Genomic DNA, 57090 nt, shown 5'->3' with positions numbered 1-57090 from the left:
TCTGGCAGCAACATTCATCCGGGCCACCCCCCTGTCGTGGAATGCTTGGCCGAGTCCCGCATCATCTTCGCGCGCTTCACGAACGAGTTGGACTGCTGTCGGAAACACGGCATTTCGGATGTCGCGGTTTATAACTGGCGTAGCCGCTACGGCGGCACGGATGTCTCGGGGGCGCCGTGATTGCGCCAGTTGGAGGAGGAGAACCAGCGGCTCGAGCGTTTGGTCGCCGGCTAGGCGATCGACATCTAGGTCTTGAGGGTGTTCGAGGAAAAAATGTGAGCTCGCCCGTGCGGCGTCGAGAAATCGTGGAGGCCCCGAAATTCTACCTACTTGCGCCTACCAATTGGGGAAGCTTACGAACACGGTTCACCGCGAAGACACCGGCCCGGATGTCTCTTGCGTATTGCTTTGCGTCGTCGCACGGGGTGCGACGACGCGCTGCCCGCCGGGCACCGCCGTCAGCTCGATGGTCTCATTGATCTGCGTGAATGCGCTCATGCTGGAGACACGCATCTTGATCACCCTGTTGAGTTGCGGTGAGTACCAGATCGTCGCGTCGTAGGGCGTCGATTGCATCGAGCGACCCTGGTTACGCGTCGCCACTTCGAGCAATGCGCCGTCGTATTCAACGCGCAGCACATCGAATGTTCCTGCCGGCGTGATGAGCGACTCCTGCGAGGCAACGCGCGCGTTGAGCTTTAGCGAGCGGCCCTGCGTGCCCAACGAGGCATAGCTCATGGTCCAGGCCTGCCCCGGCTTGGCGCCCGCGCGAACCCAGCCGCCAGCAGGCATCGAATTGTCGATTTCGCCGAGCTGGGGTTGCGACATCTCGATCAATTTGCCGTCCGCCAGCTCTACACGAGCGCCGTTGTTGTAGAACAGCTTGTCGCCGTCAATACGATCCACGACCATCGCAACGCGACTCTTTACGCCGGTAAATCCATCGGTAATCGTGTACTCCCACCGTGCCCCGAGTGTGCCTGCCGCCGCCTCCCGGGCCTGGGCTACCTGCTTTGCGGCGGCGGCGCGCGAATCGGCGGTCTCGCGCGCCGCAATGGCTGCGCGACTGCGCGACGGCAGCTCGTCGATGAAGCTCGCCGGAATGGCGTAGTTCAGGTTCTGATTCAGATGACGGGCGTCTTCAAGCACGGCCGTGGTCAGGCCGATCAGACGGCCGTCGGTGTCGAACAACCCGCCACCGCTCGATCCCGGAGAGACCGGCGCGGAGGTTTGGATCAATGAAATGCGTTCGTCCGTATCCAGATGCAACGACGAGATGATGCCGTCGGACAACGAGAGTTCCTGACCGCTCGGACTGCCAAGCGTATAGACCTTCTGCCCGACACGCAGCGTGTTCATAGGGGCGCGCGCGACGGGGGATGCGGTCATTTCATCGACCCGCAGTTGGCACAGATCCCGTGCCGGATCTACCAGTTCCAGCGCGGCGCGATGACTCGTGTTACGTCGCTGCACCACCACGCGCGAAGCTTTACGCAGGACGTGACAATTTGTCGCGAGCCGCTGCGGCGCGACAACGACGGCACTGCCTTGTGACAGACGCTTGCCGTCGCGGTCGTATGTGATGACGACCCACACGCTAGGTGAGGCCTTTTCGTAGAGTTTTTCGGCATCCAGGGCAAGTGCCGGGACACAGAAGGTCGCGGCCAGCGCTGTGGCCAGAAGACGTTTGAGCATGTGCGAAAAGCGCCGCGCGAAGCGCCGGCCCCCATTTTTTGATTTGTATCGCTCTTTTGCGCCTTCGTCGTCAGTCCTGCGGCGATGGCGTCCGATTCGCTAGAGTGTACCCAAAGCTTGGGCACCCTGCAAAAGCTCGGATTCCTGTATGCTATTTCGCACAAAAACAAGACGTCCGGACAATGACAAGAAAACACGCAGACAATCGGGGGATGAGTCCACAGGGGACTACACGGCAATGGATGAGCCGCGCAGGTGTTGCCCTGACGCTGGCGGCAGCGGCCCTGCTTGCCGGCTGCGCTACGCCGACCGATATCACCAGCACACGCGCAAGCGACTACAAAGCGCACATCGATCGCATGTTCGTCGTCTATGACGGGGATATGCGTTTCGGCGACGATTTTGCCGCCGGCTTTCGCGACGAACTCAGACAACGACTCGCGTCATGCAACATCAAGAGCGATTTCGGTGAAATACGTGCCCTGATGCTCGACACCTCGCCGGTGGAGCGGAAGCTTCGCGCGTTTCAACCGGATGTGACATTGCGTGTAGATCCCAACGGCGGTGTCGTCACTGGCAATCTGCCGCTACGCGTCGATTTCCGCGTCAACATGTTCGACATGGATCGCGACGCCACGGTCTGGCGTGGCATTTTCCGGGTCCACCACGTCGGCACGCTCTACGTTTCCAAGACGGAGCGAGGCGCCGTCTTTGCGGTCGACATCGTTAATCAGCTGATCATCGACGGGCTCATCCAAAACTGTCCGATCACCCGGCTCGATGCGGGTAATCGACTGCCGAAACGTCCGACGGTCACTGTCACGCCCACGGAGTCAGGTACCGGGAAGGTGCCCGCAGCACCGGCGGCTTCGGGCAAGCCTGCGCCATCGCCTTACGTGCTTCCGGGTGTGCCGTCGGTGGAGACAGCGGGTTCTGACGCTCCTGCGCCGACCGCTCCGGTCACGCCGGGCATCCCTGCGACATCTGCCATCCCGAGCCAGCCGACACGCGCAGCATCGACACCGGCGCCTGCACGGACAGCCGGGGAGAAGCCGGCACCGCAGCCGCGCGAAACGTCGGTGAAACCCACATTGCCAGCACTGCCTCCGACATCCTTGGGCGATCTTCCTCCGATCGATGCGCCCGAATCGTCGCCGCCTGCTGCTACGCGGAATTCTGCAGTAGCGCCGACAGTCACTCGCGTCGAATCGCCACCGGCCCCGAGCGGTAGCACCACGAATTTCCGCACGGATACGCGCGTGAAGCTCGACGATCTGGATGGTCTGCTGCCCGCCAACTGAGCGGCGTTCCGGGGACAACATGAAGCGGTTAATGGTCTTGATGACACTCGTGCTGCTCTGCACGGCGTGCGCGCACCGAGGAGCGCAACCGTCGCTCGCATACTCTCCCCTCAGTTTTCGGATGCCGAAGCCGGAGGACAACCTCATTCGAAAACCCGGCTTTTCGACATGTGAGTTGGAAGCATTCGTTGCACTGGGGTACGGCCGACAGGTGATCGTATTCAAGAGCACAAAGGCATCGCTGCTGGCGGGACCGGGCGTTGGCGCCTTTCAGATCGCGTTGATCGATGATCTGTTCAAACGCATGCAGAGCGAGGAATTTTCAGACTATCCGCGATTCGCAGCGGAGAAGTTTTACGAATGCACTGACCGCGAGAAGGTGCTTGTGGAAAAAAATCTGACCAATGCGTCGATCTGCCTATTTCGCCAGGACGTCCTCTTCTACCTCAACGAGAGAAAGAAGCAGGGCCGTTCGCTAAACGAGGCGACGCTGATGGTGTCGAAGATGTACCGCGAGAATACGGAGGAAGTCCTTCCGCAACGCCTCATCGATATGGCAGCGTCGATGGTCTATAAGGCGAAGACCGATGAGGACATGTACGCGCTTCGACGATTCCATTTCGAATCGTGTCTGTTCCCGGATCAGTGGAAAGCCTGGTGGAATGCGCAACAGACACCGAAGAATCGATTGGAGTAGTCGCCTGAGGTGAAAGCAAAAGGCCCCAGAGGGGTGGCGTCCTGCCCAACTATATTGGAGTCAGTTCAAAGTGAAGAGACTTCTGGAGCCGCTTTTCGTGCTGACCTCTCCCCGAAAAACCGTAGCACCGAAAACTGGAGATTTCTGGCAAATTTGAAGCCCTGACGGGCAGGAGATTTGTATGAAGAAATCGAAGTTCACCGATGAGCAGATAGCTTTCGCGCTTAAGCAAGCCGAAGTGGGTACCACGTTGGCGGAAGTGTGCCGGAAGGTGGGTATTTCCGGTGCCACGTTCTACAACTGGAAGAAGAAATACGGCGGCCTCGGGGTTTCCTAGTTGCGGCGCTTTGGGCTACTGCCTGTTCGACGGACGCTTCCGATCTGGATACCAGTTGCGGGCGACTACTCTGGCGCTGCTATAGGCTAGTCGCAAGAACTGTGGTGTTAACATATGCAGCCATTGGCGATCACGACGATAACTCATTGATTTTCCTGATTGCGTGGTCGCAGTGACTGCAGCACCCTACGGTACCCGTAGGGCGAGTGTTCGAGCCGCTCACAACCCATCATCTAGATTCGACGCCGGGCACTCCATTTGGAGTGCCCGGTTTCATTTGGGATGCCACATTCTCGAGCGCCGCAGCGCTGTCGGCCATCTCCACCGAGCCTGAATTGCGCTCGCGCAGTGCGACGCGTGGACGCCGCCGATGTTCGTGGATTCGACGGGCGATGCAAGGTCAGAACTGCGCCGTGAGCGAGAATCCCACCGTTGTACGTGCGGTTTGAAAACTTGTCGGTTTGTAGACCGGAGTCCCGGCAAAGACTTCTCCAGCAACGAAACCAAACGGTAGCTTGGCATTACCCCGCACCCCAATGACAGCCCCAGCGAGTTGCGTTCCGGCGAGATAGGCGGCATTCGGACCGCTCACGCGCCCATAATCGACGCCAGCGAACAGTGAGATGCCGGAGGCCCCCCCAACATCCACTGAAGTTCGTTGCGCCAATAGAAGCCCTTCTCGGCCGCTACCCGGCATGCTCGGCGGCGTGGTCGAGCGTAGCGCAAGAGCCTGTAGGAAATGAAATAGAGGATCGAGTTATGGGCGGACAAAAGTGAGGAAAAAAATGAACCGAGCATTCTTGGAGTGCTTTACATAATGTTCGCTTTCATCGTTGCGATGGCGACGCTTGTCGCCATCATGGACTTCTTGATTGCCCCGGTTCTCGGCGAATTGCTTGCAGAGCCGCGTGCGCGCCAGTGGTGTGGATTGTTTTCGCGCTGCGCGAGTCGGAGTCAGGTCTCGTTTGTGGAGTACGTGTATTCGGGAGCGTTGTTGAATGGCATGAATGTCACAGCGGCTGTCCACCGGCTTAAGACTGCCGCTATTCTTGAGCTTGTGGTTGGGATCGGTTTCATTGCGTTGCGATTCTTCGGACGCCGCTCCTGAGATTGGTGCTATCACACCGTGGTCGAGTCGATCGACTTCCCCATCTCGGGGGACAAGATACCAATCAAGGAATATTGCTGTTCTGGGTAAGCACGAAAGGTGTAACGGTTATCAATGACATTCGTCATGAGGGAGACCACAAATGAACTGTCAGCGTCTGTATGCGGCCGCCCAAAGAATTGGCGTCGTTGGCGGGATATCAGTGGCGGGGGCTGGATTTTATGCAGTTGTTGTGATTGGAATATGCAGAAGGGTAATTGGCTTGAATGACAATGTTTCTGTATTTGCTATTGGCATCCCATTTTTTATTGTTGTGCTGGCGGTATTTTTAAAATACCTGCCTGCGCGTTTGCGCAGGGCTGGGATATTGAGCGACACCCCGGAAAAGTTCGGACCGTGGTTTAAGCGAGACTCCTAGGGATGGTGTTCAGAACTCGCTCCGTCGCATTGTGAATCATCGACGCAGAGCAGAAGCGGAGCAAACGCTGCGGAATCTGGCACGAATGCCGCGCCGCATGCGACATGAGGACTCTGATTACGCGCCTGCCCGCGCGGGCCTTTCATTAATTCGTGTTTGAGGCATAACATGTCGCTGAGGAGTGCCTATGCCTCGCAAACCGAAAACCCTGCCGGCAGAGCTGCCGACGGTCCCCGCCGAGCTGCTTGAGCAGTTCGGCCACGGCCCGATGACGGCCGACGCCTCAATGCCGCATCGCTGGCCTTCAAGAAAGCGTTGATCGAGCGTGCGCTGGGCGGCGAGATGAACCACCATCTCACGGCCAAACCGGCGCGCGTGACGAACCAGCGCAACGGCAAAGGAGCCATGACGGTCCTGACAGAGGACGGACCGATCCGCATCGAGATGCCGCGCGACCGCGACGGCAGCTTCGAGCCGGTGTAGATTCCCAAACGCGAACGACGCTTCACGGGCTTTGACGACAAGATCATCGCCATGTATGCCCGAGGCACGACCGTACGTGAAATGCAGGGCTTCGTACTGAAACAGTACGGCACGGAAGTCTCGTCCGAGTTCATCAGCTCGGTCACCGATGAGGTGATGAGTGACGTCACTGCCTGGCAGCCCCGGCCGCTCGAACCGATGTATCCGGTCGCGTTCTTCGACGCGCTACGTCTCACCGCGGAGGATCGCACACTCCTTGTCCAACTTGACTCAGTGACTTCTCCGGGTGTCCAGGAAGACTTGCGAGAGTACGTGGTAAATAATTACTTTGTTAGAAATGGGTACAAGCCCCTGGAAGGAAAATGTGGGGCTAATAACTGTTTTGACGGGGTTTATGTTAAGGGCGACACCATCCATCTCGTCGAAGTCAAGCCGCTTAAATCAGACGGATCAGTAAAGCTGAATGGGCCTTCTGATGGCTTTCCGACCCAGATGTCCCAAGATTGGGTCGAAAATGCGGTGTCACGATTGTACAAGGGAACAGCAAAGCAACGCGCTACCGCAGACGTCATCATGTCAGCCTTGGGTAACGGGAAAGTGATGAAAATTGTGACCGGAGCAGACCGCAAGGGAATTACTGCAGTGAAAATCAAGTGAGGTGATTGATGGATGGCTACGTTCTGCAAGAAAAAAGCCAACTCTATGAAGGCGCAGTGCGTTGGCGGCGCGATGCGGAGGAAAAGATACGTCGTGGAGGAAAGATCGATCTAGAGGCTTGCTACGCGACAATGTCGAACTCGCATTTCGTGATGGGTCTGTACGACTACATTACGAAGCATGATGTGTCAGGGATGAAACAGAATTTTTATGTTGCTTGCAAACTACATTTTGCTGCCTTGATTTTGAGTAGTGAGGGTAGGTTGCAAACTCCGATGCCGTTGCTATGGGCTATCTTGTCTGATGCGCCATCGGTTATTGATGAAATGTCGAATTTCGATCGGGGTGATTATGCTGATAATAAAAAAAATCCTCGATACCCGCAGTTTGTGGTGAATATGTATCAAATGGCCATAAAATCTGATTTTGATGGTATGCGCCGTGGTTTGGAAGCAATGAAAAAGTACGGAAAGAGAGATGATCGAGACAACGTTAAAAGTGGGGGAAATTTTTTCTCGTTACTGATGCTTCGAGATAAATCTTCCCTTGAGAATGAGATATTGGCGAAGGTGACTGGGGCGGCGGCTAATCCAATGGCCGAAGGTGTTGTTTCTACTATCTCGACAATAGAAGCAAAAATATGTTGGATGCACGGTATTGAAGTGGATATTGATAGCGATCTCGTCCCGAAAGATTTCCTTCCGGTAAGACCGCTGGCGAAGTATTCGGACGAGTACGATTTTCTTTCGGTTGGCTATGAGAGGAAAGGACTGATTTCACGCTTGTTCGGTGGAATTTTTGATCGATAGTGTGGTTTTTTTGATCGGGAAAGAAAAGATAATTTCCTGAGAAAGCGCGGCTCGGCGCAAGGCAATGCTGCAGATTTCACGAGCGTCGGCGCATTAGCGGCGGGAGGCTGCGGAAGCTTGTCGCAACGAGGGACAAGAACAGCGATCCAGCTGTTAGCGATACCGCGACGACGATTCTCGGCAACGCCAACGAGATTGCGTTGAGTCGAGGGTCTTCGAGCAACATCAAGGCGGGCGGTACTGCGGCGTTCATGGCGACTGGAGATGCGGCGTCGGGGAAAGGCAACATCAACATCATCGGCTCGAACATCGATGCAAAGGACGTTCTGCTACAGGCGAATAACCAGGTCAACGTGCTCAGCAGCAAGGACACGGAGTCGACAGGCAGCGAGAACGAATCGAAGAGCGGCAGCTTCGGCGTGTCGTACGGCACGAGCGGCTGGGGCATATCGGCATCACTCTTGAAGTCCAACGGCGACGCGAATTCGGATTCGACGTTCTAGTACAGTTCCCACATTAATGCGAGCAACACCGCCGTGCTCGCGAGCGGTGGCGACACGAACATTGTTCAATTAGAAAGGGAATCTCTAAGTATCTTGGAGGTAATTAGTGAAAATCAATACGGCCATGGCGGCGGTGCTGGCGGATGTGGTCTTCGCAGCACCACTTTGCCCGGCGTTGTCTACGATTGCCGGAAGCGGGTTTGACGTTCGTGACGATTGCCATTTTCTTGCTGCACTTTTTCCATCAGCTAAGAACGTAACGAGAAATAATTTTTCCTGATTGCACAGGCTACGAGAGCTTCGTGAATTCACTCCACATTGAGGACTACGACGACAAGTCCCCTTTGGGGCAGGCCATTCTGTTTATCGCTCACGTTTTCGTTGAATGGCGTGCATCGGTTCCGAATCTGACGTTGACGTCCATTGTCAGCGCTGATGAATATAGTGTTGTCGTTAAATTCCACGTAAAACGACTGACCGAGCAATGGATTAACGAAAATATCGATAGTTACGAAGACCCGATCATGTCGGTAGAGTCTTCAGAAGACGTGGTTCAAGTGGTCGCGGCATTAAGCCATTAACGCTAAACTACGCCGGGAGTTGCGACCCGCCCACTATCGATGAAAAGATTCCGTTAAGCTCGGTCTTCCCGCTGAGCTGGCCATTCGATGGGCACAGATGGGATTTGACGTGTATTCGATGAATCCATTGCCCGGGGTTGAGCCGAAAGTGTTTACTAGCCAAGTCGTACCTATTCAACAGGGGACATACTCGGCACCAGGTGGAGCACAGCAGGTGTTGGTGCCGAGCCGAAACCAGTGGGCGGATCCGAATGCGAACAAGATCGTCGAAATTAAAGGCATTCGATGACCAAGTGGTCTTGGTGAGAGGAGCAAGTTACTAAATGAGGTGGCGCTTGAGTGGATTTTCTGATCGCATCCTAAAAAATATTCGCGCCGGTGCCTACGGAGACGCCTACCGTGTCGGCAGCGAAGCGTTAAGAAAGTCTAGCGGGGACGAGGATGTCATGGCCGCCATGCTAGAGCTTTCCGCACACCTTCGGTCGGAATGTATGTCGCTGGCAATACAAAAATACGATTACAGTGAGAAGTATGTTTCACTTGAAAGTCTGCTGCGAAGAGTTAGCAATCTTACGGGGCAGGATATGTATGGATCGTTTAAATCGAAATGACGCGAAAGGCCATTGAGTCGAATTTCTGGAACACAGGTGCAAGCGTTAACGCTGGGGCGCAACACCTTCGAAAATCCAGTAATGGAGTAGCTAACAAGAACATGCCATCGCAAGAAGCCAATCCAGCGTAAGGGAAGGCATAGCGCGAAAGAAGAACCATCAGAACAGGTCAAATCAACCGCTGTATCAAGTCCTCAGCGGAATGCGGATGATGGTGCCGCCCGGAACGGGACGCTGCATGTCCCGCACACAGGCATTCGCGGGGATGGTTTGCCGCAAGATGCTGGTTTCCGGAATCGGCATCATGGCGGGCAAGGACATCACAGGTATTGGTCAAAACGTCACCAATCAGGTAAGCGCAGCGGCAAATTCCGGCGGCGACGCACGGGTGTCCGCTTCGCGCGGATATGCCGCTGCGAGCGGCACTGTGGGGGCGCTGGGAGAGGACAACGGTGCTCTCGCAGCCGGAAAAAAGCCTGAAGCAAAATCGAGCTGAGCTGGGGCTCGTCGAACGACTGCTCGACGAGCTAAAACTCACCTCGAACCGGAATTTATTCTCGGCACGTGCCTGCGCTCCTAATAGTCGTGCGGCGCAATACTTGCCACACGATTTCTCGACGTCGCACGGGCGAGCTCACATTTTTTCCTCGAACGCCCTTCAAGACCCGGATGTCGCTCGCCTAGTCGGCGACCAAGCGCTCGAGCCGCTGGTTCTCTTCCTCCGCCGCGCCCCCGAGACATCCATGCCGCCGTAGCGGCTACACCAGTTATCAACCGCGGCCTCCGAAATGCCGTGTTTCCGGCAGCAGTCCATCATAGGCACAGAAGCGCTTACGATCCCGGCAGCGGCCCACCCCAGATTGTTCCCCATTTAGCCATCTATTACCCGCGTGATCGTGGGCTTCCTATACTCGATCAAAAGTTGACTGCATTCGTGGCTGATTGGTGGCCGTGGCTACCTGTCGTCGCGACTAAAGCACTCGAGGGTTTTCATTTCAATCTCAAATCCTCGGTCGTACCCAAGATTCATCCCCGTATCGCTTCTTCACCTAATGTAGGAGGTCGCAACAATGGGAAAGCGAATTCTGATCATCGCCGGCGATTTCGTCGAAGACTATGAGTTGATGGTGCCATTCCAGGCGTTGTCCGCAGTGGGGCACACAGTCCATGTGGTAGCGCCCGACAAACGCGCAGGTGACGCGATCCGTACGGCCATTCACGATTTCGAAGGTGATCAGACTTACACCGAAAAGCGTGGCCACAATTTCACGTTGAATGCCGATTTCGCCACCATAGAGCCGAGCGCCTATGACGCGCTTCTGATTCCCGGCGGCCGAGCGCCCGAGTATCTGCGTCTGAACGAGCGAGTCATCAGCGCTGTGCGTCATTTCGCGGAGGCAAAGAAGCCAATCGCTGCGGTATGTCACGGCGCCCAATTGCTGGCCGCCGCTGGCGTCATTGAAGGCAAGCGCATCTCCGCGTACCCGGCATGCGCTCCGGAGGTCACCCTGGCGGGCGGCTCCTATCAATCTCTCGACTGGCCCGATGCCATCACCGACGGCAATTTCGTGACCGCACCCGCATGGACGTCGCATGCCAACTGGCTGGCTCAGTTTCTGACGCTCCTTGGCACCCGAATCACGCACTAAAAAGACAACGTTGTGGCAAAACTCATTCACACCATGATTCGTGTCGTCGACCTGGATCGGTCGCTGCGCTTCTATGAGGCCGCGTTGGGACTCACGCCCAGCCACCGTCTGGACTTCGACGAATTCTCTCTTGTGTATCTCCGCAACGCCGAAACCGAGGCGGAGATTGAACTTACGTGGAACAAAGGGCGAGAAACGCCGTACTCGCATGGAGATGGGTACGGTCACGTTGCCGTGGTTGTCGGTGACGTTCACGCCGAGCGTGAACGTCTGATAGCCCTGGGACTTCAACCGAAGGACATCCGGGAATTTAACAACGCATCCGGCGACTTGCTGGCGCGCTACTTCTTCATTGAAGACCCGGATGGCTACAAGATTGAGGTGCTCGAGAAGCACGGGCACTACCAGTAGCGGATATATCGGGCCAAAGAGCCCGGAACCCACAAAGGAGACAAAAATGGTAGGCAAGACAATCACGATTGCACGCCAGGAAAGCGGCGCCATCGAAAGCGGCATGCGGGTCGAGCTAACACGCCGTGAGATGCTAAGAGGAACGGGCATCCTGATCGGTACGCTTGCGCTGTCATCCACGCTGGCGATGGTGACACCCAGCCGAGTCTGGGCTGCGGAACTACAGCGCCTGAGCACACATCAAGGGGCAGTCCTTCTCGCCCTAAGCAAGCAGATCTTCCCCCACAGCAACCTCGACGATGCTGTCTACGCGCTCCTCGTCAAGGCGCTGGACGGCAAGGCCCAGAAAGATGCCACCGTGCGCAGGCAACTGGTGGACGGTATTCGAGAACTGGATCGGCGCGCTCCCGGCACGGATTGGACCAAGCAACCGGCGCAAGCCCAGATTCAAGACGTAGACGCAATCTCGAAGTCTCCATTCTTTGAGACCGTTCGTGGTACCGGCATCGTGGCTCTCTACAGCAATACACTCGCCTACAAGCATTTTGGTTATCGCGCCAGCGAAGGTGACGGCGGCTATCTGTTCAACGGATTCAACGACCTGGCTTGGCTGCCGAATCCCCCTGAACAAGACAGTGGTCCGATCCCTGCACAGTGATGAGGAGAACCAAATTGGCTACGAAAGATAAGGGCAAGGTCTTTTCCCTGAACGACGACAGCGTCGTTGTGATTATCGGCTCCGGCGCGGGCGGTGGCACCCTGGCGAACGAACTCGCTCAAAAAGGGATCGACGTGGTTGTGCTCGAGGCGGGTGCGCTGCATACGCAAGCGGACTTCAAGACGGAGGAGTGGGATTCCTTTCAGCTATTGTCCTGGCTCGACAAGCGGACGACGTCGGGTACGTGGCGCGTGGCAAAGGACTTTCCGAACTTGCCCGCGTGGATTTGCAAGACCGTCGGCGGTACGACGACTCACTGGGCGGGGGCCAGCTTGCGCTTCCAGGAGCACGAATTCAAAGCACGCACGACATACGGTGCGATCGACGGCACCAGCCTGCTTGACTGGCCAGTCACTCTCCAGGATCTAGCGCCGTACTATGATCTGGCAGAGAAGAAGATGGGAGTGACTCGCACGAATGGTCTGCCCGGTTTGCCTGGGAACAACAACTTCAAGGTGATGTCGGCCGGCGCCAGGAAGGTCGGATACAAGGAGTGTAATACCGGTCACATGGCCATCAACAGCGTCAATCGCGATGGCCGTAGCCACTGTTATCAGCGCGGCTTTTGCTTCCAGGGCTGCCGCTTCGGCGCCAAATGGTCCACGCTTTACACGGAGATTCCCAAGGCGCAAGCCACAGGCCATATGGAGCTTCGCCCGCAATCGCACGTGGTGAGCATCGAGCACAATGCCGAAGGCAAGGTCACCGCGGTGCTGTACCACGACGTCAAAGGCAAGCTTCAGCGCCAGAAGGCTCGCATCGTCGCAGTTGCGGGCAATTCCATCGAAACGCCGCGCTTGCTCCTGAATTCGGCGTCGGGCAAATTCTCTAACGGCCTGGCCAATTCTTCCGACCAGGTGGGGCGCAATTACATGCGTCACACGACTGGAACCGTGTATGGGGTCTTTGACAAGCCCGTGGAGATGTTCAAAGGCACTACCATGGCCGGAATCATCGAAGATGAGGCACACCACGACCCGAAGCGAGGTTTCGCAGGCGGCTATCATTTGGAGACACTTTCGGTCGGGCTGCCCTTCTTCGCCGCGTTCTACGATCCCGGTACCTGGGGCGCGAAGTTCACGCAAGCCATGGATGAATACGCTCACACCGCATCGATGTGGATCGTCGGCGAGGATATGCCCCGCGCGACAAACCGCGTGACGCTGAACAAAGACGTCAAGGATCAGTACGGTCTGCCGGTGGCGAACGTCCATTTTGACGATCACGACAACGACACCGCCATGCGCAATCACGCATACAAGCAGGGCCAGGCAGTGTACGAGGCGGTTGGTGCGAAGTCGACGTTCCGTTCTCCGCCCTTCCCGTCGACGCACAATCTGGGTACGGCACGTATGAGTGCGCGTGCCCAGGATGGGGTCTGCAACGGATTTGGGCAGACGCATGACATTCCGAACCTGTTCATTTCCGACGGCAGTCAATTCACCACGGGTGCCGGCGAGAATCCCACGCTCACGATCGTTACCCTGGCAATTCGGCAAGCCGATTACATCGCGGATCAGATGGGCAAACGTCACATCTGAAACCTTGTAGCATTGGAGACGGATAGCGACGCTTAAAGCGCGGCTGGATGGCTAGCGATACATCCAGTCGCATCTTTGTTTTTTGCGATGAAGGGGGATGATTCATGTGTAACGTCTACATCACTGCCGACCCAATCGTCTATGAATCCCGCACTCGTTCTCTTCGCATTCACGGTGTCGTCACGACGGTTCGCCTGGAAAATCTCTTCTGGGATGTTCTGCAAGAAATCGCCGTACGCGAACATTCGACGACCAGCCAGTTTGCGGCCAAACTCTATGACGAGCTGACGGTCTTGCGGGGCGAGCCACCGGTCAATTTCGCATCGTTCTTGCGCGTCTGCTGCCTACGCTACCTTTCACTGAATTCAGTAGGCGAAAAGCCCGGTGTGGACCGCATCATGGACCGTGGCTTCAGACCGATGGTGGTCGGGGCCTAATCCAGCGTCCACGATGGGACGCTTTCAATAATGACACCAGGTGCTCCAGCGTGCTGCGGATGATTGGTGTCGCTGATGAACGCAATCGCTTGACCACAGGCCGTAAGTGCTTACGATTCCTGCATTGGACCTCACGCACCGATCCGCTGCGCCTGAACGAAATCCACGAAGGCCCGAAGCGGTGCCGGGAGATGGCGCCGGCCCGGGTAATACAGGAAGGGCCCGGTGAAGGGCTGCCACCACGTCTCCAGCACCGGCACCAGGGCGCCACTATCGAGGTGAGGTCTCAACCAGTCTTCGAACAGGTGGATGACGCCACAGCCCGAGACGGCTGCGTCGATCGCCAGATCCACCCCGCCGCTTATCCGATAAATCAAGGGCCCACCGGGCTCCACGGTCACCACCTCGGCCTTGCGCTGGAATTCCCAAGCCGGCATGGCGCCGCTGGCAAAACGACCACGCAGGCAGGCGTGGTTCAGCAGGTCGCGCGGATGGTTCGGGCATCCGCGCGCGGCGAGATAGGTGGGAGCGGCCGCCGTCGCCATGCGCTGCCGGCGCGGACCGATGGGGATGGCGATCATGTCTTGGGCCAGGCGCTCCTCGTAACGGATGCCGGCGTCACATCCCGCCGAGAGGATGTCGACAAACCCCTCCTCGACCACCACGTCCAGGAGGATGTCCGGGTAGGCGGCCAAGAAGGGCGGCACCAGACTAGGTAATACCAGCCGCGCCGCACTGGCCGGCACATTGAGCCGCAATGTTCCGACCGGACGATCCCGAAAGCCGTTAACGACGTCGAGCGCGGCCTCGATCTCACCGAGCGCCGGACCGAGCCGTTCCAGCAATCGCGCACCGGCCTCGGTCGGCGACACGCTGCGCGTACTGCGGTGGAGCAGGCGTACACCCAGCCGCGTCTCCAGCCGTCGCAGGGCCTCGCTCAGGCTCGACGCACTGACACCGCCGGCCCGGGCCGCTTCGCGAAAGCCACCGGCCCGGGCGACGGCCATGAATGCCGTCAGGTCGCTGAGCTGTTCTGCCATTGAGATTCACTCCATTGTTCGCCAATATGCACAGACTGTACCAATTACACATACTTATCGCACAAGGTCAAGTTGAATATATTGAGGACTTCTTGAAAGGAGATCTCGATGAAAACTATCCATCAGGCAGGCAAATTCCGCGTCGGCAGTCGTGATGTCGGACGGATGGGCTACGGTGCCATGCAACTGGCCGGGCCCGGCGTCTTTGGTCCGCCCAGAGACAGGGAGGCTTCAGTGGCCGTGCTTCGCGCAGCGGTGGAAAGCGGCGTCAATCACATCGACACCAGTGACTTCTACGGCCCGCACATCACTAACCAGATTATTCGCCAGGCGTTGCACCCCTACCCCGACGATCTGCTGATCGTCACTAAGGTTGGTGCCCGGCGCGGCTCGGATGCCTCGTGGATACCTGCAATGTCGCCTGAGGAGCTGCGCCAGGCCGTTCACGACAACCTGCGCCATCTGGGCCTCGACGTACTGGAGGTGGTGAACCTGCGCAGCATGCTGGACGTTCATGGCCCCGCGGAAGGCTCGCTCGAAGCGCCGCTGTCAACCCTGGCCGAACTGCAGCAACAGGGTTTGATTCGCCATATCGGGCTGAGCAACGTGACGGCTCGGCAGGTCGAGGATGCGCGAAGGATCTGCGATATTGCCTGCGTGCAGAACCACTACAACCTGGTGCACCGTGGCGACGACGCGCTGGTTCAGCAACTGGCGATCGATGGCATCGCCTACGTGCCTTTCTTCCCACTCGGAGGCTTCTCTCCGTTGCAGGCGGATGCTCTGTCGGCGGTGGCGGCAGAACTGGGTGCAACGCCCATGCAGGTGGCGCTGGCCTGGCTGTTGCAGCGCTCCCCCAACATGCTGCTCATTCCCGGCACCTCCTCGGTCGAGCACCTGCGGCAGAATCTGGCGGCGGCCGAACTGAGATTGCCCGGCGAGGTGATCGACAAGCTGGAGACGGTGACCGCCAACCCTGCGTCGCTGTGATGCCGGGCGATCTGAGCGCGATAGGGTGCAGTCGCCAATTCGGCTAAAAGCGTATCGAATGTCGCCTCAAGGCTCAGGCCGAGTGAGCCGTGCAAACCGTCAAGATCGTTTCGCGGAGCCAGCGATGGGCGGGATCGTGAACGTCCGTTCAGGGGGGGGCGACATCAAGGGTGTTGCTCACTGGTTAAGCCCTAGGTATTTCCCTTTACCCTCATAGGTGTCCGATCCCATTTACCGCGAACGCCCATCCTCCTACCCTACGTTGGAAAATCTCAACGAGAGGATGGCTGACATGAAGAAGATTGCAATCATCGGCGGAGGCCAAGGTGGCTTTCACCTGGCCTTCGGCTTGCTCGATCGCGGATGCGATGTCACGTTGTACACCGACCGTACCCCCGACCAGTTGTTGGGCGGCAGGATTCCGAGCACGGCGTTCCTGTTCAATCAGACGCTCGACATGGAGCGGCGCCTTGGCCTGAATTTCTGGGAAGACGTCGCCCCTCTGGGCGAAGGCATGCTCGTCGATTTCCGTGAGCCGTCGGGCAAGTCGCTGCTCACCCTGAAAGGCCGCCTGTTTGACAAGTCGGGCCAAGCCATCGATCAGCGCACAAAATTCGCCCGCTGGACGCAGGAGTTCGAGCGGCGAGGCGGGCGTCTCATCTTGCAATCGGTTTCCCTGGAAGAACTCGACAGCATCGCCGCAGAATGCGACCTCACGCTCGTCGCGTCCGGCAAAGGCGCCATCAACGCCCTTTTCGCCCGTGACGCCTCTCGCAGCGTTCACGACACGCCGCCGCGCAATCTCGCCGCCCTACTGCTCAAGGGTCCGCAAATTGTCGGTGACCGTCCTTGGTCGAAGGCCGACTTCCGGCCGTTGCGCTTCAATTTCATCTTCGGCGTCGGCGAGTTTTTCTCGCTGCCCTTCTTCACCCATTCCGCCGGCGAGTGCCGCAGTTTCCTGTTCGAGGCCCGTCCCGGCAGCGCGATGGACCGTTTCCAGGGGGCCACCGACGGCAACGAAATGCTCAAGATCGCCAAAGACGTGATACGCGACTTCGCACCCGAAGACGCCGGCCTCCTCGACGACGCGCAACTGACCGATCCGAACGCCTGGCTCAAGGGCGCCTTCACACCGACGGTGCGCCACCCCGTCGGACGCCTCCCGTCGGGCCGGGTCGTCATGGGCGTCGGCGACGCCGTGTGCCTGAACGACCCCATCGCCGGGCAAGGCGCGAACAACGCGTCGCGCATGGCCGAGCATCTTATCGATGCGATCGTGACGCACGGCACCTCACCGCACAGCGCCCAATGGATGCAGGAGACGTTCGACGCTTTCTGGGACGCCTCCGCAAGCTATACCACCGCATTCACGAATGCCCTGCTCGAGCCGCCCGGCGAAGCGATCATGCATGTGTTGGGTGCAGCCGCGAATCATCGCAACATCGCCGACGACTTTGTTGCCTGCTTCGAGACGCCGCGCAATTTCTGGCCGTGGATCGCCGACCTGCCCGCCGCGCGGCGCTTCGTCGAGGCGCGAGGGGGGAGCGATGCTGCCTGACGCTTCCCGCACGTCGTCGGACTGGCGACACGCCCATGAACTGCCCGCCGCCCGCGTCGATTTTCGGCGCGCGCTCGGTTGCTTCGCCACGGGCGTGACCGTCGTGACGATGGTCGACCACGATGGCCGGCGTATCGGTATCACGGCCAACTCGTTCTCATCGGTGTCGATGGATCCGCCATTGATCCTGTGGAGCCTGGCTCGCAGTTCGCCGAACGCGCGGGCGTTTGCCGACTGCCGGCACTTCGCGATCAACATTCTCGCGGGAGATCAGGACGCCATCTGCACGCGCTTCGCACAACCCGCTGCGGACAAGTTCGCAACGGTGGACATTACCGCCGGCGCGCACGACGTGCCCCTCATTACCGGTGCCGCCGCGCATCTCGAATGCGATGTCGAAGCCATCCATCCGGGCGGCGATCACCTCATTCTCGTCGGACGCGTTCAACGCTTCCGCTGGCACGACGCCGCACCACTGGTGTTCTGCAAGGGCGTGCTGCGCCCCTTTGACACCGTACTTCAGGAGCAGGAAGCATGAGCCGGAATTCCGCAACGATCTGGGGCATCGAAGGCAAGACTGCCATCGTGACCGGCGGCGCCACGCTGATCGGCGCTGCCGTGGTACGGGCATTGTGCGCGGCGCAGGCCAATGTCGTCATCGCCGATATCGATGTGCCGCGAGCCAGCGCGTTGGCCGACGAAATCGGGCCGCAAGCGTTGTTCGTCGAGACTGACCTTGCGAGCGACGAAGCGATTCGTCATTGCGTGCAGACGGCTCATGCGCACTATGGACGCATCGACATTCTGGTCAACGTCGCTTGCGCTTATGTTGATAACGGCCAAGCCTCCACCCGCGCGCAGTGGCATGCGGCGCTGGACGTCAATGTGGTGGGCGGATGCATGCTGTTGCAAGAGGCGTATCCGTTCCTGCTCGAAGCGGGTGGCGGCGCGGTGGTGAATTTCGGTTCTACCAGCGCCTCCGCAGCGCAAGCCGGCCGATGGCTGTATCCGGCCAGCAAGGCCGCCATCCTGCAACTGACGCGCAGCCAGGCGCTGGATCTGGCCAAGGACGGCATCCGCGTGAATGCCGTCTCGCCGGGCTGGACGTGGTCGGGCGTACTCGACGCCATCTCGGGCGGCGACAAAGCCAAAACCAATGCTGTCGCGTCGAAGTTCCATATGCTCGGCCGCATCGGAGAGCCGGAGGAAGTCGCCAACGCCGTACTGTTCCTTGTGTCGGACAAGGCGTCGTTTGTTACCGGGGCGAACCTGGCCGTCGACGGTGGTTATGCCGCCATGGGGCCGGAGCAGACCCTCTCGCCTATTGCCGAGCTACTGCCCTCGGCCGTGTAATCCCCCGCGTGCCGGCGCGAACCGGCGCCCAAAAAAGAAACGCCCCGATCGGAATCATGCTGATCGGGGCGTTTTTCTTGCGTCTACGGTCTCAGGTCAGCACTGACAGGAACGCCTCGTTGAGCTTGCGGTCGTGATAGAAGATCGCCTTGCCGATTTCCGCTTCGGTCCAGGTGATGGTGGGCTTATCCGGGTAGTGCGTGTAGCCGCCCGAGAACACTTCATTCCGGTTGCCGGACGGGTCGAAGAAATAGATCGTCTCGCCGCGTGTGATGCCGTGGCGCGTCGGGCCGATATCGAGCGACACCTCGCGCTTGGAGATGATATCGGCCGCACGCAGCACCTCGCCCCAGTTGTCCAGACTGAACGACGCGTGGTGGAACTTGTTTTTCTCCGGGTGACGGATGAAGGCGACGTCGTGCGCTTTGTTCGAGCAGGTTAAGAAGGCGCCGATCAGCATGTTTTCGGGGCCGGCGATGATCTGCTCGGCCAGCGTAAAGCCCAGCACCTCGCGGAACAGCTTGACGGTGCCGTCGAGGTCGTCGCCGTAGAGCAGGCAGTGATCGAAGCGGCCCGGCGCCATGCCGCGAAGCCCGTCCGGCCACGGATCGGGATTGACGTCGCCGGTGGCGCAGCCGACCTGATCCTTGTGCGCGTAGATCTCGATCGAATGCCCGGTCGGTACGGTGAAGCGCAAGCGGCGTCCCGTGTGACGCAGATCGCCCTCGGGCAGCCACGTCAGGTCCGTTGCCAGACCGCACTGCGCCAGCTCGCCGGCCAGACGCTCGAGCGTGGCGTCGGAGTCGACGCGAAAGCCCATGAAATCCATGCCGGCGCGATCCGTCTCGCGCAGGATCACGCTGTGGTGATCGTGCTCGTCCCACCCCTTGAGGAATACGCGGCCCTGCTCGTCGCGGCCGGTCTCGATCAAGCCGATCACCTCGGTGTAGTGCTTGAGCGCCGCATCCATGTCGAGTACTCGAAGCGCCACGTGTCCGGGGCGCAATACGCCAGTCAATGCCATCATTTGTCTCCTTGAGTAATTCACTGTTGTTCTTCGCCATCGTCGTTGCGCCCGCCGTCGGCACCCCGGTTCAGGCAGCGTTGCATCTTCTCGGCCAGTGCCACGCGCACATGGCTTTCGGGATAGGCGCGGCAAGCGAGCACCACACCTTCTTGCGCCTCCTGCTCGCTGACACATGCCCGACTCATCTTGCCGAGCCGGCAGGTGCCCGCGATCACCCTCACCTTGCACACGCCGCAGCCTCCACTGCGGCAGCCGACCGGAATGCCGCGCTTGCCAAGCTGCTCCATGCCGCGCAGCAGGCTTTGCTGCGCGTCGCATAGATAGCGCAGGCCAATGTCGTCGATCTCCACTTCGAACATCTCATGTCTCCCGGACTTTCCGTCCTGTCTCGACGTATGGATGCCACGCCCCCGCGTTTCGCGCGTGCCCGTTGTCACCGTGCCCGTTCGAAGCGCAGCTTCAGCACGACGATGACGATGGCCAGCAGTAGGACCACCGCGTTGTTGAGGGCGATCGGGCGGGCGCCGATAGCGATGCCGTAGTACAGCCACAGGCTCACGCCCGCGATGAAGCACGCGTACATGCCATACGAGATATCGCGCGCGGAACGCGAGCGCCAGATCTTGACGACCTGCGGTATGAACGAAACGGTGGTGAGGAGTCCCGCCAGCAGGCCAACGGCGTCGGTCGTTTCCATAAGAGTGATTCCGTGCGCCACAGGGGCGCGGCTCAGAAGAAGCGGTCGAAGTGAACTTGCGCCGGCGGCACCGCGTGGCGCACGTGCAGCATGTCCTGCATCGCGTGGATCATTCGCGGTGGCCCGGCCATATAGAACTCGCACGCCTGCATGTGCGCGCCGATCACTTCCTCGACATGCTGATGGACGAATCCCGTGCGCCCCTCCCATGTCGTGCCATTCCCCTCGTTGGGTGCCGACACGACGGGATAGAAACGGATACGGTCTCCGTAGCCTTGCAGGCTGCGCAATTGCGTTTCACCGCAAACGTCGCGCGCCTCCCGCCCTCCGTAAAAGAAGTGCAGGCGCTGCGTGTCCAGCATGCCGGATTGCGACATGCCCCGAGCGATCGAAAGCATCGGCGCGAGTCCGGACCCCCCCGCCACGCACACGACATCGCGTGCCGCGTCGGTGCGAAGATGAGCCGCGCCATAGGGACCGTCGATCTGAATTCGTGCGCCATGCGAGAGCCGGTCAAACAATGCCGACGAACCGGCGCCGCCTTCGACGCGGCGCACCTGAAAGTGCCAATCCCCTTCGTCGTTGGCCAGATTCGCCATGGAGTACGCCCGAACGCCGGGCACGCCAGGGAGGTGAAGCAAGGCAAACTGCCCCGGCAGGAACGCCGCCGGCGATGTGCCGCGAAAGCGGAACTCGCGGATGTCGTGCGTCACGCCCTCGCTCGCCACGAGAACGGCATCGAACTTGCGTGGCACGATGATCGGCCGGCATGCATCGTCGAGCCGGATCTTGATACGGCAGTCGCCCTTCGGCCTGCACTGGCAAGCGAGCTTGCGTCCCTTGGCGCGGTCGCGCTCCGACAATCCCGGTGCCGCGCTCCATCCCTCTTCGATCTCGCCTTCGAGCAGTTCGAACTTGCACGTTCCGCACGCACCCACCGCGCATTCGTAAGGCATGCCAAGCCCGGCGCGCAGGCCGCCGCCGAGCACCGTATCGCCGCTGTCGCACGAAAATTGATACGACGTCCCCTCGACAGTGATCTCGCGCATTTCCGTTCCCCTGTCAGTCGTCGATACGAATACTCACGTCGTCGCGCTCGACGACAACCGCATACGTCCTGAGCGGAATCGTGCATGGCGCGCCGGCGGGCTTGCCCGTGCGGATGTCGAACGCGCCCTGATGGAATGGGCACTCGACCACATCGCCGTCGATCTCACCGTCGCAAAGCGATGCTTCGCCATGCGTACAGGTGTCGTCCGTCACATGGAAGCTTCCTTCGAGATTGAAGACGGCGAGCGGCCTTCGACCGGCCAGTTCGATGCGTTTGGCGCCCCCTTCCGGTACGTCGGAGGTCTTGCAGAGAAAATGAATGACTTGGTCGGCTACCGTCATGATGGCGTCTCCTGATGCCCGCGCACGCGCATGACGCAGGCATACGCGCATCGGTGATGCACGGGGCGCCTGCGTTTGCGCGCGACCATTTGAATCGTGGAATCAGGGTAGCGTTGCGCAGAGGCGCCGCAAATTGGATCGACTGCTTAGCGAATAAGTGTTTTCGCTTATTCCGGGGAAGCACTCGCAGGCGCGCTTGCCGAACCGTGAGGCGGCGAGTCGATATCGCCGTTGGGGCGTGTGCGCGGCAGCATGACATGAACGCGCGTTTGCTTCGGCACGACCGAACTCGTGACCCACAGATGCCCGCCGTGCGTGTCGACGATCGACCTGCACAGCGATAAGCCGATGCCAAGGCCGTCGTTCTTGGTTGAGAAGAACGACGCGAAGATCTGATCGGGACTGATGCGAGGCAGGCCCGGGCCGCTGTCGGCCACCGTGATCTGCATGCACTGGTTCGGACGCTGGCTCACGGAAATGCACAGCTCTCGCGAGTCCGGCGGTGCGCTTGCCATGGCGTCGATGCCATTGACCGCGAGGTTGATCACGACTTGTTGGATCAGCACGTCGTCGCACTCGACCAGGCACGGTGCATCGTCCATGCGGTAGTGCACCGTGACGTCATTCTGCTGCGCTTTGAGCGCGATCAGGTCGGCAAGGTCATGCACGAGGTCGCGCAGGTCGATGACCTGGCGCTGATAGGTTCGGTTGCACGTGAATTCGCGCACCTTGTTGATGATTTTTCCCGCGCGCTCGGCTTCGTGCTGGGTCAGTTCGAGAATTTGCAGCAAGTCGGCGCTGGAATATTGCCCGGCCTGGATGCGCCGGCGGCATCCCGCGACGAAATTGACGATCGCGAAAAACGGCTGATTCAACTCATGTGCGAGCGCCGTGGCCATCTCGCCCGTCGTCGAGATGCGCGCGATACGGCTTAATTGATATTCCCGCGCTCTGGCCATCTCTTCCACCTTCACGCGCTCGGTGATGTCGCGGAAGTTCACGAGGATGCCCTGCACCGACGGATCCGCCAACAGGTTGCGGCAGCGCGCTTCATAAATGCGCCACGCGCCATTGCGGTGCTGGAGACGATAGCTGAGGTTGGTGCTGGCGCCTGCGGCAAGCGAGGATAGCGCTTCCCGAATGGACGCCGCCTCGTCTTGCGCGATGAACGAATACACCGAGCGCCCGGTGAGCTGACGCTCGGACACGCCAAGCAGCGTGCGAATGGACGGCCCCAGGAAGCGGATGATGCCGCTCTCCGACAGGATAGCGACACCGTCGGACGAACTCTCGATCAGCTTGCGGTAATAGCGTTCCTTCTCCCTGAGTGCAACCTCAGCCTGCCGGCGCTCGGTAATGTCCCGCGCCATCGCGATCACGCGCTCCACGCCATTGAGCGTAATGAGCTTGAGGCTGACTTCGACCGGCGTCTCATGTCCCTGGGCATTGCGGATGACCCATTCGAAGATCACGCTGCCTTTCGAGTCGCGTGCTTCCCACACACGGCGCAGACCCGCCTCGGTGTCATAGGGAAAGTGATTGCGTGTGAGTTCGCCAATCGACATGCCACGCAGTTCCTCGACCGTATGGCCGTACATCTGGCATGCGCTGAGGTTCGCCTCGAGGATTTCGCCGGTGTTCTTGTCGTGGATCACCATGATGTCGTTCGCGTAGAGGAAGACCTCCTGGTAGTTGGTCCGGCTCAAGTAGTTGACGAATTTCATGGTCGTGGCCTCGCGATGTCGGATTGAGCATAGCACCCACCCCCGCCTTCCAACCGCGTGACGCGCATCGATAAGTGTTATCCCCTAACTCGGTAAATATCCGACCGGATAACCGCATCAGGGCGATTTCCGTACGCTTGAATCCAACATCAATGCGCACTTCGCTACTGGAATTCGGTTTCCGGTTGGCGTCACAAACGAGGATAGAGGACACCCCCATGAGTCACGAACAGCCGGCAGCGCCCCAGGAAGTCGTATCTGTCAATTCCTACACCCGCGGCGTGATCGGTCCGCGCGAAGCCATGCTTGGCCCGGTCCGGGACGGTGGGCGCATCGTCACCGGCACGCCGCCCGGCTGCTGGGGGCCGATGATCACGCCGATCTTCCAGGGGGGGCACGAGGTCACGCAGCCGGTCGCCGTCGAAGGGGCGGAGATCGGCGATGCCGTCGCGCTGAAGATTCTGCGCTGCGAGGTCACGTCGCTGGCCACGTCGTCTGGCGTCATGGAGTTTGTCGAGGGCCGCTACATCGGCGACCCGTTCGTGGCGAAGCTCTGCTCCGCATGTGGAACGCCAAGCCCTTCGAGCCATGTGACGGGCACCGGGGACGAGGCGATCCGTTGCGACGTTTGCGGCGCCGAGGTCAACGCGTTTCGCTTCAGCCACGGTTACGTGATCGTTCTCGACCGCGAGAACCGCGTCTCGCTCACCGTCGACGCGCAGGCGGCACAGAGGATCGCTCGCGCGCCAAGCCAGCTCGCGCGATTGCCTGAACTGTCCGAGCAGCACTCGATCCTGTCGCTCGCCCGCGCGGATATGAGCGGCGTGGCGGCCCATATGCAACCGTTCCTGGGCAACATCGGCACGATGCCGTCGCAGGACATTCCGGATTCGCACAACGCCGGTGACTTCGGCGCGTTCCTTGTCGATGCACCGCACGCTTTCGGCTTGTCGCGCGAGGCGCTGGAGGCCCACAAGACGGATGGCCACATGGACACCAACAGTGTGCGCGAAGGGGCCATTGTCATCTGCCCGGTGAAGGTGCCGGGTGCGGGCGTGTACATGGGCGATATGCACGCTCAGCAGGGCAATGGCGAGGTCGCGGGACATGCGACCGATGTTGCCGGCGAGGTCGAGTTGCAGGTGGAAGTCATCAAGGGGCTGGCGATCGACGGGCCGATTCTTTTTCAGCGCCCGGACGACTTGCCGCCGATGGCCCGCCCGATGACCGCGGCACAACGTGCCCACGTGCGTGCGCTCGGCGCGCGTTACGGCCAGGCGACGATCGAGGCGAACGCGCCGATTACCTTCATCGGCTCGGCGCCCACACTCAACGAAGCGACCAAGGTTGGCCTCGAGCGGGCGGCGCGCGTCACGGGCCTGCCCTACGACGAGATCCTCAATCGCGCGACGATCGCGGGTTCCATCGAAATCAGCCGCCTGCCCGGCGTGGTACGGGTCACGTTCCTTTGTCCGATGTCGATTCTCGAACGTCTCGGCATCGCGCATCTCGCGCGCGCGCAGTACGGACTCGACGAGGACGGCGTGGCAGGCGCATGAGCCGGATCGCGCGAACTTTCTACGACTACGAGTCAATCATTTTTCAGGAGGAGCGGTAATGGATACAACAGACAACACGCTGCGCTGGGCGGCGAAGTACCCCGAACTCGGCACCGAGCCGATTCCGGTCGAGCCCTGCGTTTCTCCGGCGTTCTTCGAGCGCGAGAAGGAGCGTGTGTTCATGAACACATGGCTCAAGGTGGGGCGCGTCGAGGAGATTCCGAACATTGGTGACTACAAGGTCAAGAAGATTCACTTCGCAAAGACGTCGGTGATCCTGATCCACGGCAAGGATGGCAAGGTTCGGGGTTTTCACAATACGTGCTCGCATCGCGGCAACAAGGTGATCGTCGAACACGGTGAGGAAACCTATGGCCGGAACAAGGCCGCCGTCGTGACATGCCGCTTCCACGGCTGGGTGTACGACGGGCAAGGCAAGCTGGTGCAGGTGCCCGAAGAGGAGCGCTTCCCGCCCTGCTTCGAAAAGTCTTCCGGCGGCCTGACGCCGGTGCACACGGATGTGTGGGAAGGCTTCATCTTCATCAACCTCGCGGCGCAGCCGGAGCGCACGCTGCAAGACTACCTTGGCGGCATCGGCCAGCACCTGAGCGGTTACCCGTACCAGGAAATGTCGCAGTGCTTCAGCTACAACACGATGCTGGATTGCAACTGGAAGATTGCGCTCGATGCATTCTCGGAGGCTTATCACGTCTCGACTATCCATGCGGGGTCGTTTCCGAACGTGTTCTCCACCGGGCTGTCCGATGTCGCGCTGTTCGGCGATCATCGAACAACGGGCATCTGCCTCACGCTCAACGCTACGCCTACGCCGGTGGCTGGCGTCGCCAACGGTATCTCTGGGGCATCGCTCGTGTCACAGCGCAGTTCGTCGATGCTGCCGACCGGCGTCAACCCAGGCCGGCGCGATGACTTCTCGTTCGAACTGAGTGTGGTGTTCCCGAACATCCTGATCCACATCTCGGAGGGCATCTGGTTCACGCACCAGTTCTGGCCGGTCGCGCACAACAAGACGATGTGGGAAGGCAAGTATTACGTGAAGCCGCCGAAGACCAACAGCGAGCGCTGGGCCATCGAGTTCGCGCAAGTGCTCCAGCGCAACGCCTGGCTGGAGGACACCGCGACGATGGAAGATACCCACGCTGCGCTCGAGTCCGGCGCCAAGCAGCACATGTTCCTGCAGGACGAAGAGATTCTCCTGCGCCACGGGTACAAGGTGCTTGAAAAGTACATGGAACAATGAAGGAGACGAACGTCATGGAACAAACACTCCCCAAGGGTTTCGAGATGCTCGAACCGCTTGTCGCGCGTTGGGCGCTGGCGACGCAAAACGAGCGCCAGCAACGCCGCATCACCTCGTCGCGTGGCGAGCTGCGCAACTTCTACGACAACATGCTGCCGCATCTTCCGACGATCCTCGCGCACCTCGACAGGTATCCGCTGGGCGAAATGCCGGGAGAGGCTGCACGACTGTTCTCGCTCGCGTTGTCGCTCGCCGAGGTCGCACCGCACATCGAACTCTATGGCGGAGATCCGAAAGTGCCATACAGCTTCGATGAGTCGCGCTTCGTGGCCGAGCACGGCAATCTGGTCAACTGACGCATGCACCAAGTCCGGCGGCGTCGCCTGAGGGCGCGGCGTCACCGGACGAGTGGCAAGGGAGGCAGGATGGCATCGTCATCGACACTTTCGCGGCGCATCGCCCGGCTCGAAGCGGCGCTCGCCGTGACGCAACTCGTCGGGCATTACGCTCGCGGTGCGGATCGCCGCAACGATCCCGAGATCATGGCGCCGCTGTTCAGCCGCGACGCCACATGGGAAGCGCGCGGCTTCGGAAGCTATCAGGGAAGGGACGTTATCGCGAAGGAACTCGCCCGCATAGGGGCGGAGCAGATCGTCTGGACCTTGCACTACATGGTCGCACCTCTCGTGGAGATCAATGACGATCTATGCACCGGCACTTGCCGCTGGTACCTGTGGGAGCTGGCGCAAGTGCGGCAGGGCGATGCCGGGAACGCGCCCCCTGCGGCGCACTGGATCGGCGGTTGGTATGAGAGTCAGGTCGTGTTCGAGGACGGGCAATGGCGTTTCGCGCACGTGTTGCTCGATCTTCAGTTGATGCACCGGCACGACGCCGATTGGCGGCCGATGGGGCCTGCCGCGCAATAGCGGAACCGATGACTGGAAAAGGGTTTGATGCGCCGCCACATGAGCGGCGTTTTTTATTTCGGGATGCGCTTAGCCATCGCACGCATAAGTAATCTCATCTATTCGCTTATATGAACGACCCAATGTCAGCGCGATTTTCGTCTTCATAAGCTCCGTTTCATGGTGGTCGGGCTGGCGCGAAGCAGGTTCCGTTCGCCATCAATCGGGGACACGACAACTCAAGGAGACGTGCTGTGAAGCGAACTGGATGGATTTGTATGGCTGCGTTGGGCATGCCTGCGCTGGCCTCGGCGCAAAGCAATGTGAACCTGTACGGCGTGATCGACGCCGGCGTGACTTACGTGGCAAACCAGCAGGGCGGGCGCAACACCGTGTTGGCCACCGGCATGCAAACGCCGAACCTGTTCGGCCTGCAGGGCTCGGAGGATCTGGGCGGCGGACTCAAGGCCGTGTTCAAGCTGGAAGGGCAGTTTGCGCTGGAGAACGGCGCGTCCATCGGCGGCGGGACGTTCGCGCGGCAGAGCTATCTGGGCCTGGCAGGGCCATGGGGCACGGTAACGCTGGGCAATCAATACGAGTTCATGTTCGAGTCGCTATCGGCTCAGCGCCTCGGCCCGTCGCTTGCCTACGTGAGCCTCTACAACCTTCAGCAGGGGCCTTTCCAGGGCTTGGGCACGCCCTTCGGCGGCCTCGACTTCAATCGCGTCGGCGGCGCGTTCCGTGTCGCCAACGCAGTGAAGTACATGACGCCCGACTATCGTGGCCTGAACGCCGGCGTGATGTACGGCCTTGGCGGTGTACCGGGGTCCTTCGGCCAGCGCAGCACGACCAGTGCGGGCATCAACTATGCGTACGGGGCACTGAACCTGAATGCCGCGTACACGTACGCAAAGGATCCGGCGATCAACAACGGCAACGACGGTATCCGCAACTGGGGGGTGGGCGGCCGCTATCGGCTCGACAAATGGCAGTTTGACGCGATCTACACCAACACCCGCAACACGTTTAGCGGCGGGCACGTCGATGTCTACCAGGTCGGCGTCAACTACTCGATCGGCTTGGCGACCACGCTGCGTGGCGATTACCAGTTCATGAAGGGGAACGCGCAGCTCGGCGACAACAAGGCCCAACAGTTCGGTCTCACGCTCGACTACGCGTTCTCGAAGCGCACGGACGTCTACACCAACCTCATTTACCAGCGCGCCACTGGCAATGCCACTGCCATGGCTTGGATCTCGGGGCTGCCTGGACCTGCGAACGGTTCGAATCAGACTGCCATCCGGCTGGGCCTGCGTCACTTCTTCTGACCGGTACGCGGAGCGCCAGCGTGACTGCCCGCGCTGCCGCCTCACGCAAACCGGTCTCTCGCATACTGGAGACAAACATGCATAGCGAATCGCAAATCTCAACGCGTAGCGACGACCACGCGCTCGAAGCCGTGCCTGACGGAAAGCGTCAGAACTGGCTGCAGTTGTCGTGGAGCACGGCTGGCATCGTGACAACGCTGATCCAGTTGTTCGTCGGCGCGCTCGTCACCTTCGTTGCCGGCATCCGAATTGGCCTGCTTGCCGGCGTATTCGTGGCAGTCGTCGGTGCGCTGCTTGGCTGGGGGGCGGGGCACATCGCCTTTCGCACAGGATTGTCGAGCACGGTACTGTCGCGCGAGCACGGGCTGGGGCAGCGCGGCTCTGCGCTGCTGGCGCTGGTGTTCGGCTTCATGATCACCGGTTTCATCGCGCTTGAGAACGTACTGCTCTACAAGGGATTCCTGTTCTACCTCAATCAGCCCGATACGTTGGGCATGCGGGTCGCCGTCTACGGCACGCTAACGATCGCGTGGATCTTGCTCACGGCATTCGGGTTCTCTCTCGTTTCACGCGTTTCGTCACTGACGCTGGTGGCATTCCTTGCCGTGCTGCTCTACATGATGATCGACGTGATCGCGACCTCGGGCCAGAGCTGGTCGTCGGTCATGCAGTTCGGCGCGCAGATGCCACCCGAGGCACTCACGGCGATGGGGGCGAACACTGACTGGGGCAAGTTCAGCTTCTGTGTGAACGTGCTCATCGGGTCGGCGGGCGCGCTCGCGCTGATCGACGCCGACCTTGGTCGATACGCGAAATCGTCGCGCGACATCGCCATTGCGGCGGTCATCGGTAACATCTTCATGGATGTGGTGATGGTCGCCGTGGGCGGCATCGTGATGTATGCCGGCATGGATCAACTGGTGGCTCATCATGTGAAGGTCGGTGGCTTGACGGAAGCGGCGGCGCGTGCTTTGGCGCTGCAAAGCCCGGACAGCGTGGCGGCGGCGTTCATCGTGTTCGGCGGGGTGCTGGGCACGCTATTGATGGTGTTCGCCCAGTCGAAGGCTCAGGTGCTCAACACCTACAGCGCGTCGCTGTCGCTGACTAACCTGGCGGATGCCGTGTTCGGATGGCGGCCGGGGCGTTTTGTGTTCGTGGTGCTGGCTAACGTCATCGCCTGTCTGATGCTGATCGGCTCGATTCTCGAATGGTTCAATTCGTTCATCACCGTACTCGGCATTCTGACCACTTGCTTCGCGGGGATCATCATCGCGGACTACTTCGTCGTCAAGCGCAGTGCCGGTGGTTCACTCGGTGGCGAAGAGGATGTGAATTGGGCGGGCGTGGTAACGGTAGTGACGGGGTTCGTTCTCGCACACTACGTACTCAATCGACTGGTACCGATCGAATTCTTCACGTCGCTGGTGGTGTCTTTCGTGCTGTATCCGGTGCTGCGACTCGGTGCACTGCGCCGCGTAAAGATAAAGACCGCGCGTAGCTAGCCCGGCATCGCTGCATTCCCGAGTATCTCCTTACGCCCCGCCCCAGGGGCGTTTTTTTCTTTTGGGACGGACGTCAGTCGGGGCGTTTTCCGTTTTCGCTCATGCCGAGTCGCACGAGTTCTGCGACGGACGTGGCGCCGAGCTTATCGCGGATGTGAGCGCGGTGCACCTCCACGGTTTTGTAGCTGATGTTCAGCTCTGCCGCGATGACCTTCGATGCCTTGCCTTCGATGAGCAGGTCGAAGACTTCGCGCTCGCGTGCCGATAACAGCTTCAGCAAGTCGCGCCGCTGACTGCTTGCCTGTGCCTGGGCGTGTTCGCGCAGGCCAACCTGTAGCGCACCGCCAACCTTGTCGAGCAGTTCCTGATCGTTGAAAGGCTTTTCCAGGAAATCGTAGGCCCCGCCCTTCATCGCTCGGACGGTCATTGGAATGTCGCCGTGGGCCGTGAGAAAGATAACCGGCAGGCGGAAGCCCGCAGCATGCAGGCTGTCCTGAAGCTCGAAGCCGCCCATGTAAGGCATTCGGATATCCAGCAGCACGCAGCCGGGGCCTCGTGGATCGGCGCCCGAGAGGAACTCACGGCCATTGGCGAACGTCTGCACTTTGTGCCCGACCGATTCAAGCAGCCAGCGCATGGAGACCCGCACCGCCTCGTCGTCGTCAACGATGTAGACGACCGGCTCCGGCGCAGCGGGGCTGGCATTTGGCGTACGGGGGCTGTCCATCGGTTTCCTTTTTGCTTGCTGGAGGGCTTTCGCGGAGTGGACCGGGAAGGACAAAAGCTTATCGGTTTCGCGCGCATTCAGGTAGCCGGGAAACTCCGCACTCGTTGATCTGTTTGTGCCGGAACGCGAAGACGCGATCTTTTCGGGCCGCGGGGCGCAGCATTCACTCGACCGCAAGCGATGAACCGCCATGGCGCGCCTTTACGCAAGTCGTTGATTTTTTGAGGATGCGGCTAAACCGTGCGGCACTTTTCGGTAAGCACCGGTGCCAGTGCGACCGGCCTGCCGTTGAATCGAATCCGCAACACCGAAGCGGGACGGAAAGTGCAAAAAGGCCTTGAGGTAAGGCCTTTTTTTTTCTTCTGTCAGATCATTGATTGCCCGTCAGCGAGACGAACCAGACCTTCTTCACAAAGGCGTCGACCTCCCAGTGCCCCTTGTAACCTTCGGGCATCACAAACGGATCGCCGGCTTGCAGGGTGTGCACGGTGCCGTCCGGGTCGACTATGCGGCAATCCCCTTCCAGGATGTATCCGAACTCGATGTACCCGGTGGTGTCTGCACGGAACTTGCCTGCCGTGCTTTCCCAAATGCCCGACGACGCGCGGCCGCCGTTGCCCTCGAACCCCGTCATGCTGCGAAACACCGTATCCCCTTCCATCGGACGGCGCGGCTTGCCGATCTCAGGGTTCTGCAAAGGTCCCGCGCTAAAGCGCACCAGACGCGAATGACTGTCGGCCACAACTTACCTCTATATCGGTTAGAACGGATTGCAAAAAGAAGGCGCGATACGAGCGGGCAGTGGCACATGCGAGCCGACCGGTCCCACCCTGTAGCGCGCCGGATTCAATGCCCGGCGTACTTCGAGAGCCGGAAAGCATGGGGGTCCACCTTCGGCGTGTTGCCCTGCACGAGATCTGCCATCAGCGCACCCGCAGCCGGGCCGATGCCGAAGCCATGGCCCGAGAAGCCGGACGCAAGGAAAAAGCCGGGCACATCGTCGACTCCTGAAATCACCGGAATAGCATCGGGCGTTACGTCGATGAAACCGGCCCACGCGTGTGCGATCTGCGCCGGCGCAAACGCCGGGAACGCTTGCTTGAGCTTATCGAGGGCGACGCCAATCGATTTCATCTCCGGCGCTGGATCGAGCGTGCGATGCGCTTCGAACGGTGTCGGACCTTCCGCACCAAAGCGTGTGGGCATCATCAGTTCGTCGAGAAAACGCTTACCGACGCGCAGCTTCAGATACTTCTTTTCCGAAAGCCAGGCAGGGAAGAACTGGCGGCATAGACGAATGCTGTCGGGCGTGAGATCGGCCACCGACGCGCCCAGTTGCGACACCGAATAACCGCCGTCCGCTCGTTTGCGGCACGTGAAATCTCTGCCGTTGACCGCGAGATCCAGTCCGGCGTCCATCGGCGTGGTTCGCAGCACCGAAGCATGCACCTTCAACTGCGGGAAGTTCACGCCCGTGTTGCCACAAAACAGGCGTGACCACGCGCCGCCGGCCAGCACGACGGCGTCGGCCGCCACTCGACCCCGCTCGGTCACGATGCCCTTCGCCAGCCCACCCTGCCGATCGAGACAACGCACGGCGGTCTGCTCGAACACTTGCGCACCCGCTGCAACGGCCAGCATCGCAATCGCTCGGGTGGCTCGCTCGGGCTCGGCCACACCATCCACCGGACAATGAAGGGCGCCGATCCAGGGGCGCGCCGACTGCGTGTTGAATAAGTCCGGTAGTTGCTCGCGGCTCAGCAATTGTGCCGGCACCCCCAGCGGCAAGGCTTTGTCGAGCCACTTGCGATAGCCCGCCATGTCGGCCTCGGATTCGGCCAGATACGCTATGCCAGTCTGGCGGTAGCCGACATCATGCTGCGCCTGAATCTCTTTCCACAGGTCGATCGCCTGCATGGCCAGCGGCAGTTCCTTGTGATCGCGCCCGACCGTGCGAATCCAGCCCCAGTTGCGCGACGATTGCTCACCGCCGATCACGCCCTTCTCGAACACCGCCACGCGCAAACCGGCTTTCGCCAACGCCCATGCGGTACTCATTCCGATGATGCCTGCGCCGATGATCGCGACATCGACCTGCCTGGGGAGAACGCTAGCCATAAATTACCAATCGACAATAGGAAAACGTAAGCGGGGGAAGGCGTGCGGCCGTGGCCGCATTCACACGTAGAAGTGGTTGCTGTTCACGACCATGAACACGGTGGGCTCGTCCCACGCGTTCTCCCAGCGGTATGGCCGGTTGCCCGTGAAGCCATAGGTGTCGCCCGGACCGAGCACCAGCGTGGTGTCGTCGATGAACACGCGCAATTTACCGGTGAGCACATACCCCACCTTGTCGCCGGACTGCACCAGCAGATTCGAGTCGGACGCGGCGCCCGGCTCAAGCTCCATCATGAACGCCTCGAGCGAGGCACAGTTCGACGGCGTGATGCGCGACTTGGTAACTCCCGAACCGGCGAGCCGCAGCGGTTTTCGCTGGTTTGCCCACACCACGAATTCACTGGGTTCGGTGGTGCTTGGCACGTTTTCCGCCGGCACCGGAGCCGACGTGAACAATGCCGCGCCATCCACCCCCAGCGCATGACACAACTGACGCAGCGAGCGCATCGACGGCGAACTTACGCCGCGCTCGATCTGGCTCAACATGCCGATCGACATGTTCGTGCGCGCCGCCAAATCCTTCAGCGTGAACTTGCGCTCGGTGCGCATGGCGCGCAGGCGCATGCCCAGCTCCTTGTCGCTAGCCTGCGCGGCAGGATCGTCGGCCAAATCTACGGCACCGGGTTTCTGTTCTGGGAGCGGGGTCTGGACGGTGACGGCTTTCGGCTTCGATGGCATGGCGAAAAGGAATCGGGGACGCAACGGGGGCGGGACGCGTGAAACGTACGCTCGATGAATTTCAATATCACTTCAAAAAGTCTAGAGTGATTTCGATATAGCGTCAATTCGGGGACGCCCGCCAAGGCCCGTCACTTCACATGTTTGCGGCTGGCGTGCAGCCCGATCAACGCGAACACGGCGATGATCACGATGTAGTAAGCCGGCGCCATCACGCTACCCGTGGTCTTGACCATGAAGCCGACCACCAGCGGCGTGATGCCGCCAAAGAACGTTTGCGCGATCACGTAGGCGATCGACACGCCTGTCGTGCGGCACGACGTCGGAAACAGTTGCGAGAGCAGCGAACCGATCGGCGAGAAATAGAAGCTGTAGAACATGAACGACAACGTGCACTGGAAGATCGCCAGCGTCAGCAGCGAGGGCGAGCGCGTGAGCATCTGGAACAGCGGGAAGACCAGAATCACGCCGATGATCAATGCCGTGCGCATGACCTTGATGGTGCCGAGACGGTCGGCTGTGATGCCGCCGAGCACCGGCACCAGCGTGCATACCACACCGCTGCAGATCGACGCGATGAACGCGTCGTCCTTGGTCAGGCCGAGATTATTGATCGCAAACGTCGGCATATAGAGGTTCAGGAAGCTGGCCACGACACCGGCGGCCGCTATCACAGCGCCGATCAGCACGAAGCGCTTGTGCGACCGGAACGTCTCGGCGAGCGGGTTCTGCACCGTTGCCCCCGCATGCTTGACCTTCTCGAAGTCGGCCGTCTCGTCGATCTTCGAGCGGATATACAGACCGACCGGCCCGATCAGGCAACCGAACAGGAACGGCAGACGCCACCCCCACGCGTTGATCTGATCTTGTGTGAGCGAATGGTTGCAAAAGTACGCGAACAGCGACGCCGCCAGCACCGCGAGGCCCGAAGCCGAGAACTGCAAGCTTGCGAAAAATGCCTTTCGCGACGCGCTCTGCTCGGTAAGGTACGAGTTCGCCGTGCCGAACTCCCCGCCCACCGAGAAACCTTGCAGCAGACGGCCCGTGACGAGGATCACCGGCGCCCAGACGCCGATCGAATCGTAGGTTGGCGACACGGCAATCAGAACCGTGCCGGCCAGCATCAGCATCGCCGCGAAGCTCAGCGTGGCGCGACGCCCCACCTTGTCGGCCATGATGCCCAGCACCACAGCCCCGACCGGCCGGATCAGGAACGAACTCGCGAAAGTCATCAGGCTGAACAGCAAAGCCGACTGAGGGTCGCCTTGTGGGAAGAACAGTTTGGAGATGGTGATCGCGAACATCGCGTACACCAGAAGATCGAACCACTCGAAAAACGTGCCGAAGTTTGCCGCGATCACGTCGCGGGTCCGGCTGCCCTTACGAGCCTTCGATGCCGGGAAACTGCCGATTTTGGTGGTGTCCATATACGACCTTCCAGTGCGAGACGTCACATTGACCTGAGCCTGCATTCTGAGCAGCCGAATTGCGTGTCGATATTAGAGATTTCACCTATGTGAAATTTTTGCGTGAATTTCGATGAAATTTTCTTTCTGATTGAAATTATTTTGAAATCAGGCGTCAAGGCGACGGCACGGGACCCATGCGCTGCGGTGTGCGCTGTCTGCTGGCGACCGTTGCGCCGGATTCGAAACTGGAGGGCTTGCGGCCTGACGAGGGGGGCGTTCCACAACATGTTGATCGGCAAGGGAATGCCGGACTTGCGGCTCGCTTTTCTTTTTTTGATTATCTCGTGATCCTAAATGGTGCAAAATGCCTTTTCTTCACAAGAATAAGCACCATTGATGGGCATTCGAGATGAAATATCAATCACTTGACGATTTCCTGCGCTCCACCGCCGAGCGCAACCCCGGCCAACCGGAATTCCTGCAAGCTGTCACGGAGGTGATGGAAAGCCTGTGGCCATTCATATCGCAGCATCAGAAATATGCCGAGCATGGTTTGCTCGACCGTCTGGTCGAGCCCGAGCGCATCGTGATGTTCCGGGTGTCGTGGGTCAACGATCACGGCGACGTTCAGGTCAATCGCGGCTATCGCATCCAACATAGTTCCGCCATCGGCCCCTACAAGGGCGGTCTGCGTTTTCATCCGTCGGTCGATCTTTCGATCCTCAAGTTCCTCGCCTTCGAGCAGACGTTCAAGAACGCCCTGACGACGTTGCCCATGGGCGGTGGCAAAGGCGGCTCCGACTTCGATCCGAAGGGCAAGAGCCCTGGGGAAGTCATGCGGTTCTGTCAGGCGTTCGTGAGCGAACTGTTTCGCCATGTCGGCAGCGACACGGATGTGCCCGCCGGCGACATCGGCGTGGGCGGACGCGAAGTCGGCTTCATGGCCGGCATGATGAAGAAGCTCTCGAACCGTGCCGACTGCGTGTTCACCGGCAAGGGGCTGTCGTTTGGCGGATCGCTGATTCGTCCGGAAGCCACCGGCTATGGCACGGTGTACTTCGCCGAGGAAATGCTCAAGCAGACGGGACGCAGCTTCGACGGCTTGCGTGTGAGCGTGTCGGGCTCGGGCAACGTCGCGCAATACGCGGTGGAAAAGGCGATGGCGCTCGGTGCCAAGGTCGTCACCGTGTCCGACTCCAGCGGTACGGTTGTCGATGAGGCGGGCTTCACTACCGAAAAGCTCGCCGAGTTGATGGACGTCAAGAACCATCACTACGGCCGCGTGAGCGATTACGCGAAACGCACCGGTCTCGAATTTCTGCCGGGCAAGCGCCCCTGGCATATCCCCGTCGACGTCGCGCTGCCGTGCGCTACACAGAACGAACTGAATGCCGACGATGCCTCAACGCTTATCGGGAACGGTGTGATTTGCGTCGCGGAAGGGGCCAACATGCCATCGACCAACGAGGCCGCAAAGCGCTTCGAAAGCCACGGCATTCTGTACGCGCCAGGCAAGGCGAGCAACGCCGGCGGCGTTGCAACCTCAGGGTTGGAAATGAGTCAGAACGCGATGCGCATCTCGTGGCCGCGCGAGGAAGTCGATGCGCGTCTGCACGACATCATGCGCAGTATCCACGAGGTTTGTCTGCAACACGGCCGCCGTGCCGACGGCTCGGTCAGCTACGTGAACGGTGCTAACGTCGGTGGTTTCGTGAAGGTCGCCGACGCCATGCTCGCACAGGGCGTGATCTAAAGGCTGGCGCCTGCCGCGATTGGATACAGATTACGCGCCGAAACCGTGCAAAAGGCGCTGTCCTTCGGGGCAGCGCCTTTTGCGTTCAACGGAAGGTGGCGTACCATATCGCACGTCTCTCCCCCTTCCACTGGAGCCCATCGGAATGAACAAGTAATGCCGGATGCTTCCGCATCTCGTCCCCTCGCTGCCTGCTGCGCGAGCGCATTGCTTTTCGTTTTGATGATCGAGCCTTAACCGATAACCCGACGACCCGGCACCACGGGCTTTCGCGTGTCTGCCTCGATATGCGTTTCGTGTCTCTACGGGCAGTTTTCCCCATTCGCACCCGGAAAACACCATGTCAGATTCCCAAATTTCTCACCCCGACGTTCTCGAACACAACCGCGCCGCGTGGGATCGTCAAGCCGCAACGAAGTGCGAGTGGTCACGTCCTGTCAGCGCGGAAGTGATTGCGGCGGCACGTCGTGGCGACTGGGCGGTACATCTCACGCCGTCCGCGCTGCCCGAGGGGTGGTTGCCCGACGTTCGAGGTCAACGCATCCTTTGTCTCGCCTCGGGAGGCGGTCAGCAGGCACCGGTGCTGAGCGCCGCAGGCGCGCACGTCACTGTGCTGGATGTCTCTGCCGCACAATTGGCGCAGGATGAAATGGTCGCGCGTCGCGACGGACTGACGCTAACGACGGTCCAGGGCGATATGCGCGATCTCTCGACATTCGCCGACGCCTCGTTCGACTGCATCTTCCACCCGATTTCCAATCTGTATGTGCCGGATGTTCGTCCCGTATGGAAAGCGTGCTTTCGGGTACTGCGTGCCGGCGGAAGACTGCTCAGCAGCTTCTACAATCCGGTGGTCTTTGTGGAAGATCGCGACCCGGCGTACGCGACACAGGGCATCATCCGTCCTCGCTTCAAGGTGCCCTACTCGGACGTGCGCGATCTGACGTCCGTCGAACTCGCCAGGAAGCAGTCGAGCGGCGAGGCGTTGGTTTTCGGCCATAGTCTTGGCGAACAGATTGGCGGGCAACTCGATGCAGGGTTCGTGCTCAAGGGTTTCCATGAGGAAGAACAACCGAATCCAAGATTCGTGATCGATCGCTTTCTGCCGACGTTTCTTGCAACGTATGCCGTGAAACCCTGACGTCCTACCCACGGCGCTTGCCTCATCGCAACCACCATCTATCGGCGCCAGGCGTGAGGCAGAACGGCGTCGTAAATCTCACGTAACCGCGAGTTTGACGGCGTCGCCGACACGAAGGCCATCATTTCGTCGGAGAGCGTCGCGGTACACGTCGCCATTTCCTTGCTGTCCCCGACAAGACGTGCGCACCAATCCGCCAGCGTTTCGCGCGGAACCCTGTCCGGATCGTCGGCGGACACCTCGTTGAGCAAGGCGCATGCAAGGTAACGAAGCACGACCGGAGATTCCGTCTCCGTGCCGAGCAGCAGACTCGACGCCAGTCTCGTCTGCTTGATCGCTTCGATCACTTCGAACGCCGCGCGATTCTTCGGGGTGTCTTCAAGGCCCGGCACCTCGGAAAGGCAAGCACGCCAGAGCGCGGCTTTCGCTTCGGGCTGCAAGCGCATCGTTGCGTGGTCATCGTCCGGCCGCTCGTGAAGCGAACCGGGGGTAACGATGGTGTGCGCAAATACACGCTGCAGAAGCATCTGCCACGAGATCGTCGTCAGCTTATGTGACGGATGACTGGACGAGATTCGGGTCGTCATATCGAGCGCGAGCCGCCGGTAGGCCTCGCGATCCGATAGTTGCAACGTGTCGTTCGCGCCACCTGCCGTGGAAGTACCGGACACGCCAGGTGTCGCCGAAGCGATGCCCGTCGCACCGGTCTCCCAATAGGCATTCAGCAGCTTGGCGAAACGGCGATTTTCGACGCCCGATGCGGTTTGGTATCGCGCGTGCAGGAGCGGAATCGGGCGGAGTGCGATCTCAGGCGAAACGGCTGGCTCGATGACGTAGCTGGCCTCAGGCGTCGCCCTTCCGAGGACATAAAACGAATGCCAGGGGATATCGGCCTCATTGTCGATGACTGCTTCCAGCAGATCGGGCGTGCACGCAACGGCGCTCAGCGAGTCTTCGGACAGGAAGATGCATGTGTCGCGCGACGTATCCGGCAGCACGTTCTCCAGGGCACGTGCCGCCGACGCGATGATGGGGTGACGATGAAAGTGATCGAGCAAATCATCGGCCAATGTGTCGAGTTGCGACGTTGCGCGGGCTCGGAGCACCAACTGGTGGATCGCGCCCTGATGAAGAATCGGCCACTGCGGATGCGCCGACATCTCAAGCAGGTACTCGATGTGAAAACGTAACCGGTCGACGGAAAGATCCTGCGGCACCGGTTCGCGGTTCCACGTCGCCTGAATGCCCACGGGCAGATACGCCCGGATGAACGCAGAGATCAACGGACTCTCCCAGAACACGGGGTCGGAGAGTACCGATACCCACGACGAGATGAAATTCCATACGACCGTCTCCGAAACCGAAAGCGTTTCCAGCGACTCGATCAACTGACACATCAGTGCGCGCTTCAGATCGCCATGCCGATTGTCCATCGACGCGATGGTGGCGAGGAATTCCCAACCGTTGTCTTCGCTCAGCAGGCTGTCGACACGCGCCATCGCCTGATCGGCAGTCTGTGGCGTGCCGATCAGCCAATCGGTATCCAGTGTCAGGATGACATCGGTGAGATCCGCACCGCTGAAGTCGGCATTCAGGCGGCGCAGGGCTTCGAACCGGGCGCCCCTCAGCGACGTGTTCACGAAAGCGACACCTTGCAAGCAGGCGCGTGAGAGATTGACGCGGGCGAAATCCGCTTCGCTGGCGTCGACTTCGCACCAGTTCGCGCCGCTGAGGTCTCCGGAACGAAAGGCGATGTGCCGGAGATCGATGTCTCTCAGATCGAGAGCACGGAGGTCGGAAACGCTCGTGTCGGTGAATGTCAGCAGGTTGCGCTGCAATGACCGCGGCAACTGAGCGAACTCGCTGACGTTGTCCATCGAAAATCCCAACGCCTGCCAGGCGTCTGCGGACGCGCTGTCGAAAGAGGTGACCAATTGCTCCACATAGGCCGGAATCATGTCGGCCCTGATTTGCGAACTCGCTTCGAGTTCCTGCCACAAGCGCGCCGCGAGTACGTCACGTCGCCGGTTGTCCCGAAAGAACACCAGGCGGATGTCCCCGCATTGCTTGAGCGCCTCTTGACCCGCGCACGCATACGCAAAGCCGATGGCCCCGATTCGCGCGACTGCCGAGACTTCCAGGTGCGCGATTGCCACCATCGCACTGACGCCGGGTTTTGAGAAGTCCCCCGAGGGGGGGCGCTGTGGACGTCGAGGGCTGTTCGCCCAATGGAAGTTCGACGAATCGGCAGAACCGGATTTGCCAGCTAGGTACACGTTGGATTCCTCGGGAGATCTCGACAATGGGATGGCAGGCATCGTCCGGCTGAGTCAACCTGCCGCGATTGGCATGCCGCAGTCGGCAATGCCGGCCGGGCCGCGATGGCGAAGACCGCCATCGTATGTCCGGATCGGCGCAATCTGGATATCGGGAGGGCCGGATTAGGAGAATGCAAGAATTTCCGCGTCGGCGGAGCTTGCCGCCGACGCCGTCGCAGGCTACCGGATGGCGGTGACCGCGATCGGACTTACTGAGGGTCGGTGAACGCTTCGCTTTCGCTGTCGGTCCGGTTGGGGATCATGGCAGCGGCGACGGGTGCCTTCCACGCCATGGTCTTGTTCGGCGCCGACACGAAGTTGTCGCGAATCGTCGTTGCCTTTTCGATGCCACGCTTCTGGTCTGGGTGCAGCGCGTGGGTCGCCAACTGTTGGACTTCGTTCGCGTATGCATGGCCGATGCGATCCCCCGAGCGATGCAGGTTGAAACGATAGGCCTCGCTGTCCTGCGCAAACACGCCGCCCTCGCCTTCTGCCTGCATGGCCTTTTCGGCCTCGGCGCACACCGCACAAGCGACGAACTTGCCCGCCATCGGCACGATGACGGCGTCGGAATTCGACAATCCCAACTCGGCGATTGCCTGTGCGAAATGTGCTTCGGCGTTGCGCGCCAGGTCATCTTCGATGTTCTGCTCGGCGTGACGCGTTTCCGTCACGCCCGGCGGCAGCGCGTTTTCCGGACCTCGCTCGAACGTCGGGGGCGCGTGCACGACGAGGCTGGGGAAACCCTTGCCCGCTTCTTCGGTCAACACCCGAGAAATCGTCTCGAGCGCTTTAACGCCCTGCTTGCCGATGATTTCCGGCGAGACGCCTTCGGTCCGCGACGGTACCCCCATGCCCCGATCGATCTCCGTCTTGAGCCGCGTCTGGGCGTCTTTCAACTGATTGGCACTCGCCCCGGCGAGGGCGTGGAATTTTCGGAAATGACGCAGGCAGGTGGCAGCGCGAACGGCATGCTTGTCCACGTTCGACGTGCGCTCAAGCGCCTTGGAATGGTCGGGCGCACCCGCGCTGAGGGCGATGTGCAATGCCCTGGCGAGTTTATCGCTGTGGAAGTTCGATGAGACGTGCAGCTTGTCGCCGATCACCGCCAACTGAATTTCGATGGGGTTGATCGCGCCGCGTTCGCCTTCGTTCCACTTGTCCAGGAATGTCTCGTGGGTCATCACGTGATAGAGCGTGGTCGCGATATGGGAAAGTTGTTGCGAGACCCGGTTGTATCCGACGTAAAGCTTCCGCTCCGGAGCGGGAATTTCCGAGCGAGGAATCGCACTGACCTGCGCGGTGTTCAGGAAGTAGGAACTCGGTCCCACGAATGAGCGCGCGCTCAGCGCGGACATGACTTGCGCGTTGCCGAGTTTGCTTCGTAGCACGTTCATGTCGGGGCCGGTGGCGGGCCGATTGTTGAAATCGAGAAACCTCTCGGCCGACGCCTTCTTCAGCGCATGCGAATTTCCCCGGCGGCTGAGCGTGCCTGTCGCGGCGCCCGCCTGATCTGACGCGTTCATCGCGGTATCCGGCGACATTGCGTGGGGAGTCTGTTGCGAAATGCTATTTCCAAAAGGCATAGATTCTCTGTAGATCGCTTATGTTGAATGTTCCAGACAGGACGTCGACCATCGTGCCCGGGTTGCTGTCGTCCACCCTGATAGGCGACGCCGTCGACGCGGCGCGTCGTTATTCTCCGGTTTCTCTGGTGGTTCAGCGCAGTGCGAGCCAGTGCACAGGGTCGTTGCGCTGAACGCCGGGGTTCGCGTGAAGGAAGGCCGGCACGTCACGCCGGATCACGTTGCGCCAGTGAGTGCACCATTCGAGGAATTCGACCGTGTAGGCGGCCAGTTGCTCGGCGCTCGCCAGATGCCGCGATAACGTGACGATCGCCACCGCACGCGAAGCCTGCGGATGCCATGCGATCACGGGGCTCTCGCCGCGCAACGTGTCGACCGTCATGGGAGGGAAAAGTGAGAGCAGATGCCGCGCCGGTATTTGCATGGCGGCCTCGGGAAAGTCTATCGGCAGCGTCAGCGACAACTGGTCGTCAGTGCGCAAGATGGCTAGCTCGAAATCTTCGTCGACCACAAAGCAACAGGCGCCATGCTCGTCGAATGTCAGCGAAGGAATACCAATCAACTCCCCAAACTCACGCAGAATCTGGCCTTGAAACTTCTCGGACACATTGCTCCTTTCAGGTATCGGGTTGTCATGCCGACGGGTTGCAGCCGCGCTGTAGCCGGTGCGTGCCCGCAGCACGTCCATATGAAGGATTTGTGGATCTGAGATGAAGGGCTGGTGAATTGGGTCCCGAGGCGGGGACGTTTGATCCATTCCCTATGAGGATCGGCGGTTCACGACGCATTTGCCGATTCGTGGTGTCGATGTGAGGAACTTCGGTGTCCACGACATAGAGCGCCGTCGCGACGATATCGCGATACCGCGATGGCGCACCGTCAGTCGACAGACCTCATCAATCGCCAGAACGTCGTGCGGCTGATGCCCAGCGCACGGCTGGCCGCCGCGCGATTGCCGCCTGAAGCTTGCAGCGCGGCGAGCGCGGCCGCGCGAGTGACTGGCGCGGGTGCCGCGATCTCGTCGGCGTGGCCGGTCGGGAGATGCCGCTTACTGGGTGATAACCGCAGCAATTCCGGAAATACCTCGTGCAACGTTTGCGCATGGCGTGCCACATCGTTATCGAGATAAATCGCTGCGCGCGTCAACAGGTTCTCCAGCTCGCGCACGTTGCCCGGCCAGTCGTAATGATCGAACAACGGCGAGAGCACTTTGAGAATCGGCTTCGAGGTGCGGGCATCCAGCCCGTACTGTGCAGCGTTTCTCGACAACAACGTCTGTGCGAGCAGACGAATATCCTCGCGGCGCTCGCGCAACGCGGGAAGCGTCACCTGCAACAGGTTCAGGCGGAAATACAGATCCGCACGGAATCGCCCTTGCGCAACCAGCGCGTTGAGATCGCGATGCGTCGCGGCAATCACGCGAACGTCGATCGGCACGGGACGCCCCGATCCCAGGCGCATCACCTCGCGCTCCTGCAACACGCGCAGCAACCGGCTCTGCAAGGCTGCGGGCATCTCACCGATCTCGTCGAGGAAGATGGTGCCCGTGTGCGCGATTTCGAACAGGCCCGCCTTGCCGCCACGCCGCGCGCCGGTGAAGGCGCCCTCGTCGTGACCGAACAACTCGCTCTCGATGAGTCCCTCCGGCAGTGCCGCACAGTTGAAGGCGACGAACGGGTTGCCGCGCCGCGCACTCGCGTTGTGAATACCCTGCGCGACCAGCTCCTTACCCGTCCCGCTCTCGCCGGTCAGCAGCACCGTCGCGTCGTGCGAGGCGCCTGCGCGTGCCAACCGTCTCACCTTCTCGATCTGTGGCGAATCGCCGACCAACTCGGTCAGTTCATGCTTCGCGACAAGGTGCCTGGGCCGTTGCGTCGTGCGCAACGAGCGGTCGATGCGCTGTGCCATCTGGGCGTCCTGCACCGTCACGACCGCGCCTGAGCGCATGCCGTGCTCATAGATGGGCACACAACTCACGATGAAGGCGCGGGCGTCGATATGCACGAGACGCTCCTCGATGGCCACGCCGCCGTCCGACAATTCCCGCAACATCGGTCCGAGCTTTCGCGTCAACTCGAATTGCCGCGCACCCAGCGTCTCGACTCGCCCGGCATCCACGTCCAGCAGCGAGAACATCGCAGGATTCACGGCTTCGAGTTGCCCGTTCTCATCGAAGGCCGCGACCCCGTCGCGCATGTGCGCCACGATGGTATTCAGACGCATGCGCTTCGATTCCTTGTCGCGGCTTACCCGCGCCAGTTCGACCGATCGCTCGAAGGCTTCTTCGACCGCGCCGAGCGAGTAGAGGAAGACATGTTCGAGCCCCGCCTCTTGCGCGAGATCGCACGCCATGCCCGGGCCGATGATGACCTTGCACCCCTGCGCCGCCAGCGTGTCGACAGCCGCCTGCACCTCGTCGACGGAACGATAGGCGCGTTGCCGAAGCTGAATCTTCAACAACTGACCGAGATCGTCCAACTCGCGCGACACCGTCTCGTGAAGCACCAAGCCAAGCGGCTGGTCCGGCCACGTTGTGGTCGCGCGTGTGATCGCGCTGAGGACGTCGAAGCCATTGACCTTGACCGTCACGACTGGCACCGACAGGTTCTCGCGCAGGTACGCCCCGTTCGATCCCGCTGCGAGCACGACGTCGACGGCCCCCGAGTCGACATACGATTGCAACGCCGCCACGGCCGCGCCATAGCCTTCGCGCACGGAATAGAAGCGCGCCCGGTCGGTGTAGCGCGGCGCGACGGTCTCGCAAAGGGTCTGCAACCGGCTGATGCTCACGAGGGCGATGCCCGGACGGCGGGCGCGGGGATCGGACGGTGCGGACGCGGTTGCACGCGGCGGCACGGTACCGGAAAGGCTGGGGGGCATTGCGAGGTCTCCGTACGGCACTGACGAAACGCATGGCTCACCGTTTCATCGGTGTTTCGCAAGCGTTTCATGAAACGTTTCATTTTCGGTTTGCCGATTCTGCCACATCCGCAGAAAACGGGCTGACCAGCGCAAGTCCATGATTTGACGCCGATTTGCTTGGCGTTCTCAAGTGATGCGGCGACTGGCACGCAGATTGCGAACGGTAGACCCATTTACCGATACGGAGACATACGCCATGACCACCACGACCGCGCAACGCCGCGCCGAATTCCGCCGCAAGGTCGAGGCCCGCCAGGGGTTGCTCGTGCCCGGCGCCTTCAACGCCCTTTCGGCGCGCGTGATCGAAGACGCCGGTTTCGAAGCGCTCTATCTCACTGGCGCGGGGGTGACCAACATGTCGCTCGGCCTGCCCGACCTCGCGTTCGTGGGGCTTGCCGAGATGGCCGAGCACACCGCCCGCGTGCGCGACGCCGTCTCGCTGCCGATCATCGTCGATGCCGACACGGGCTTCGGCAACGCCCTCAACGTACGTCATACGGTGCGTGTGCTCGAACGCAGCGGCGCCGATGCCATCCAGTTCGAGGATCAGGTGTTGCCCAAGAAGTGCGGTCACTTCAACGGCAAGGCCGTGATCGGCGTCGACGAGATGGTCGGCAAGATCCGTGCTGCCGTCGACGCGCGTGAAGACGCCAACCTGCAAATCATCGCCCGTACCGACGCGGCTGCCGTCGAAGGCATCGAAGCCGCCATCGAGCGCGGTCACCGCTTCATCGACGCTGGTGCCGACATCCTGTTCATCGAAGCGACAGAGACGCTGGCCGATATCGAACGTCTGCCGGCGCTGTTCGATCGTCCGCAGTTGATCAACATCGTCATCGGCGGGAAGACGCCGACGCAATCGCAGCCGCGTCTGGCCGAACTGGGCTACGGCATCGTGCTCTATGCGAACGCCGCGCTGCAAAGCGCCGTGCTCGGCATGCAAAAGGCGCTGGGTACGCTGCGCGACAGCGGGCGTCTGGACGAAGACCCGTCACTCGTGGTGCCCTTTGCCGAGCGCCAGCGTCTGGTCAACAAGCCGTTCTACGACGCACTCGACAAGAAGTACGCCGCTAGCTAAGCGCGCGGAGCTCGCGCCCACCCCCCTGAATACGCATGACGGCGACGCCGGCAGTTCTTGGCGTCGCCCGCTCTTCCAGCAGTACGGCACCGCTGCACGATGGCAGTAGACAACAAGTATTGGAGACAGACTGTGACGCCCCCCTCGGATTCCCTTGCCGCCCGCCCCTCGAACACTTCACACACTTCACATGCGGCCCCCGGCACGCGTGCGCCGGTCAAGATCGGCTCCATCGTCGGTGGCCTCGCAGGCAACCTGATCGAGTGGTATGACTTTCTCGCGTACAGCATCTTTTCGATCTATTTCGCCAAGGCGTTCTTTCCCGGCGATAACCCGACCGTCCAACTGATGAATACGGCCGCGATTGCGGCGGTCGGCTATGTGGCGCGTCCGCTGGGCAGTTGGCTCATTGGGTTGTATGCCGACCGGCGCGGCCGCAAGGCAGCCCTCACGGGATCGGTGCTTGCGATGAGTGTCGGCTCGATGATGATTGCGCTCACACCCGGCTACGCAAGCATCGGCATCTTCGCGCCGATGGTGCTGATTGCGGCGCGTCTGTTGCAAGGCCTGTCGATGGGCGGCGAGTACGGCACGAGCGCGACCTATCTGAGCGAAATCGCGCCGGAGTATCGCAAAGGCTTTTACCTCGGCTTCTTGCAAGTGAGCGTGGTCGCCGGGCAACTCGTGGCGCTCGGCCTGATGCTGCTGATGCAGCGCGTATTGCTCACTTCGGAACAGATCGAGCATTGGGGATGGCGCATCCCGTTCGTGCTGGGTGGCGTGCTGGCGCTCTTCGCGTTGTATATGCGTCGCAACGTGACGGAGAGCGAGGCGTTTGTCGATAGCGCGAAAAAACGCGAGACATCGATTACCCGCGAAGTGCTGGGGCATTGGCGTCAGATTCTGCTGGCCATCGGCATCACCATCGGTGGCACGGTGGCGTTCTACACGTTCACCGTCTACATGCAGAAGTTCCTGGTGAATTCGGTCGGACTGTCGAAAGAGTCGTCGACGTTCATCTCTACACTGGCGCTGTTGCTTTACATGCCGCTGCAACCGCTGTTTGGCCTGCTCTCGGACGTGATCGGCCGCCGCAAGGTGTTGATGATCTTCGGCGTGAGTACGACGCTGTTCTCCGTGCCGCTCTTCACGGCGCTCAGTCACACCAAAGATCCGGTGGTGGCGTTTGCCCTGTCGTTCGCCGGGCTGGTGATGCTCTCGGGCTTCACGTCGGTGCACATGCTGGCGAAGACGGAGCTGTTCCCGCCGCGCATCCGTGCGTTGGCCGTTGGTTGCCCGTATGCGTTGACCACGGCCATCCTCGGCGGCACGACGGAGTTCGTCGCGCTGCGCTTCAAGGCGAGCGGCCACGAATCGTACTTCTATTGGTACGTGACGATCTGCGCGGCGATCTCGCTCATCGTCTATCTGAAGATGCCCGAGACACGCGGTCGCCGCTTCGACTGATGCACCGCAAGTTGCGTTGACTTTGCGGGGACGAGACGATACCATCAAGTCCTAATTCGAACGCCCTCCCGGTCCGCCGGGGGGGCGTTTCTTTTTGGTTTCCGGACTTCGTGATCCGGATTTCATTCACCAGAAAGGAACGAATCGAAATGACTAATCTCTCTTGCGCCATGCTGGGCTTCACGCCATTCGGCAATGGTCCTGAACCCGTTCTCGTCTTGCATGACTGGCTCGGCGATCACACGAATTACGACACCCTCTTGCCGTATCTCGACGGTGCGACATTCACCTACGTGTTCGTCGACTTGCGCGGGTACGGACGCTCAAAACACCTGCGCGGCTGCTACACCATCGACGAGATCGCGACCGATTGCCTCGGCGTGGCCGACGCGTTGGGTTGGACGCGCTTCCATGTCGTCGGTCATTCGATGACCGGAATGGCGACGCAACGCCTCGCAGCCAATGTCCCTTCGCGCATCAAGAGTGCCGTGGCGGTGTGTCCGCTGTCGGCGGCTGGCAATCGCCTGCCACCGGAGGCTGCCGAGTTTTTCGCGTTGACGTGCGAGAACGACGACGCGTTTCGCCGCTTGGTGAAGTTCGTGACCGGGGGCGTGAAGGGTGTCCCCGACGATTGGGTCGACGCGAAGCTGCGCCAAAACCGCGAGTCTGTGGCAGCGGCGTGCCGTCGTCGCTATCTCGACATGATGACGACGACGGACTTCGTCGACGAGGTGCGCGGGTTGAGCACCCCGTGGCTGGTGATCGTAGGAGACAAGGACCCGGGTCTGGATGCCGAGGCGATGAAGCAGACCTTCCTCGCGTGGCATCCGAACGCGCAGCTAACCGAGATGAAGGACTGCGGGCATTACCCGATGCAAACGAATGCCCCGGCATTCGCAACGCTAATGGAAACGTTCCTGAGGGCTCACACACGATGAAAGACCACGCGACGATGACACGAAGCTATGCCTCTCGTCGTCGTCGCGCGCTTTAAGCGCTCGCGTCTACATCTCATCGACGGCGGTGCTGGCCGTGGTTTGGCCGCCGTCCTGTTCGAGCGAGAAGCGATTGCGGGTGTCGACGTAGAAGCTCGCACCGAAGCGTCCCACAGGAAAGTAGTTCTGCAACCTGACACGCCATTGCTGGGTATCGATCAGTTCGTCGCGGGCGTGCATGCGCTCGACGCGCCCGATGAAGATATGGCGGCTCGGCGTTTCCAGCGTTTCCCAAAGCGTGCATTCGAAGGCGACCGGTGCTTGTGCAATGCGCGGCGGCGCGACGAGGCTGCTTGCCACCGGCGTGAGTCCCGCATGCGTCAACTCGCTTTCGCTTGGTGGCAGCCGGTCGCCACACGCATGCATTCGCGCCGTCATCGGCTCATCGGTGAGATGCACGACGTATTCGCGGCTGCGCAGAATATTGGCCGCAGTGTCCTTGAGCGAATCGTCGTCGCGCCGGTTGATCGAGAGCATCACGATCGGCGGTTCTTCACCCACCATGTTGAACATCGAGAACGGCGCGGCATTGACGGCGCCGCCCTCGTTGATTGTGGTCACGAGCGCAATCGGGCGCGGCACGATCAGGCTCGCCATCAATTTGTAGCGCTGGTACGCCGTGATTTCGCGGAAGTCGATTTCCATGCGATGTCCTCAGGTTTTCTGGCGGCGTTGGCGTTTGACGGGTTCGGCAGGCGGCGCAACGTCTTCCGGCGATACCGCTTCCGGTAAGCCAAGCAGCGACGCCAGACTTTTCTGCCCGCGCATGCGCGTTGTCTCGATACGGCGCTCGAGTTCTTCGAGGTGCGACTGCATGCGGGCGATGGCGCCGGCCGCATCGCGCCGGACGATGCACGCCACGATGGCGGCGTGTTCGTCGTGTTCGCACGGGGCATAACCGGGCGGTTCGTACAACCCGACGATAAGCGAGCAGCGCGAGATCAACTCGGTAAGGTAACGCAGCAGTACCGCATTGCCGGCCAGCGCGGCGACGCGCAAATGGAAGTCGCTCGCGAGGCGTGCCCATGACGGCTGATCGAAGCGGTGCATGGCGGTATGCTCGGCGTCGAGCTGACGGCGCAGCATGGCGAGGTCGTCGTCGGTCACATTGGCGACGGCCAGTTCGACGAGCGCTCGCTCCAACGCGCGCCGGGCCTCGAAGATTTCGCGAGTCTCCTCCGGCGTCGGTTCCGCGATCACTGCCCCTTTGTTGGGGCGCAGCGTGACGATGCCGTCATGCGCCAGACGCTCCAGCACGCGACGCACCACCGCGCGCCCCACGTCGAAGAGCTGACAAAGCTCAGGCTCCGGGAGTTTGGTGCCGGGCGTCAGACGATGCCCGAGCACGCCATCGACGATGGTGCGGTAGATGTGCGTCTCGATCCGCGTCTCGGCGCTTTGCTCGCCGAGGTCTTGCGGGACGGGCGCGTGCAAGGACAGCAAACGGGATTCGGCATCACTCGCAGGCGCGGCAGCGGTTGCCGCAGATGCGGACCGCACGGATTTTCCGGCGGCGCGGCGCGAAGGGGTCAGCGGTTTGTCGGCAGGCATAGGCGGCGACGGTAGCAAGGTCGAGGGTGGGCAATCGGGACACGCCGGGCAATGCGGCTTGAGCGTCATATCGCACCTTACCCCATGATGGCGTCGGGTTGTGTCGCGCTCACGGCCGTGACGTGCGCCGCAATATCGCCCGGCGTTGCGAGCCAGATGTCGCCGCGCCGCGCTGCGTCGGCGATGGGGGTGAGCACGCGGCGCAGGTGGCGCAGGCGATACGGTTGCCCGACGAGGTACGGATGCAAGGCGATCCCCATCACCAGTGGCTGGGCGCGCGTCGGATGTTCCGCCTGCGCGTACATCTCGTCGAATTGATCCGCAATCATGTCGGCGAATGCCGCACCATCGAGCTGACGCCCCACGATCATCGGAATGTCGTTCACCTCCTGCGGATACGGCACCGACCACAACGTGCCGTGCGCGGTGCGCATGCGCACCGGCCGGTCGTCATGACACCAGTTCAACGTGTAGCGATAACCGGTGAGCGCGAGCAGATCCGGTGTGTCATGCGTCTCCGATATCCAGGGCGATAGCCACCCCGTCGGGGTATATCCCGTCTCCGTCGCGAGGCGCGCGCGGCAATGCGCGAGGAGATCGTGCTCATGAGCGAACTCGAAATCGCTCTGACGATGCCCATTCGTATGTCCATGTCCGATCAACTCGTCGCCGCGCGCCACACACGCGCGCACGAGCGCGGGGCAATGGTCGAGCAGCGATGTGTTGAGTACCACGCCGGCGGGTATCGACAAATCGTCGAACAGATCGAGACAGCGCCACGCGCCCACCCGATTGCCGTATTCGCGCCAACTGAAGTTGAGCACGTCCGGCTGCGGCGAGACAGGGCCCAGGTTCGCGCCCAACCCCTCACCGAAAGCGAAGTGCTCCAGATTGAAACCGAGGTAGACGGCAAGGCGCGCGCCGTTGGGCCAGCGATACGTATCGCGTGCCGTGATCGGTAGATAGTCGAAGCGGTCGTGCGTGCGAAGCGCACCGAAGCGGGGGTCGGTGCTCGCGCAGTCGTCGTGTTCCGTAAGCGTCAGGGCAGAAGTCATCGGGTGTCGTCGTTGCCTTGCATGGCGGCAAGGCGTGCTCAATGTCAGGGTCCATTCGTTCATCGTTCGTGCTCACGTCGTGAGCCGACTTGAAACATCTACGCACCGCGACTGTGCGAGCGTGTTCCGAGTTGGCGCAAATCAGATCGTCAACGAACGTTACAACCAATCGTTCGCAATTTCGATGCCAGATCGTCAACGCGTTGTGATTCATATCGTACTGAGCGATTCAGGCGAAATGTCGACGACGTGGCATGCCTCTTGCATACGGCGGGGATATGTCCGGGCGATGCCCCGGCACCGGGACCGTAATCGGTCCGCTTTCGATTCGCTTCTGATGCTTCCTCACGGAGATTGCTCATGTCTGCATCTGTACGTTCCAACGCCGCCAGCGACACGACGGCGCTATCGGCCTCACCCCGCCGGCGCTGGCTCCGGGCCGGTGTGTTTGCACTGGCGGCCGCCGGTATGTCGTTCGCCGGCGCATCGAGCTATGCGGCGGACACGATCAAGATCGGTCTCGTCACGGCGCTCTCGGGGCAGTCGGCGCGCGCGGGTGAAGCGCTTACGCGGGGCATGACGATCGCCATCGACGAGATCAATGCGAGCGGTGGTGTTCTCGGCGGGCGCAAGCTCGAACTGGTGCGCCGCGACGACGAGGGCAACCCGGCCAAAGGGGTGCTTGCCGCTCGCGAGCTGATCTACAAAGACAAGGTGGCGGTGCTGTTCGGCGGACTCGACACGCCGGTGTCGATGGCCATCGTGCCCATCGCGAATCAGGAGAAAGTGCCGTTCATGGGGCCGTGGGCGGCGGGCACGCCGATTACGCGCAACGGTGCAAATCCGAACTACGTGTTTCGCGTATCGGCCGTCGATGAAATCGTCGACAGCGCCATGGTCGCTCATGCGCAGGAGACCTTCGGCGCGAAGAAGCTCGGTCTGATTCTCGTGAACAACCCGTGGGGCGAATCGAATGAGAAAGGCATCGTCGCCGCGCTGGCCGCCAAAGGCATGAAGCCCGCCGGGGTGGAGAAGTTCGAGGCCAACGACGTGGACGTCACGCCGCAATTGGGCCGCCTCAAGGCCGCCGGGGCCGACACGTTGCTGATGGTCGGCAATGTCGGGCCGTCGGCGCAGGTCGTGAAGTCGCTCGACCGCATGGGCTGGAAGGTGCCCATCGTGTCGCACTGGGGCCCGGCGGGCGGCCGCTTCACCGAGTTGGCCGGCCCCAACGCGAAGGCCGTGCATTTCGTGCAGACGTATAGCTTCTTCGGTGCGACGTCGCCGGTGAGCGCGCGTGTCGTTGCCGCCCTCAAGGCGAAGTACTCCGACATCAAGGGGGTGGACGACATCACCCCGGCCGTTGGCGTGGCGAACGCCTACGACGCGATGCGTCTGACGGCGCTGGCCATCGACAAGGCGGGCTCGACGAAAGGCGATGCGATTCGCGGCGGCTTCTACAAGATCGACCGTTACGAAGGGCTCATCAAGACGTATGTGAAGCCGTTCAACGACCAGCAGCACGACGCGCTGTCTGCGCAAGACTACGTGTGGGCGCAATTTATCGACAACCGCATCGTTCCCGTGACGGCCACGGGCGCGAAGGTCGCGGCGAAGTAAGTCGCACGTCACCGGCATTGAGGGGCGCCGCGTGCCGGCGTCCCGGAGGACATCTCATGCAATGGATCTCGGCGCTTGTCGCCGGCCTGGGGCTCGGCAGTATGTACGGCCTCATGGCGCTCGGCTTTCATCTGACCTTTGCGGTAAGCGCGACGGTCAACTTCGCGCAGGGTAGCTCGATGATGCTGGGCGCCGTGCTGGCGTACACGTTCGCACAGACGCTCGGCTGGCCGATGCCACTGGCGATCGTCGCCGCGCTCGTACTGTGCGCCGTCTACGGTCTGGTGGTGGAGCGTCTCGCGGTGCAACCGTTCGTGCGACGCGGGTCCAGTGCGTGGCTGATGGCGACGGTCGCGCTGGGTATCGTGCTCGATAACGTGGTCATGCTCACCTTCGGCACCGAGCCGCGCAGTCTGCCGTCTTCGTTGGCGCAAAGCTCCCTGCAGATCGGCGACGCGGGCCTTGGCGTGTATCCGCTGCAATTGGTGATCCCGGTGGTCGGTCTCGCGCTCGCGGGCGCATTGCACTACGTGCTGCGGCGCTCGCGCTGGGGCGTGGCCATGCTGGCCGTGGTACAGAACCGCGACGCTGCGCGGCTCATGGGCATCCCCATTCAGCGCACCATTGCCGGCGCGTTCGCCGTATCGACGCTGCTCGCAGGGGTGGCAGGCGTGTTGATCGCGCCGCTGTTCAATGTGCAGGCCGACATGGGCACCGTGTTCGGCCTCAAGGCATTTGCCGTGGCGATTCTCGGCGGACTCTCCAGCGCCTGGGGCGTGATGATCGCGGGTCTGTTGTTCGGTGTGAGTGAAGCGATGATTACCGCGACGCTGGGATCGAGCTACACCCAGATCATTACGTTCGGTCTGGTCATCGTGTTGCTGGCGATGCGTCCGGAAGGCATGTTCGGTCGCGCGGAGGTACGTAAGGTATGAGCGATTCTCCTTTGCGGTTGGCGTCGCCGTCCGTCCAAGCCGGGGCCTCGGGGGCGAGGGCCGCGCGGACCCGCGACGGCATGGCACTTACGGCGATCCTCGCGGCGGCGCTGCTGGCGATGGCGGGTGCTGCCTGTGTGGTGAACGGCTATTTCGTCGTGGTCATCGCGGGCGTGGCATTGCTCGCGATCTGCGGCGTGGGCCTCAATCTTCTGCTGGGACTCACGGGGCAAGTGTCGTTTGGCCATGTGGGCTTCTATGCAATCGGCGCGTATGCCGTGGCCATTCTGACCACGCAGGCGGGCTGGCCGTTCTGGCCCGCATGGCTCGCGGGCGGGGCGATTGCCGCGCTGAGCGGCGCTTTGCTGGCGTTGCCCGCGCTGCGGGTGCGTGGCCCGGGCCTCGCCATGGTGACGATTGCCTTCGGCTTCATCGTCGAGCACGGCGCGGTGGAATGGCGCGCGCTGACCGGCGGACAGAACGGTTTGATGGGCGTGATGCCGCCGGGCGTCTTCGGTATCGACGGAAGCGAGCGCGTGGTGGCCGTGGCGGCGCTCGCCGTCCTGGCGGTGGCGCTGCTGATCTACGCGCGCATCTCTCGCGGGACGTGGGGGGCGGCCATGCGTGCCGTGCGCGACAGCGAGACGGCGGCGGCGTCGATTGGCGTGAATCCGCTGATCGTCAAGGCGGTGGCGTTCGCGTTTTCTGCGGCGCTGGCCGGATTGGCGGGAGGCTTGTTCGCACCGCTGCAAGGCATGGTCACGCCGGGCATGTTCTCGTTCCTTCAGTCGCTCTTGTTCGTGCTGGTCGTGATGATCGGCGGTGCGGGCACGATTGCCGGGCCGCTCGTCGGCGCAGTGGTCGTCGGGTTGCTGCCGGAGTTGCTGGCAAGTCTTGAGAACCTGCGTCTGCTGTGTTTCGGTGTGCTGTTGCTGGTTGTGTTGTGGGGTGCGCCGAATGGTGTGATTGGCGTGTTGGGTACGTGGTGGAAGTCGCGACGCGGCGCGTCGTCGAACGACGGTAGTGTCGATGCGAGCGCGCCGCTTACGCTGCCGGTGCTGGCCCAAGCGCAACGAAAGCGCCTTGCCGCACACGGCCTCGCCATGACGTTTGGCGGCGTGAAGGCCGTGGCCGATCTGTCGTTCGAACTGCCGGCCGCACAGGTGACGAGTCTGATCGGCCCGAATGGTGCAGGCAAGTCAACTGTCCTGAATATGCTCTCGGGCTTTTATCGACCGCAAGCCGGCACGCGTGCGCTCGGCGGCGACGCCCTCGCCGCACGAGGCGCATGCGACAGTGCACGGCATGGCGTGGCGCGCACGTATCAGACGTCGCAACTGTTTGGCGGCATGAGCGTGCTGGATAACGTGACGCTTGCGTTGAGCGCGGGACGACTCGGCGGCTTGCTCGGTGTCGCCCGCATGCGTAGCAAGAGACATCGTGACGCGGCAATCGCCCTGTTGCGCGCGTGCGGTTATCACGGCGATGTGGAACTGATGGCCGCCGATCTCGCGCACGTCGACCGGCGTCTGGTGGAGATCGCACGCGCATTGGCGACACGTCCGGCGGTGCTGCTGCTCGACGAACCGGCAGCGGGGCTGTCGACGCAGGACAAGGCGCAACTGGGCAAACTGCTGCGCGAGATCGCCGACAGTGGGGTGGCGGTCGGTCTGGTCGAACACGATATGTCGTTGGTGATGGGCGTGTCGGATGGCATCGTCGTGATCGATGCGGGACGTTTTCTCGCGCAGGGATCGCCGAGCGCCATTCGGCATGACGAGCGCGTGCGTCAGGCGTACCTCGGTGCGCAGACGGCGGAAGCCGGCAAGCCGCGCGAACGCGATGTCGCGACCACGCCGGAAGTTCTGGGTGTCGGCAAGCTCACTGCGGGATACGGCGCGGCGCCGGTCTTGCATGACGTATCGATTCAGATACGCGAGGGCGAACTGGTGGCGTTGCTCGGCGCCAATGGCGCGGGCAAGTCGACACTCATGCGCTCGCTCGCGGGCTTGCATCGCCCGGTGAGCGGCGGCATCACATTCGACGGGCGTGATCTTTCGCGGCTGGATGCCGCGAAGATTGCCGCATTGGGCGTGGTGCTGGTGCCGGAGGGGCGGCAGGTATTCGCGGAACTGTCGGTGCTCGACAATCTTCGGCTCGGGGCGTTTCCGTGTGGCCGGTTGCCTCGGGCGACGCTTGAGGCGCGTATCGAGCGGATGTTCGCGCGCTATCCGCGCTTGCGCGAACGGCAACATCAGCGCGCGGGTCTGCTCTCCGGCGGTGAACAACAGATGCTCGCGATTGCGCGTGCGTTGATGTCAGCGCCGCGCGTGTTGCTACTTGACGAACCGTCGCTGGGACTGGCGCCGAAAGTCATCGCGGAGTTGTTCGCGTCGCTCGATGCGCTGCGGCGTGAGTCGCTGTCGATGTTGCTCGTCGACCAGATGGCGGCGATGGCGTTGTCCATCGCCGATCGCGGATACGTGCTGGAAGAGGGCCGCGTGAGCGTGAGCGGTCCGGCGAGCGAGCTGGCGGGCGACGCGCGTCTGGCGGCGGCGTATCTCGGCGGACAACATGGGGCAGGAGTGGCGGCATGACGGCGCGAGACATTACCGGTGCAGCAACGTCAGCGCCAGCGCTTGCCAGCGGACGCGCCGGATTGGTCACCAGTCCGCATGCGCTGGCCAGCGCGGCTGGACGCGACGTCCTGCAACAAGGCGGCAACGCTATTGAAGCGGCCATCGCCGTCGCGGCCATGCTGTGCGTCACGATGCCGCACTTCACGGGCCTTGGCGGCGACGGCTTCTGGTTGGTTGCCGACGGCGCGCAGGGCGACACACCGCCGCTCGCGATTTCCGGCATCGGGCAGGCAGCACGGCGTCTGCCTTCGGCGTTGCTGGACGGCGGACCCGTTGCCGTGCGCGGACCCGCCAGCGCGCTGACCACGGCGGCAACGGTCGCCGCATGGGAAGCGGCGTATCGCGTGAGTCGCGAGGCGTGGGGTGGCACGATGTCGTGGGCGTCGCTGCTCGCCCCCGCCATCGCTGCCGCAGAGGACGGTTTTGCGGTGAGCCGTTCGCAAGACTTCTGGTATGCGTATCGGGCGACCGAGATGGGCGATGCGGCTACGTGGCACGGCTTCGCACAAACGTTCCTGCCGGGCGGGCGCGCGCCCGTGTCGGGTGAGTGGTTTCGGCAACCGGCGTTGGCGCGGACATTGCGGCGGCTATCCGAGGGGGGCGCGCGCGAATTCTACGAGGGCGAGTTGGCTGCCCGTATGGCGAGCGGGCTGCAAGACGCCGGTTCGCCGCTCACGCGAGACGACCTTGCCGCCACGCGGGTGCATGTGTCGCCTGCGCTGACGATGTTGTATGGCGATGGTGTG

56 protein-coding genes and 3 pseudogenes (1 of these 59 only partly in view) are annotated in these 57090 nt (G+C 61.3%); 37 read left to right on the top strand and 22 right to left on the bottom strand.

Annotated elements, in window-relative coordinates; all coding sequences use genetic code 11:
- Positions 1-366: 366 nt before the first annotated feature.
- Complete coding sequence (locus tag C266_RS26405) at positions 367-1695, bottom strand: S1C family serine protease (protein WP_010806845.1); 1329 nt, start codon at positions 1693-1695, stop codon at positions 367-369.
- 242 nt (positions 1696-1937) lie between these two features.
- Between C266_RS26405 and C266_RS21370 the strand changes: the two genes are divergently transcribed.
- From C266_RS21370 to C266_RS21360, 3 genes and pseudogenes are all read left to right on the top strand, one after another.
- Complete coding sequence (locus tag C266_RS21370; RefSeq protein WP_010806844.1) at positions 1938-2996, top strand: hypothetical protein; 1059 nt, start codon at positions 1938-1940, stop codon at positions 2994-2996.
- 175 nt (positions 2997-3171) lie between these two features.
- The gene (locus C266_RS21365) at positions 3172-3693 is read left to right on the top strand and encodes a hypothetical protein (RefSeq protein WP_144265884.1); all 522 of its coding nucleotides are present in this window, start codon (positions 3172-3174) and stop codon (positions 3691-3693) included.
- A gap of 181 nt (positions 3694-3874) precedes the next feature.
- Positions 3875-4027 (top strand): annotated as a pseudogene (locus C266_RS21360) (transposase); the annotation flags it as partial.
- A 403-nt stretch (positions 4028-4430) separates the two neighbouring features.
- Here C266_RS21360 and C266_RS27820 read toward each other — a convergent pair.
- Positions 4431-4720 (bottom strand): annotated as a pseudogene (locus tag C266_RS27820) (ShlB/FhaC/HecB family hemolysin secretion/activation protein); the annotation flags it as partial.
- Positions 4721-4847: 127 nt separating this feature from the next.
- Between C266_RS27820 and C266_RS21355 the strand changes: the two are divergent.
- From C266_RS21355 to C266_RS21325, 9 genes and pseudogenes are all read left to right on the top strand, one after another.
- A complete protein-coding gene (locus C266_RS21355) occupies positions 4848-5138 on the top strand; it encodes a hypothetical protein (protein ID WP_010806841.1) in 291 nt (96 codons plus the stop codon).
- 142 nt (positions 5139-5280) lie between these two features.
- Positions 5281-5556: a hypothetical protein gene (locus tag C266_RS27585; protein ID WP_144265883.1), complete on the top strand. Its 276-nt coding sequence runs from the start codon at positions 5281-5283 to the stop codon at positions 5554-5556.
- A gap of 187 nt (positions 5557-5743) precedes the next feature.
- Positions 5744-6273, top strand: a pseudogene (locus tag C266_RS28470) (transposase); the annotation flags it as partial.
- 431 nt (positions 6274-6704) lie between these two features.
- Positions 6705-7505 carry a hypothetical protein gene (locus C266_RS21340; protein WP_010806838.1) on the top strand — a complete coding sequence of 267 codons (801 nt, stop codon included), beginning with the start codon at positions 6705-6707 and terminating at the stop codon, positions 7503-7505.
- A gap of 200 nt (positions 7506-7705) precedes the next feature.
- The gene (locus tag C266_RS21335; protein WP_010806837.1) at positions 7706-8008 is read left to right on the top strand and encodes a hemagglutinin repeat-containing protein; all 303 of its coding nucleotides are present in this window, start codon (positions 7706-7708) and stop codon (positions 8006-8008) included.
- Positions 8009-8114: 106 nt separating this feature from the next.
- Entirely contained in the window at positions 8115-8288 is a 174-nt protein-coding gene (locus C266_RS27815; protein WP_168162942.1) for a hypothetical protein, read from the top strand.
- A gap of 22 nt (positions 8289-8310) precedes the next feature.
- The gene (locus tag C266_RS26400) at positions 8311-8589 is read left to right on the top strand and encodes a hypothetical protein (protein ID WP_010806836.1); all 279 of its coding nucleotides are present in this window, start codon (positions 8311-8313) and stop codon (positions 8587-8589) included.
- A 323-nt stretch (positions 8590-8912) separates the two neighbouring features.
- A complete protein-coding gene (locus C266_RS27580; protein WP_010806835.1) occupies positions 8913-9200 on the top strand; it encodes a hypothetical protein in 288 nt (95 codons plus the stop codon).
- 238 nt (positions 9201-9438) lie between these two features.
- Positions 9439-9696: a hypothetical protein gene (locus C266_RS21325; RefSeq protein ID WP_144265882.1), complete on the top strand. Its 258-nt coding sequence runs from the start codon at positions 9439-9441 to the stop codon at positions 9694-9696.
- Positions 9697-9858: 162 nt separating this feature from the next.
- Here C266_RS21325 and C266_RS28465 read toward each other — a convergent pair whose 3' ends face one another.
- A complete protein-coding gene (locus tag C266_RS28465; protein WP_144265881.1) occupies positions 9859-10071 on the bottom strand; it encodes a transposase in 213 nt (70 codons plus the stop codon).
- 199 nt (positions 10072-10270) lie between these two features.
- On the opposite strand from C266_RS28465, the gene C266_RS21320 reads away from it, so the two are divergent.
- From C266_RS21320 to C266_RS21300, 5 genes are all read left to right on the top strand, one after another.
- Entirely contained in the window at positions 10271-10849 is a 579-nt protein-coding gene (locus C266_RS21320; RefSeq protein ID WP_010806833.1) for a DJ-1/PfpI family protein, read from the top strand.
- A 12-nt stretch (positions 10850-10861) separates the two neighbouring features.
- The gene (locus C266_RS21315) at positions 10862-11260 is read left to right on the top strand and encodes a VOC family protein (protein WP_010806832.1); all 399 of its coding nucleotides are present in this window, start codon (positions 10862-10864) and stop codon (positions 11258-11260) included.
- 46 nt (positions 11261-11306) lie between these two features.
- Positions 11307-11918 carry a hypothetical protein gene (locus tag C266_RS21310; RefSeq protein ID WP_010806831.1) on the top strand — a complete coding sequence of 204 codons (612 nt, stop codon included), beginning with the start codon at positions 11307-11309 and terminating at the stop codon, positions 11916-11918.
- A gap of 14 nt (positions 11919-11932) precedes the next feature.
- Entirely contained in the window at positions 11933-13519 is a 1587-nt protein-coding gene (locus C266_RS21305) for a GMC family oxidoreductase (RefSeq protein ID WP_010806830.1), read from the top strand.
- A gap of 104 nt (positions 13520-13623) precedes the next feature.
- The gene (locus C266_RS21300; protein WP_010806829.1) at positions 13624-13956 is read left to right on the top strand and encodes a ribbon-helix-helix domain-containing protein; all 333 of its coding nucleotides are present in this window, start codon (positions 13624-13626) and stop codon (positions 13954-13956) included.
- Between the two features lie 131 nt (positions 13957-14087).
- Here the strand turns inward: C266_RS21300 and C266_RS21295 are convergent, their stop codons facing one another.
- Entirely contained in the window at positions 14088-14996 is a 909-nt protein-coding gene (locus tag C266_RS21295; protein ID WP_010806828.1) for a LysR family transcriptional regulator, read from the bottom strand.
- Between the two features lie 108 nt (positions 14997-15104).
- Here C266_RS21295 and C266_RS21290 point away from each other — a divergent pair, with 108 nt between their 5' ends.
- The 4 genes from C266_RS21290 (at position 15105) to C266_RS21275 (ending at position 18897) form a co-directional block, all read left to right on the top strand.
- Positions 15105-15986, top strand: coding sequence for an aldo/keto reductase family oxidoreductase (locus C266_RS21290; RefSeq protein WP_010806827.1), 882 nt, complete (start codon positions 15105-15107; stop codon positions 15984-15986).
- A 292-nt stretch (positions 15987-16278) separates the two neighbouring features.
- Positions 16279-17544, top strand: a complete 1266-nt coding sequence (locus C266_RS21285) for a styrene monooxygenase/indole monooxygenase family protein (protein ID WP_036664008.1) — start codon at positions 16279-16281, stop codon at positions 17542-17544.
- Positions 17534-18082 carry a flavin reductase family protein gene (locus C266_RS21280; protein ID WP_010806825.1) on the top strand — a complete coding sequence of 183 codons (549 nt, stop codon included), beginning with the start codon at positions 17534-17536 and terminating at the stop codon, positions 18080-18082. Before C266_RS21285 ends, C266_RS21280 begins: the two co-directional genes overlap by 11 nt.
- Entirely contained in the window at positions 18079-18897 is an 819-nt protein-coding gene (locus C266_RS21275) for an SDR family oxidoreductase (RefSeq protein ID WP_010806824.1), read from the top strand. Before C266_RS21280 ends, C266_RS21275 begins: the two co-directional genes overlap by 4 nt.
- A 91-nt stretch (positions 18898-18988) precedes the next feature.
- Here C266_RS21275 and C266_RS21270 read toward each other — a convergent pair whose 3' ends face one another.
- The 6 genes from C266_RS21270 to C266_RS21245 form a co-directional block, all read right to left on the bottom strand.
- The gene (locus tag C266_RS21270; protein ID WP_010806823.1) at positions 18989-19921 is read right to left on the bottom strand and encodes a catechol 2,3-dioxygenase; all 933 of its coding nucleotides are present in this window, start codon (positions 19919-19921) and stop codon (positions 18989-18991) included.
- 20 nt (positions 19922-19941) lie between these two features.
- The gene (locus C266_RS21265) at positions 19942-20283 is read right to left on the bottom strand and encodes a 2Fe-2S iron-sulfur cluster binding domain-containing protein (RefSeq protein WP_010806822.1); all 342 of its coding nucleotides are present in this window, start codon (positions 20281-20283) and stop codon (positions 19942-19944) included.
- Between the two features lie 74 nt (positions 20284-20357).
- A complete protein-coding gene (locus tag C266_RS21260; protein WP_010806821.1) occupies positions 20358-20621 on the bottom strand; it encodes a SemiSWEET transporter in 264 nt (87 codons plus the stop codon).
- Between the two features lie 32 nt (positions 20622-20653).
- Complete coding sequence (locus C266_RS21255; RefSeq protein ID WP_010806820.1) at positions 20654-21670, bottom strand: 2Fe-2S iron-sulfur cluster-binding protein; 1017 nt, start codon at positions 21668-21670, stop codon at positions 20654-20656.
- A gap of 13 nt (positions 21671-21683) precedes the next feature.
- A complete protein-coding gene (locus tag C266_RS21250) occupies positions 21684-22013 on the bottom strand; it encodes a non-heme iron oxygenase ferredoxin subunit (RefSeq protein WP_010806819.1) in 330 nt (109 codons plus the stop codon).
- A 167-nt stretch (positions 22014-22180) separates the two neighbouring features.
- Positions 22181-23737: a PAS domain S-box protein gene (locus C266_RS21245; RefSeq protein WP_010806818.1), complete on the bottom strand. Its 1557-nt coding sequence runs from the start codon at positions 23735-23737 to the stop codon at positions 22181-22183.
- Between the two features lie 218 nt (positions 23738-23955).
- Here C266_RS21245 and C266_RS21240 point away from each other — a divergent pair, with 218 nt between their 5' ends.
- The 6 genes from C266_RS21240 to C266_RS21215 all read left to right on the top strand — a co-directional run bounded on the left by C266_RS21240 (position 23956) and on the right by C266_RS21215 (position 30292).
- Positions 23956-25296 (top strand): acetamidase/formamidase family protein, encoded by a 1341-nt coding sequence (locus tag C266_RS21240; protein ID WP_010806817.1) that lies wholly within the window; start codon positions 23956-23958, stop codon positions 25294-25296.
- Between the two features lie 58 nt (positions 25297-25354).
- Positions 25355-26557, top strand: coding sequence for an SRPBCC family protein (locus tag C266_RS21235; protein ID WP_010806816.1), 1203 nt, complete (start codon positions 25355-25357; stop codon positions 26555-26557).
- 14 nt (positions 26558-26571) lie between these two features.
- Positions 26572-26913, top strand: a complete 342-nt coding sequence (locus tag C266_RS21230) for a hypothetical protein (protein WP_010806815.1) — start codon at positions 26572-26574, stop codon at positions 26911-26913.
- A gap of 69 nt (positions 26914-26982) precedes the next feature.
- Positions 26983-27483 carry a nuclear transport factor 2 family protein gene (locus C266_RS26395; RefSeq protein WP_010806814.1) on the top strand — a complete coding sequence of 167 codons (501 nt, stop codon included), beginning with the start codon at positions 26983-26985 and terminating at the stop codon, positions 27481-27483.
- Positions 27484-27716: 233 nt separating this feature from the next.
- Complete coding sequence (locus tag C266_RS21220; protein ID WP_246831208.1) at positions 27717-28790, top strand: porin; 1074 nt, start codon at positions 27717-27719, stop codon at positions 28788-28790.
- A 77-nt stretch (positions 28791-28867) separates the two neighbouring features.
- Positions 28868-30292 carry a cytosine permease gene (locus C266_RS21215; protein ID WP_010806812.1) on the top strand — a complete coding sequence of 475 codons (1425 nt, stop codon included), beginning with the start codon at positions 28868-28870 and terminating at the stop codon, positions 30290-30292.
- Positions 30293-30365: 73 nt separating this feature from the next.
- On the opposite strand, the gene C266_RS21210 is transcribed toward C266_RS21215, so the two are convergent.
- The 5 genes from C266_RS21210 to C266_RS21190 form a co-directional block, all read right to left on the bottom strand.
- Positions 30366-31211 carry a response regulator transcription factor gene (locus tag C266_RS21210; protein WP_371257147.1) on the bottom strand — a complete coding sequence of 282 codons (846 nt, stop codon included), beginning with the start codon at positions 31209-31211 and terminating at the stop codon, positions 30366-30368.
- A gap of 178 nt (positions 31212-31389) precedes the next feature.
- Positions 31390-31761 (bottom strand): cupin domain-containing protein, encoded by a 372-nt coding sequence (locus tag C266_RS21205; protein ID WP_010806810.1) that lies wholly within the window; start codon positions 31759-31761, stop codon positions 31390-31392.
- A gap of 104 nt (positions 31762-31865) precedes the next feature.
- Positions 31866-33137 carry an FAD-binding oxidoreductase gene (locus C266_RS21200; RefSeq protein WP_010806809.1) on the bottom strand — a complete coding sequence of 424 codons (1272 nt, stop codon included), beginning with the start codon at positions 33135-33137 and terminating at the stop codon, positions 31866-31868.
- A 60-nt stretch (positions 33138-33197) separates the two neighbouring features.
- On the bottom strand, positions 33198-33875 hold the full coding sequence (locus C266_RS21195; protein ID WP_010806808.1) for a helix-turn-helix domain-containing protein: 678 nt from the start codon (positions 33873-33875) through the stop codon (positions 33198-33200).
- A 131-nt stretch (positions 33876-34006) separates the two neighbouring features.
- On the bottom strand, positions 34007-35302 hold the full coding sequence (locus tag C266_RS21190; RefSeq protein ID WP_010806807.1) for an MFS transporter: 1296 nt from the start codon (positions 35300-35302) through the stop codon (positions 34007-34009).
- Between the two features lie 102 nt (positions 35303-35404).
- Between C266_RS21190 and C266_RS21185 the strand changes: the two genes are divergently transcribed.
- From C266_RS21185 to C266_RS21175, 3 genes are all read left to right on the top strand, one after another.
- Complete coding sequence (locus tag C266_RS21185; protein WP_010806806.1) at positions 35405-35632, top strand: hypothetical protein; 228 nt, start codon at positions 35405-35407, stop codon at positions 35630-35632.
- A 61-nt stretch (positions 35633-35693) separates the two neighbouring features.
- Positions 35694-37037 carry an NADP-specific glutamate dehydrogenase gene (gene gdhA, locus C266_RS21180; protein ID WP_010806805.1) on the top strand — a complete coding sequence of 448 codons (1344 nt, stop codon included), beginning with the start codon at positions 35694-35696 and terminating at the stop codon, positions 37035-37037.
- A 340-nt stretch (positions 37038-37377) separates the two neighbouring features.
- On the top strand, positions 37378-38178 hold the full coding sequence (locus tag C266_RS21175; protein WP_010806804.1) for a class I SAM-dependent methyltransferase: 801 nt from the start codon (positions 37378-37380) through the stop codon (positions 38176-38178).
- A 38-nt stretch (positions 38179-38216) separates the two neighbouring features.
- On the opposite strand, the gene C266_RS21170 is transcribed toward C266_RS21175, so the two are convergent.
- The 4 genes from C266_RS21170 to prpR form a co-directional block, all read right to left on the bottom strand.
- Positions 38217-40337, bottom strand: coding sequence for a pentapeptide repeat-containing protein (locus C266_RS21170; RefSeq protein ID WP_010806803.1), 2121 nt, complete (start codon positions 40335-40337; stop codon positions 38217-38219).
- A gap of 368 nt (positions 40338-40705) precedes the next feature.
- Entirely contained in the window at positions 40706-42022 is a 1317-nt protein-coding gene (locus tag C266_RS26390; protein ID WP_010806802.1) for a hypothetical protein, read from the bottom strand.
- Positions 42023-42215: 193 nt separating this feature from the next.
- Positions 42216-42689, bottom strand: coding sequence for a type III secretion system chaperone (locus C266_RS21160; protein ID WP_168162941.1), 474 nt, complete (start codon positions 42687-42689; stop codon positions 42216-42218).
- A 272-nt stretch (positions 42690-42961) separates the two neighbouring features.
- Complete coding sequence (gene prpR, locus C266_RS21155; protein WP_010806800.1) at positions 42962-44962, bottom strand: propionate catabolism operon regulatory protein PrpR; 2001 nt, start codon at positions 44960-44962, stop codon at positions 42962-42964.
- A 238-nt stretch (positions 44963-45200) separates the two neighbouring features.
- On the opposite strand from prpR, the gene C266_RS21150 reads away from it, so the two are divergent.
- The 3 genes from C266_RS21150 to C266_RS21140 all read left to right on the top strand — a co-directional run bounded on the left by C266_RS21150 (position 45201) and on the right by C266_RS21140 (position 48487).
- Entirely contained in the window at positions 45201-46082 is an 882-nt protein-coding gene (locus tag C266_RS21150) for an oxaloacetate decarboxylase (protein ID WP_010806799.1), read from the top strand.
- A 132-nt stretch (positions 46083-46214) separates the two neighbouring features.
- The gene (locus tag C266_RS21145) at positions 46215-47549 is read left to right on the top strand and encodes an MFS transporter (RefSeq protein ID WP_010806798.1); all 1335 of its coding nucleotides are present in this window, start codon (positions 46215-46217) and stop codon (positions 47547-47549) included.
- Positions 47550-47698: 149 nt separating this feature from the next.
- A complete protein-coding gene (locus C266_RS21140) occupies positions 47699-48487 on the top strand; it encodes an alpha/beta fold hydrolase (RefSeq protein ID WP_036663532.1) in 789 nt (262 codons plus the stop codon).
- A gap of 66 nt (positions 48488-48553) precedes the next feature.
- Here the strand turns inward: C266_RS21140 and C266_RS21135 are convergent, their stop codons facing one another.
- From C266_RS21135 to C266_RS21125, 3 genes are all read right to left on the bottom strand, one after another.
- Positions 48554-49189 (bottom strand): flavin reductase family protein, encoded by a 636-nt coding sequence (locus tag C266_RS21135; protein WP_010806796.1) that lies wholly within the window; start codon positions 49187-49189, stop codon positions 48554-48556.
- A gap of 9 nt (positions 49190-49198) precedes the next feature.
- Positions 49199-50044, bottom strand: a complete 846-nt coding sequence (locus C266_RS21130; protein ID WP_370855805.1) for a GntR family transcriptional regulator — start codon at positions 50042-50044, stop codon at positions 49199-49201.
- Between the two features lie 128 nt (positions 50045-50172).
- Positions 50173-51150 carry a polysaccharide deacetylase family protein gene (locus C266_RS21125; protein WP_010806794.1) on the bottom strand — a complete coding sequence of 326 codons (978 nt, stop codon included), beginning with the start codon at positions 51148-51150 and terminating at the stop codon, positions 50173-50175.
- Between the two features lie 468 nt (positions 51151-51618).
- On the opposite strand from C266_RS21125, the gene C266_RS21120 reads away from it, so the two are divergent.
- The 4 genes in view from C266_RS21120 to C266_RS21105 are tightly spaced (at most 56 nt apart) and all read left to right on the top strand, a layout consistent with a single transcriptional unit that may run on beyond the window.
- Entirely contained in the window at positions 51619-52770 is a 1152-nt protein-coding gene (locus tag C266_RS21120; RefSeq protein WP_051126492.1) for an ABC transporter substrate-binding protein, read from the top strand.
- 56 nt (positions 52771-52826) lie between these two features.
- Positions 52827-53705 (top strand): branched-chain amino acid ABC transporter permease, encoded by an 879-nt coding sequence (locus tag C266_RS21115; RefSeq protein ID WP_010806792.1) that lies wholly within the window; start codon positions 52827-52829, stop codon positions 53703-53705.
- Positions 53702-56302, top strand: coding sequence for an ATP-binding cassette domain-containing protein (locus C266_RS21110; RefSeq protein ID WP_036663529.1), 2601 nt, complete (start codon positions 53702-53704; stop codon positions 56300-56302). The genes C266_RS21115 and C266_RS21110 overlap by 4 nt, the downstream gene beginning before the upstream one ends.
- On the top strand, positions 56299-57090 hold the start of the coding sequence (locus tag C266_RS21105; protein ID WP_010806790.1) for a gamma-glutamyltransferase family protein. Its footprint extends 855 nt past the window's final position; only the first 792 of its 1647 coding nucleotides appear in the window; the start codon lies at positions 56299-56301; its stop codon lies off the right edge, out of view. Before C266_RS21110 ends, C266_RS21105 begins: the two co-directional genes overlap by 4 nt.

It is taken from the genome of Pandoraea sp. SD6-2, assembly GCF_000389825.1.
Lineage (GTDB): Bacteria > Pseudomonadota > Gammaproteobacteria > Burkholderiales > Burkholderiaceae > Pandoraea > Pandoraea communis.
This window is presented reverse-complemented; position numbering and strand designations above follow the sequence as displayed.

Excerpts from the sequence above, each read along its gene's own strand:
- C266_RS21210 (WP_371257147.1), bottom strand. The coding sequence starts at position 31,211 with ATGGCGGTTCATCGCTTGCGGTCGAGTGAATGCTGCGCCCCGCGGCCC.
- gdhA (WP_010806805.1), top strand. The coding sequence starts at position 35,694 with ATGAAATATCAATCACTTGACGATTTCCTGCGCTCCACCGCCGAGCGC.
- C266_RS21250 (WP_010806819.1), bottom strand. The coding sequence starts at position 22,013 with ATGACGGTAGCCGACCAAGTCATTCATTTTCTCTGCAAGACCTCCGAC.
- C266_RS21110 (WP_036663529.1), top strand. The coding sequence starts at position 53,702 with ATGAGCGATTCTCCTTTGCGGTTGGCGTCGCCGTCCGTCCAAGCCGGG.
- C266_RS21175 (WP_010806804.1), top strand. The coding sequence starts at position 37,378 with ATGTCAGATTCCCAAATTTCTCACCCCGACGTTCTCGAACACAACCGC.
- C266_RS21265 (WP_010806822.1), bottom strand. The coding sequence starts at position 20,283 with ATGTTCGAAGTGGAGATCGACGACATTGGCCTGCGCTATCTATGCGAC.
- C266_RS21245 (WP_010806818.1), bottom strand. The coding sequence starts at position 23,737 with ATGAAATTCGTCAACTACTTGAGCCGGACCAACTACCAGGAGGTCTTC.
- C266_RS21275 (WP_010806824.1), top strand. The coding sequence starts at position 18,079 with ATGAGCCGGAATTCCGCAACGATCTGGGGCATCGAAGGCAAGACTGCC.
- C266_RS27580 (WP_010806835.1), top strand. The coding sequence starts at position 8,913 with ATGAGGTGGCGCTTGAGTGGATTTTCTGATCGCATCCTAAAAAATATT.
- C266_RS21270 (WP_010806823.1), bottom strand. The coding sequence starts at position 19,921 with ATGGCATTGACTGGCGTATTGCGCCCCGGACACGTGGCGCTTCGAGTA.
- C266_RS21290 (WP_010806827.1), top strand. The coding sequence starts at position 15,105 with ATGAAAACTATCCATCAGGCAGGCAAATTCCGCGTCGGCAGTCGTGAT.
- C266_RS21195 (WP_010806808.1), bottom strand. The coding sequence starts at position 33,875 with ATGCCATCGAAGCCGAAAGCCGTCACCGTCCAGACCCCGCTCCCAGAA.
- C266_RS21135 (WP_010806796.1), bottom strand. The coding sequence starts at position 49,189 with ATGGAAATCGACTTCCGCGAAATCACGGCGTACCAGCGCTACAAATTG.
- C266_RS21310 (WP_010806831.1), top strand. The coding sequence starts at position 11,307 with ATGGTAGGCAAGACAATCACGATTGCACGCCAGGAAAGCGGCGCCATC.
- C266_RS26395 (WP_010806814.1), top strand. The coding sequence starts at position 26,983 with ATGGCATCGTCATCGACACTTTCGCGGCGCATCGCCCGGCTCGAAGCG.
- C266_RS21235 (WP_010806816.1), top strand. The coding sequence starts at position 25,355 with ATGGATACAACAGACAACACGCTGCGCTGGGCGGCGAAGTACCCCGAA.
- C266_RS21260 (WP_010806821.1), bottom strand. The coding sequence starts at position 20,621 with ATGGAAACGACCGACGCCGTTGGCCTGCTGGCGGGACTCCTCACCACC.
- C266_RS21230 (WP_010806815.1), top strand. The coding sequence starts at position 26,572 with ATGGAACAAACACTCCCCAAGGGTTTCGAGATGCTCGAACCGCTTGTC.
- C266_RS21300 (WP_010806829.1), top strand. The coding sequence starts at position 13,624 with ATGTGTAACGTCTACATCACTGCCGACCCAATCGTCTATGAATCCCGC.
- C266_RS21115 (WP_010806792.1), top strand. The coding sequence starts at position 52,827 with ATGCAATGGATCTCGGCGCTTGTCGCCGGCCTGGGGCTCGGCAGTATG.
- C266_RS26405 (WP_010806845.1), bottom strand. The coding sequence starts at position 1,695 with ATGCTCAAACGTCTTCTGGCCACAGCGCTGGCCGCGACCTTCTGTGTC.
- C266_RS28465 (WP_144265881.1), bottom strand. The coding sequence starts at position 10,071 with ATGGGGAACAATCTGGGGTGGGCCGCTGCCGGGATCGTAAGCGCTTCT.
- C266_RS27585 (WP_144265883.1), top strand. The coding sequence starts at position 5,281 with ATGAACTGTCAGCGTCTGTATGCGGCCGCCCAAAGAATTGGCGTCGTT.
- C266_RS21325 (WP_144265882.1), top strand. The coding sequence starts at position 9,439 with ATGTCCCGCACACAGGCATTCGCGGGGATGGTTTGCCGCAAGATGCTG.
- C266_RS21295 (WP_010806828.1), bottom strand. The coding sequence starts at position 14,996 with ATGGCAGAACAGCTCAGCGACCTGACGGCATTCATGGCCGTCGCCCGG.
- C266_RS21240 (WP_010806817.1), top strand. The coding sequence starts at position 23,956 with ATGAGTCACGAACAGCCGGCAGCGCCCCAGGAAGTCGTATCTGTCAAT.
- C266_RS21355 (WP_010806841.1), top strand. The coding sequence starts at position 4,848 with ATGTTCGCTTTCATCGTTGCGATGGCGACGCTTGTCGCCATCATGGAC.
- C266_RS21125 (WP_010806794.1), bottom strand. The coding sequence starts at position 51,150 with ATGACTTCTGCCCTGACGCTTACGGAACACGACGACTGCGCGAGCACC.
- C266_RS21370 (WP_010806844.1), top strand. The coding sequence starts at position 1,938 with ATGAGCCGCGCAGGTGTTGCCCTGACGCTGGCGGCAGCGGCCCTGCTT.
- C266_RS21140 (WP_036663532.1), top strand. The coding sequence starts at position 47,699 with ATGACTAATCTCTCTTGCGCCATGCTGGGCTTCACGCCATTCGGCAAT.
- C266_RS21200 (WP_010806809.1), bottom strand. The coding sequence starts at position 33,137 with ATGGCTAGCGTTCTCCCCAGGCAGGTCGATGTCGCGATCATCGGCGCA.
- C266_RS21255 (WP_010806820.1), bottom strand. The coding sequence starts at position 21,670 with ATGCGCGAGATCACTGTCGAGGGGACGTCGTATCAATTTTCGTGCGAC.
- C266_RS21320 (WP_010806833.1), top strand. The coding sequence starts at position 10,271 with ATGGGAAAGCGAATTCTGATCATCGCCGGCGATTTCGTCGAAGACTAT.
- C266_RS21120 (WP_051126492.1), top strand. The coding sequence starts at position 51,619 with ATGTCGTTCGCCGGCGCATCGAGCTATGCGGCGGACACGATCAAGATC.
- C266_RS21215 (WP_010806812.1), top strand. The coding sequence starts at position 28,868 with ATGCATAGCGAATCGCAAATCTCAACGCGTAGCGACGACCACGCGCTC.
- C266_RS21340 (WP_010806838.1), top strand. The coding sequence starts at position 6,705 with ATGGATGGCTACGTTCTGCAAGAAAAAAGCCAACTCTATGAAGGCGCA.
- C266_RS21190 (WP_010806807.1), bottom strand. The coding sequence starts at position 35,302 with ATGGACACCACCAAAATCGGCAGTTTCCCGGCATCGAAGGCTCGTAAG.
- C266_RS21285 (WP_036664008.1), top strand. The coding sequence starts at position 16,279 with ATGAAGAAGATTGCAATCATCGGCGGAGGCCAAGGTGGCTTTCACCTG.
- C266_RS21280 (WP_010806825.1), top strand. The coding sequence starts at position 17,534 with ATGCTGCCTGACGCTTCCCGCACGTCGTCGGACTGGCGACACGCCCAT.
- C266_RS21170 (WP_010806803.1), bottom strand. The coding sequence starts at position 40,337 with ATGGTGGCAATCGCGCACCTGGAAGTCTCGGCAGTCGCGCGAATCGGG.
- C266_RS26390 (WP_010806802.1), bottom strand. The coding sequence starts at position 42,022 with ATGAACGCGTCAGATCAGGCGGGCGCCGCGACAGGCACGCTCAGCCGC.
- prpR (WP_010806800.1), bottom strand. The coding sequence starts at position 44,962 with ATGCCCCCCAGCCTTTCCGGTACCGTGCCGCCGCGTGCAACCGCGTCC.
- C266_RS21150 (WP_010806799.1), top strand. The coding sequence starts at position 45,201 with ATGACCACCACGACCGCGCAACGCCGCGCCGAATTCCGCCGCAAGGTC.